Consider the following 57,671-nt stretch of genomic DNA (forward strand, 5'->3'; position numbering starts at 1 on the left):
ATGCGCACATGCGGGAAAAGTCGCCGCTGAAAGTAGGCGACAAGACGATCAAGAAGGGCGACGCGGTGGGGCTGGTGGGCAGCACCGGCGGCAGCACCGGCAACCATCTGCATTTCGAAGTGATCGTCAATGGCGTGCCGGTTTCTCCCGATTCCTTTGATTTCGGCGGCGACGGGCATGGTACGAGCGAGAAGGGGCCCTGGGCCTACCCCTTCGACGCGCAGGACAAGAAGCGTCCGATCAATCGCGGGCTGTACCTGGGTACCTCCGGTGGTGTCGCCGGCGCGATGTCGCGGGTGCACGACGGCTTCTATCCGATCGGCGTCAACGGCCTGTGGCACGGCGGCATCCACTTCGATGCCGGCAGCGGGACGGTGCTCGACCAATTCCATGGCGTGCGGTGCATCAACGACGGCGAAGTCGTCGCCTATCAGGTCAACAAGAAATATCCGGAGATCGAATTCAATCCCGGAAAGAAGCGCGCCGCGTACTCGACCGGTTTCGTTCTCGTCAGGCACCGCCTGGAGTTGCCGGAGGAAAAGCCGAAAGAAACCAAGGACGCGAAGCAGCCCGCCAAGCCGGCCGCGCAGACACCCGCCAAGCCGGGCGACAAGAAGCCGGTGCGGGCGGCGGCCGCCACCGCGAGCAAGCAGGAACCGGAAAAGAAGGAAAAGCCCAAGCCCAAGGTCCTGGTGTTCTACAGCCTGTATATGCATCTGTTGGATTGGCAGGGGTACCAGGAACTCGATCCGAAGCAGCGGCCGCGACCAACGTATTGGGGCGGCGAAGCCAAGCGCTTCCAGGTCGGCGATCGCGCCCGCGACGCGCAGGAGCTGCCGCCCGAGCCCGAGCTGCCCGCGGAGGCGGATCTGGAATTCGAAGGCATCGAGTTCCCTTATCAGAACCTCCGCCCGGGCGAGGCTTACGCCGACACCGACACCGACACCGATCGCCAGGGCGAGTGCGGCGACTGCGGAAACTGGCCGGAGCTGGACGAGGAACTGGTGAGCTGATCCTTCCCGGATCATGCGGATGCAGCCATTAACGGACTAAGGGCACAGGTCGACAGATGAGCGAAGAAGGCAAGGTCGTCGGAATCAATATCCGCCGAGAAGCGACCAGCAACAGCGACAAACTCGGCATCCTGCCCCGGGGCGCGCGTGTTGAAGTCGGCGAGCGTTCGCCGAATGGCAAATGGGCGAAGATCGCCAAGCTGCTGGAAGGTGAGATCGCGCCGGCCATCAAGGACGGCGCCGTCGATCCCGCCGCGAGCGCCGGCTGGATCTTCCTCGCCGAACTCGATCCCGAGCCCGGCGATCCCCTGGCATTCGATTCCATCGTGGTCCTGGAAAAACCCGCGCCGATCGCCGCGGGAACCCTGATCGGCTACATCGGCGAGTACCAGCAGTTCTACGATGCGCAGCCGGTGGCCAAACGCGGCTGGCGTCCTCTTCTGCATCTGGAGGTCTTCGGCGGCGACGACGTGCCGAAGTTCATCGAGGACAGCAGGCGGTACGCCGCGACGTTGCCGGCGGGCAGCGGCAGCCTGTTCGTCGTCGATGTCGGCGCGAAAATGGTCTACCCGAGCAAGCCGCAGCTGACCCTCGGCGCGGGCGAGCGCGTGGTCGAGGCCGCCGGCTCGGCCAAGGAGGGCCGCTGGGCCAAGGTCACCCGGGTCAAACTGGAATTGCGCGAACGCGAGGCGCTGGGCGCGTACAACGGCCAGACCAAGACCTACGCCAAGGGTGGCGCCTGGACCGGCTGGTTCGTAGGGGCCAAGGACGCCGACCGCACCCGTAACGAGGCGGAAGCGAAGAGCAAGAAATACACGCGTCGCGAGGTGCAGGTGCCGATGGGCGAACCGCTGTGGGTCGAACGTGCGAAATGGCGCGAGGGCACGCAGCAGGAGCACCTGGCCAAGCAACTGCCTGCCTGGAGCGCATTTCCGCTGGAGCTCAAGAACGCGCAGGCGCCTACGGTCGGCATCGCGCGCGTCCTGTCCAAGGAAGAGCTCGAATCGGTGCCGGGCGTGGACCAGGCCACCGGCCCGGACGGCACCCGCTGGTGGCGCCTTAACGCCCGCACTTCCAGCACCGAGGCCACCGGCAACATGATCGCAACCGGCTGGGTCTGCGAGAAGGGGTTGGACAAGGTGTCCTGGCAGTCGCCCTGGGCGTGGCCGGGATTCGAGGTGGTCGAGGAGGGCGGCATCGAGCCCATGGACATGCTGGCCAGCATGCTCCACCGGCTCGGCCAGGCCAAGCCGGGCGAGGGCGTGGACTTCAAGGCGCGCGCGGACAAGGTCGACAACAGCAAGCTGGTGCGCAAGCTCTATGAAATCATTGATCAGAACCGAAACGGGGTGTTCGACGCGACCGAGTTGCGCAAGGTCAACGAGCTGCCGTTGATGGCCGAATCGCTGTCGCGCCTGATCGCTGGTTACGAGACCGAATGGGGCGGCGACATGGCGAAATGGAACGCGCTCGACCCGATCATGCTCGACGGCAAGACCGAGTGGCAGGCGGAGAAGATCCGCATCGACAAGTTGCGGTGGTGGCCGCAGGTGGCCACGAAAGTGAAGGGGTTTCCCGCCAAGCCGCTTGCGTTCCACTTTCATCCCGTGGGTCTTATCGCCAACTTTCTCAACGTGGCGCGCGGCGGCGGCCTGGACGACCTGGTGCGCCGGATCGGCGACATCATCGCGCATGGCGAAGGCGACTATGAGTCCTACAACTCCGGTACCAAGGGAGTGAAAAAGGGCAAGGTCGGGCATTCATTCCCGCACCCACCCGCGGGCACCGTAACCAGCAAGACGATCAATCAGATTCTCGCCACCGATCCGTTGTCCGGCACCGACAAGGACCGGATGTTCGCGACCGGCAAGTACCAGACCACGCTCGACACCCTGCGGCTGGCCAAGACGGCGATGAAACTCAGCGGCAACGAGCGTTACGATGCGGCCATGCAGGAGCGCGTATTCCGCGAATACCTGATCTACAAGGCCGGCGGCGGCGCCCTGGCGCGATTCGTCTTCGACGGCAAGGGCACCTTCGAGGACGCGCAGTACGCGGCCGCGCAGGAGTGGGCTTCGATCGCGGCGCCGAACGGGCGGGCGATCACCAGTACGGTGAAGACCGATGAGAAGGGCAAGAAGACCATCGTCAAGCGCACCTCCGACGGAACCCTGTCCTACTACGAAAGTGCGGCAAATCACGCCAATCAGAAGTCGACGAGCAATTTGCGCGCGATACTGAAGGAAATCTCCCAGCTTCGATGATCGGGCCCGACATGAAAGCCAAGCTTGCCCTAGCCCTGCTGTTTTGCCTCGTCGCGCCCGGTTGCAGCGGGCAGGAGGGCGCCGCCGAGCGCTTGGCCGCCGAACGGCCCGTCGCGGAGCAGCCGGCCTCGGAGCCGTCGCCCATCCCGGCCAAGGTCAGGCTGGAAATGGGCTATCGCAGCGAAGGCTGTTCGTTCCAGTACAGCCCGGTGGATTTCTGCGACGAACGACACCTCGCGCTGATCGACGAAGCGATCACCAAGCGCAAGCCGGATTTCAACCGGCGCTACATTCTCTTGACCATTCCCGAATGGCCGCAGTACCACCAGAGCTCGATCGTAGCGATCGATCCGGCGACCCGTACGGCCTATCCGCTGCCGATCGATGCGTACTCCGGCCCCAAGGGTGAGTCGGGCGATCCGACGACCGTGGGCAAGCTGACCTATGGAGTGGACGGCGAGGAAGTCTGTATCGAGGGAGCTATCCTCGCCTACAAGACGATCAAGGACGGGAAGTTCTGCTTCACTTTGCAGGCAGAACGGTTCACCGGATACAAGACCGCCTACATGGAGTGATCGAAAGCCAGAAGTCGCCGCTCAGCCGTGGCCATCGCGACTTTGGCGATGGTCGAGCGGCGGGTGGCCGCAATAGGTTCGAACCGGTCAAAAAGGCGAGGCCCTACCGGTTTTCATGTGTTTATTGGTCAGCAGGTGCTACGGGGGCCTTGCGACGTTCGGTCGAAGAGGCCGGTAAGCGAACGAGGCGACCCGGAGGCGGCGCCATTCGCGACCGTCGTAGGTTTACTCCAGATGCGCGCGATGGCCGATCGGACGCCCGATGTCAGGATCTATGTCCTTCTGCGGTAGGAATTCGATCCGGATGTTTTTCCCTTGCTCCCAGTAGGCGGCGCCGCCGTCCTGCATCTGACTGCATACGCGTGCGTTCTTCTGGTCGAAGAACTTGAAGTAGAAGTTGTCCATGCCGCCGTCCCTGAACAGATCGCTGCTCGGAAGGACCTCGACCGTGTTCGAGTACTTGCCGTGGTAGAGCGGCGTCTCGCCGGATCGGGTGGAATAAACGGAAATCAGGACGTCCTGGGCGGACGCGCTGTCGATATTGAAACTGATCTTCTTCGCCTGGCCGCCTTCCGTCGCGCGCGCGACACCCTTGGAAGCCTCTTCCTTCAGCAGTTCGTCGAACTCGCCGCGGCCGAGCTGTTGGCAGCGAATGACCTGAAACTCATCCAGTTTCATCGATTTTTCCCTTGAGCATGAGATCGCCATTGTCGCCGCGAGGACGGCAATCGCAAGGCTGTGGATGGCTCGGGTCGCCGTCATTTTTTCTTGGCCTCGGCCTCTGCTTTGGCCCGTTTCGCGGATACGAATCTGCGCATGTCGGTCGGAAGTCCTTTTGGCGAATCGGCCGCGGTGGGAAAGACCCGGCCGCCCTGCTTGCGCCATAGCGCGTAGTTGTCGGTACCTTCGCCGATGGCGCCGCGTTCGAAGTAGCCGAAAATCCCGGTGGAACCATTGTCGGCCAGGCCCGGATGGGGCAACGCCTCGTGTTCCGGCGGAAGATCGACGATCAGCGTATCGTCCTTCCGCGTATCGCGCGTGGACTTCAACGTGGAGGCGATGCCGGCAGATTGCGCCTTGGCTCTGAGTACGTCGCCATAGAATGTCCGCCGCAGATAAGCATGGACTTCGATGTCGAAGTGATCGGCCAGTTTCTGCGCCAGGCTGTTTTGCGGCGCGGCCTCGCTTTCGTTGTTGAAGCCGCGTTTCCAGTCCTCGACGGATACGCCGGTGCGGCAGGCGTAGGAGAACAGCCGTCCGTCGCGGGTGAATGCGGTCGAGGATACGGATTTCATGAGTTTTTCGTCGAAATCGATAGCCGTGGCGCCGTCGTAGTTCAAGGATATCTTGCCGACGATACCGTGCGAGAAGAAGGCGACGTCCTGAAGCTTGTGATTTTCGCGGTCTTCGTTGAGCAGCGTGGCGATGTCGGCTTGCTTGGTGATCTTTTGTATCTTGCAGTTATGGTTTTGCGCCAGGTAGTCCAACGTCAGCTTTTCGAACCTGACATAGCCGTTGTCGACATAGGCCAGCGTGGTCTTGTCCGCGGTCCTGAAGAGCTGATTGTGCTTGGCGATGCGGTACGACGCGGCGATGAACATCATCTTCAGCCAGAAGCTGTCGTAGTTCATTTCGGAGCCGACGAAGATCACGTTCTCGCGAAGGGGCTTCTTGATCTCGACTTCTTTTCTTTGCTTGTTCTCGAGCGGGCTGGTTTGCGAGTCGCCCTCTTTCTTCCAGTTCGGAGTGTCCATTCTTCAGCGCTCGCTCACGAGTTCGATCTTGAGGCCTTCGACCTCGGGACTGGCGACGACATGGGTGTGCCCGCGCTCATCCGTGACGCCTTCCTCCACGGAACCGTCGGCGCGAATGATCCTGTAAGCCTCGTTGCGCAAAGGTTGCTTGGTGCGTTGATCGAGCAGGATGAATCCTTCGTCGAAACGCTTCGGCCGTGTGTCGGGCAGCTTTGCCAGCTCCGCCGCGTCGCTTTCGCCACCCTTGAATGGGTGCATCCCGGCCTTGACCGTGAAATTCCCCGGGCATTCGAAGGTGATGTTCCCGCCTTCGAGGGTGACCTGACTTTGCCCGGCCTGCAGCACGATCTTCTGCTTGGCCAGCACGTCGATGCGGTCGTCGGTGGCGGTGACGGTGACGGATTGATCGGCCAACAGCTCCAGCGTACCGACGTGGGCCTGCACGCTCAGCGGGCCCTGCGCGGCGATCGCGCGGACCGGGCCTTCCTGTGCGAACAAGGCGCTGTGCGCGCCGCTGACGGCGGCGAAGGTCTGGCCGGCGGCGAAGTGGGCGTCGTCGTGTGCGGTGATATGGCTGTGGCCGCTGGCGTAGGCTAGCGCGCTGGCCGGGGTGACGACACTGATGCTGTCGGGCGATTCGGCGACCAGCATCGCTCCGGCGAAGCGTTCGACCGGATCGCCACCGTGGCGGCCGCCGGCACCGGGTTTGCTGGCTGGTTGGCCGGCGACGTCGCCGTCGTACTTGCCGTTTTGGCCGGCGTCGACAGCGGTGACAAAAGCGGTCTGCTGTTCATTGCCTTTCAGCATTGGCACCTGGTTCTGGGTGGCGACGTCGTTGAGTATCTGCGCGGTTTTCTCCGCGCCCTTTAGCAAGGTTACCGCTTCGGCGATGTCGAACTGGGTCGAGCGCGCGTCGCGACGCGCGGTGGTGGACAACAACACGCCCTGGGCGGCGTGCAGGTTGCCCCAGCCGAGCGTGGCCAGGTCGAAGCCTTGTCCGCGCAACGCGCCGCGTTGGCCGTCGTTGTGCTGGATCAGATAGCCCAGCTCCAGCCGACTGTCGGCCAGGGTGGTGTGCAGGCGCTGGCGCAGTTGCCCGGGCGCGTCGTCGATCACCCATTGCTGGCGGCCGTTGCCGTCGAGCGATTGGGTGTGCAAGCCGCTGAGGGTGCCGATGTGGTTGGCCGCCGATTCCTGGCCGGCGGTGAACGGCGGGGCGACTTCGCCGTTGAACAACTGGCCGGTGATCAGCGGTTGGTCGATATCGGCGTGCAGGAACTCGACCAGCACCTCGGCGCCGATGCGCGGCAGCGCGTGGCTGCCCCAGTTCGGGCCGGCCAGCCATTCGGCGACCCGGACCCAGGTCCCGGAGGTCTCGTTGCCCGGCGCGTGGCCATCGGGATGAGCGCTGGAGCCGGCTTCGTTGGCGCCGCCGTAGGTCGGCGCCAAGCCGCGCTGCCAGGCGAACTGGATGCGCACCTGATGATCGCGGGTGACCGTATTGGCCGCGCTGGGCAGGCCGACCACGCGCGCGGTCTGCGCGCCCGGAGCGATCGGTTTGGGCCGCACCAGCGGCACGATGGCGGTGCCGAGCGGAACGGCCAGGAAGCGATTGCGATAACTGCCGCGTTCCAGCCCGGAGGCGTCGAGGATCGCGCTGGCGTTGGAGGTGAGGTTGTTCGCGGCCAGATGCTCGACCCGCAGCGGCACGAACGCCTGACCGGACAGGTCGGCGTGCTGGCTCAGGGTGAACGCGCGGCCCGCATCGAGGCCGCGGCCGCTGCCGGCGCCGGCGTGCAGGCGTTGCGGCAGGCGCAACGCATCCAGGCGCAGTTCGGCGGTTTTCTGTGCCTGATCGCGCTCGGCATAGCGACCGCTGCGCGGCACGCTGTAGACCTCGCGCTGCGGCAGGTTAGGCCCGGCCGCGTCGCCGATGGCGCTGGCCGAAATCGCTTCGACCTGTTCGGCCTGCCAGCTCGCGGTGCCGACCGCATCGGGCGTGGTCTGGCGCAGTTCGCTGAAGTGGCCGATCGCGTCCTCGCTTTCGGTGCTGGAGGTGCGATGGAAACGCAGCGTGTCGGGCGATGCGCTGGGTACTTCGGCCTGACGGTCGAAGATCACCAGGGTGTGGCTGGTGGCGCCGTCGCGTTGGCCCGGCTCCGAAGTTGCGTCGCCTTCGCTGTCGTCTTGCGCGTGGTCGAAACGCCAGGCCAGGCCGGCATCGGCGAGCAGGCGGGTGACGAAGTCGTAGTCGGTCTCGCGGTACTGGGTGGTGATCGCCGGCTTGGGCAGGGTCTGGGTGACGTCGAAGCGCCAGGCCGCCTGCGGATAATCGGCGAACACGCGTTCGAGCACCTGCAGCACGTCGCTGTCCTGGAAGATCAGCGCGTTGCGGCGCAACTTGAGCAGCACCAGCCAGGGTTCCAAGGTCAGCCGATAGCGCGAATAACCACCGTCGCTGCCGAGCGGCGCGGCCTGGCTGCACAGCCCGCGCCAGTGGCGATAGGAGCCGTCGGCGCGTTGCAGGCGCAGGTCGACCGGCTCGCCGATCAGCGCGGCGGTTTCCAGAAACGCCGAGGTCGAAATGCAGTCGATCTCGAAGCGGTAACTGTCGCAGACCGCTTCCTGGCCCTGGAAGCGCTCGACCAGGAACGCGCCGGGCAGGGCGGTGTCGATTTCGACCAGATACTGGCCGCCCTTGAACGCCGACGCGACGTTGCGCGCGAGCTGCTGCGGCATACGCGAGAACGCGTCCGCCTGGCGGGCGATCGGCGCGGGCATGGCGTCGTAGCGTTCGGCGTTCGCGGCGATTACCTCGTTCATCGGCGAATGCGCGCCGAACGAAGTGTCCTGCAACACCGGTGCCGCCGCGCCGGCGAGGGCGCTCTTGCCGGCGCCGATGCCCGGGTCGGCCATCTGCGCGAACGAGGTCGGCACTCCCATCGCTTTCAATGCTTCCGGCGCCAGTTGCCTGGCGACGTCCTGATGGCTGGCGCCGCGCTGCAGCGACTGCAGCACCATCGCCGCGACCGGCGCGGCGGCGGCGAGTTTGCCGAGCAGGCCTTCGGTCTGAATCGCCGAAGCGGCGACCTCGACGGTCGGCATGTCGCGGGTGATCTCCGGCAGCGCGGTGCGCGCCATCGCGATCAGCTCGTCCGACAGCGCGGTCGTGTCGCCGCCGGTGCGGGCCATCGTGATCAGTTCGTCGGCCAGGGCCGAGGTCTGCGCGAACTGCGCCAGTTCCGGCGCGGCCGACGAGGCGACGGCGCCGCCCAGGGCGAAAGGACTGTAGGGATCAGTCATGGCGCGCGACTCCCGGCGCGGCGTCGCCGCCGTCCATCAAGCGGTGTCGAGGGCGCGCGGCCAGGATCGAAGCGGCTGCGGCGGGGGCCGCGCGGAACATGCGGGCCCGGCGCGAAGGTCGACCCTGCGAGCGTGTGCGTTCGATTTTGGGGATATCCATATCCGTTTCACCAGGTTGTTCGTCAGGGCAAGGTGATCGTCAGCTGCGCTGTGTCGGCCGGCATCTGCACCACGTTGTTGTACTGCGCGAGTTGCTGATTGGTCTGGCGCGCGGCCAGCGTGCTGAAGGCCAGGAACGCCAGTACCGCGCCGACGCCGACGATCGCCACCGGCGCCCAGATCGGCGTGATCTTGCGCAAGGCGTGCTGGATGCGGTCGGGCGGCGCCCAGTGCGGCGCGAAGGGCGCGCGCTTGCCCTTGAGATAGGCGATTTCGTCGCCCAGGCGCGCGGTCAGGTAGCCGAGCTTCTCCGGCCCTTCCAGGCGGTATTTGCCCTCGAAGCCGAGCAGCAGGCAGTAGTAATAGACCTCAAGCGACGGCAGCCGCGGCGCGCCTTGCGAACGCAGCTGTTCGAGCCGATCGAAGAAGTGCTCGCCGGCGAGGTGTTCGCCGAACAGGCGCAACTGCAGCGGATTGCGTTCCCACTCTTCACGCAGTTCGGACGGCTGCGACAGCATCGCTTCGTCGAGCGCGGCGCAGAACGCGTACTTGGCCGCGTACACGTCTTCCGAGCCGATGCCGAGCTTGACCGCGCCGCGCTCGGTAGTGTCGAGAAAACGCCGGATCGATTCGACGAACGGGGTTTCCGAACTCGGCAACTGGCCGCGCTTGAGCAGCATCAGCAGGTAGAAGCCGTCGGACATCAGGTCGAGCAGGCTGCGCGCCGGCGCGCCGGCGGCCGGCGGCGCGGCCAGGTTCGGACCCAGCGACGGCATGCCTTGCGGGATCGGGGGTTGGGGATAGTTCATGGCACCAACGCAATGAGTTCGAGCTTGAGTTCACGCAGGCCGGACGGCACGTAGATCATCAGCGATTGCGATTTGATCATGCGTTCGTACAGCGGCCCGCGCGGTTCGATGGCGAAGTAGTAGCTGCCCGGGCGCACCGGAATCGCCGCCGGCACTTGCGCGGCGTGGGCGAGCTTGAGACCCGGCAGCGCCGACAGCACGCACTTCTCGACATCGTCCGGCGCGCCGACCTTGAAGCGCACCGGGATGGTCTGGATGAGTTCGGGACCGGGGATATCGGCGGCGACGCCCAGGTAGAACACCGATTTTTCGTCGATACGCTGCGAGTCCAATCGGCCCAGGTGGAACGACGGCTTGACCTCCGACAACGCGATCTGGAAGTAGCGCGCCGAGATCACCGTATCGAGCAGTTCGCGGATCATGTCGAACAACCGCTCGAACCCGGCCTCGGGTTGCGCGTGCGCGTAGTGGGGCAGGTCGCTGAGGCTGTAGATCTTGGAGAACGTCAGCAGCGAACCGGCCAGCCGCAGCAATTCCTGATGCAGGCGTTCGGGGTGCAGTCCGGGATGACGGAACAGGTGCGAGAGCGCGGCGAACGAGCTGTTGACCGTATGCAGCAGCCAGAACGAGGCGATGTCGCCGGAACGGAATTCGATGATGTGCTGCGACGGCTCGCGGTGCAGTCCGTACAGCGCGTCGGTCTTGGCCTGCAGCGAATCGAGCAGGCGCCGCAGCTGCGCATGCAGTTGCGTCGACGAGGCGATGCTCAGCGACGGCGCCAGGAACGCGTCGTCGAATTCGAAACCGCCGGTGGAGGTACGGCGCACGCGCGCGACCGGCACGGTCACGTAGGGATCGCGCGGTTCGTCATCGGTGAGCAGGCGCACGCTCTTGCGCAGGTAAGCCAGTTCGGCCTCGCTGGCATCGGTGTACAGGTCCAGGGTCGGCTGGTTGTGCTGGGTGAAGCGCGCCGATGCGCCGCTGCCGCCATCGGCGCAATTGCCGCCGTGTTCCTTGAGCAGGGGCAGGGCGAGGTGGATCGTGGTCGACTGCACGCCGGCCGGCAGATCGGTCAGGCTGACCGCCTCGGGCAGTTCGTCGTCGCCGGGCGCGGCGTAGCTTTCGCCGTCGGGGAAGATCGCCGACAACTGCAGCGCGCGCAGGGTGCCGCTGGCGAGGCTCTGGACATCGAAACGGGCCTGGCGCAGGCCCCAGGCATACGGATGCAGCGCCGTGGAGAGGTCCTGCAGACGCCCCTCGTGGTACGCATCCTGACGCTGAAAATGCTGGGGGCGCAGGAACAGGCCCTCACCCCAGAAAACCTTGGACATCCGACTCACGCGTGCCTCGCTGCAATCCATTGATGACGACCGTCGGGGGCGAACCAAGCCTCGGACCAGCCCTGACCGACGGGTGGTGGGACGGGCCGTCGCTCGGCAAAAACGCCGGAGCGAAGGGCATTGGTTCGTTTAACGCCTGCCGCCCCTATCCATTGGGTGACCCTGGGCGACAGGGCGAGGGTACTACAACTGGTACGAGCGTACTTCCGACCACCGGCCGCGATGCCGCGGCCGGGGCGCCCGGTTCAGCGACGCGGCTTGGTGCAGTTCACCGACGACAGCGAATTGGCCGCCGACGACAGGGTCGTGGTCAGGGCCGGGGTGTCGGTCGCGGTCATCGCGCAGGCGTGCAGGCCGATGGTGATGCCGTCCTTGATCGCCTTGCGGCTGTCGAAGGAAAACCGCCAGCGGCTCGCGGCCGGGCTCCTGAACAGCGCGACCACGCCCAGGTGGCTGGCCGAGCCGGGCAGCTTCTGCTGGACTTCGTGGCGCTGGCCCGGGGTCATCAGGATCTCGTTGACCTCGATCAGGTCGCTGCCGAGAGCCTCTTTCTCGCGGGCCTCGTCGAGGAAGGCCTCGAACGGCGCCTGCTCGAAGCGCTGGGTGTCCTTAAGCTGGTAGATCCGCACCACCAGGGCCAGGGCTTTCTTCTCGGTGCCGGCGTTGAGATTGTCGCCGGCATACAGGCGAAGTGGGACGGAGTACTCGGTATTGATGTCCGGAGCGGACGGCTTCTTGAGCCCGAACGCTTCCATGCTCTTGCCCATCGCCTCCTTGACGCCGCCCGGGGCGGAGCATCCGGCGCCGAGCAGGGCCGCCGCGGCGAGCAAGGCCGGGGCCAGCGTGCGAAAGCCGGCGGGGCGAACCCGAGTGGGGGAAACAGTGTCCATATCGCGTCTTGCTCCATGTCGTCTTGCACAGGGGCTCATGCGGTCACGCCGTCCCCTGCCACCGGCGTGAAGTGCTTCCAACAATCAAGATGCTAGTTCCCGGTCACCTTGACGACCGTGACAAAGGCTACTATACCGGCCGAAGGTGTAAACCAGACTCGCCAGCGACCGGAATCGGGCGACGTCCGCACCTTGCTACATGAGCGCCGACAAGGAGAGTACAGCCCCATGAAATACGTTTCCCCCACCGCAGCAAACCGTTGGCTCATCGCCATCTTCTTCGCCACCACCCTGGCTTCCTGCGCCAGCGGCGGCGGTTCCAAAAAAGCCGGCAACGACTACGCCACCTTGCTTCGCAACGCCGAGGCCCAGCTTTCCGCCGGCCACGTCGAGCAGGCGCTGGTCGGATTCAACGCCGCCTCGCAGGCCGACCCGACTCGCAAAGAACCCTGGCTGCGCAGCGCCCAGCTGCAGTTCGATGCCGGCAACTACGGCCGCGCCATCGTCGCCGCCGAAGAAGTCCTCAAGCGCGATCCCAGCGACAAGATCGCCGACAGCGTACTCACTGTGAGTGGATTGCGTGTGGCTTCCAAGTCGTTGGCCCGACTGCAGGGCAACGGCGCGTTGTCGTCGAGCAGCGCGCAGAAGGAAGCCAGGGATCTGGTCACGACCCTGCGCAACACCATGGGCAACGACTTCGTCGCCGGCGAAGAGGCCAAGCCGGCCCGCCCCGCGCCCAAGCCCGCCCCGCGCCCGAGCAAGAAGCCCGCCACGCCGGCCGCGCCGCCCAAGGACGACAACCCGTTCAATTAATGCAGTAACACGGTCAGGCGATAACGCCATGGAGAAGATGTGATGGCCAAGAAGGAAAGCATTCAAAAGCGGCTGCAGAAAGTCCGGCCGCCTCGGGTTCAGTTGACCTACGACGTCGAGAAGGGCGACGCGATCGAACAGAAGGAAATTCCGTTCGTGGTCGGCGTATTGGGCGATTTCAGCGGCAAGCAGGACGGCCCGCAGCCCAAGATCAAGGACCGCAAGTTCGTCAACGTCGACATGGACAACTTCGACGAAGTGCTCGAAGGCATGGCGCCGCGCGCGGTGTTTCGCGTGCCCAACAAGATCAGCGACGCCGGCGGCGAATTCGGCGTGGAGCTCAACTTCAAGTCGATCGAGGACTTCCGTCCCGAGGCGGTGGTGCAGCAGGTCGAACCGCTGCGCAAGTTGCTGGAGGCGCGCACCAAGCTCGCCGATCTGCGCAACAAGCTCGCCGGCAACGAGAAGCTCGAGGACCTGCTCAACGACGTGCTGAACAACACCGAGCAGCTCAAGAAACTCGGCGCTCAGCCGAGCGGTCAGGAGTAAGCATGAACGCAACGCAAGCCGCCGGCGCCAGCGCCGCTGCCGCCGGTACCGAGGAACTCGGCCTGCTCGACCAGATCGTCGAGAAGAGCAAGGTCGCCAAGTCCGCCGCCGAGCACGAACGCGCCAAGGACCTGATCTCCGAACTCGCCCGCGAAGTCCTGGAAGGCACGGTCGTCGTTTCCGACAACCTCAACCTGACCCTCGACGCGCGCGTGGCCGAACTGGACCGGCTGATCTCCGATCAGCTCAACGCGATCATGCACACGCCGCAGTTCCAGCAGCTGGAAAGCTCCTGGCGCGGTCTGCACTACCTGTGCTCGCAGACCTCCACCGGCACCCAGCTCAAGATCAAGGTGTTCAACGCGCCCAAGCGCGAACTGGTCAAGGACTTCAAGTCGGCGATCGATTTCGACCAGAGCTCGCTGTTCAAGAAGGTCTACGAGGAAGAGTTCGGCACCTTCGGCGGCTCGCCGTTCGGCGCCTTGCTCGGCGACTACTACATCGGCCGCCAGGCCGAGGACATGTACTTCGTCGAACAGATGGGCCACGTCGCCGCCGCCGCGCACGCGCCGTTCATCTCGGCCGCGTCGGAGGAAATGTTCGGTCTGGAGACCTTCACCGACCTGGGCAAGCCGCGCGACATGGCCAAGGTGTTCGACACCGTCGAATACGCCAAGTGGAAGTCGTTCCGCGAATCCGAGGACAGCCGCTACGTCGGCCTGACTCTGCCGCGCTTCCTGGGCCGCCTGCCGTACAACCCGAAGGACGGCACCACGGTCGAAGGTTTCAACTTCGTCGAGGAAGTCGACGGCCAGGACCACGGCAAGTACCTGTGGTGCAACACCGCCTATGCCTTCGGCGCGCGCCTGACCAAGGCGTTCGAGGACTACTCCTGGTGCGCGGCGATCCGCGGCGTGGAAGGCGGCGGCCTGGTCGAGGACCTGCCGACCCACACCTTCCGCACCGACGACGGCGAAGTCGCGCTCAAGTGCCCGACCGAGATCGCGATCACCGACCGTCGCGAGAAAGAGCTCAGCGACCTGGGCTTCATCCCGCTGGTGCATTGCAAGAACACCGACTACGCCGCGTTCTTCGGCGCGCAGTCGGCGCAGAAGGCCAAGAAGTACAACACCGACTCGGCGAACGCGAACTCGTCGCTGTCGGCGCAGTTGCAGTACATGTTTGCGGTGTCGCGCATCGCCCATTACCTCAAGGCGATGATGCGCGAGAAGATCGGCAGCTTCGCTTCGGCCGGCAACGTCGAGGACTTCCTGAACCGTTGGATCGCGCAGTACGTGCTGCTCGACGACAACGCGACCCAGGACGCCAAGGCCGAGCACCCGTTGCGCGAAGCGTCGATCCAGGTATCGGAGGTGCCGGGTCGTCCCGGCGTCTACCGCGCGGTGGCGTTCTTGCGGCCGCACTTCCAGCTCGATGAGCTGTCGGTGTCCTTGCGGTTGGTCGCGGAACTGCCGGCAGGGGCCAAGAAGGGTTAGAGCAGCGCCCCGGTCGAGTGGTAAAGGGCATGGAGCCCTGATGGCACTACTTTTTTCAACTGGCTTCACATCTGGCGGTTATTCCCAATCAACGCCGAATCTCTCGGCAAACTCAACGTCTCATGGAAGATAAGGAACCTATTTATGTCTATTGGCAACCAAGAACCGAAGCAGAAGCCCAGCGTTTTCCTCAAGATCGGTCCGTTCAAGGGCGAGTCCCGCGACAACGATCACAAGGACTGGATCGAGCTGCTCGATTTCAATTTCGAGGTGACCCAGCCGCGTTCGGCCACGGGCTCCTCGACCGGCGGTCACACCGCCGCGCGCTCGGAAATCTCGACCATCAACATCCTCAAGGAAGCCGATCTGTCCTCGACGGCGTTCCTGCAGGCTGCGTCCAACGGCACCACCCTGGACAAGATGACCGTGAACGTCCGCCGCGCGGACGGCAAGGATGGCAAGGCCATCAACTACCGCGTCTTCGAGGCGATGAACATCGTCGTCAGCAAGGTGCGCACCTTCATCGGCAATAACGGTCTGTTGATGGAGGAGATCCAGCTCTCCATCGCGACCATGAAGGACACCTACACCGCGCAGGGCATCGAAGGCGGTCCGAAGGGCAACAGCACCTTCCAGTACAGCTGGTCGAAGAACACCCCGCAGTACGCAGCAAGCTAAGTTCGAGGTTGCCGTGGCCGGTGCCCGCACGGGTGTCGCGCCCATGGACGATGCAAACCGGCCGGCGGCGGATTTTTCCGCCGCCGGTTCTACATCCCGGTCGCAAGCCGCACGATCGCAAGCCGCCCGGCCGCATATGAAAGCCGCGGCAACGGATGCTCGCTGCGGGCGATGCGAACGACGCAGCAGTTCCTGGCGCAGGCCGCCGAGCGATGTTTGCGCCGATCGGCCCGCGACAGGCGACGGCCCGCAGCGCGGACGACGCGGCGGCCGATCACAGGTTCCAGGGAATGGAAGCACGGCCGCAGGTTCCGCCAGGACAGGCGCCGACGAACGACAGGAAGCGCGAGATGAAAGGATTCGAACCCAGCCTGCTGGAAAAACTGTTCGACGACGAGCCCAAGTCGGCCAGCGCCGGACGCATCTTCAAGTCGATCTCGGTCGACCAGTACAAGGAATCGGTGGCCCGCGACCTGGAAGGTCTGCTCAACAGCCGCGCCGCCTTCACCGAGGACGAACTCAAGTCGTTTCCGAATTGCCAGCGCTCGCTGATGACCTTCGGCCTGCGCGACTTCTCCGCGCTGAGCCTGGCCAACGCCTTCGACCGCGCCGCCATCTGCCGCTCGCTGGAGCAGTCCATCGCCCGTCACGAACCGCGCCTGCACAACGTCCGCGTCGCGCTGGAGAACCACGCGCGCAGCGCCGGCGGCCTGCGCTTCGCCATTCACGGCTTGCTCGATCTGCACCCGGCGCGCGAGGCGATCAGCTTCGATGCGATGCTGCAGCCCAATACGCTGCAGTACTCGGTCGTGCGTCAGCGCCGGGTCGCGGCGGTTTGAACAGGACGGGCTGATGGAAGATTTGCTGCCTTTTTACGAGCGCGAACTGGCTTTCCTGCGTCGCTACGGACGCGATTTCGCCGAGCGTTACCCCAAGATCGCCAGCCGCCTGCTGCTGTCCGCCGACGGCAGCCAGGACCCGCATGTCGAACGCCTGATCGAATCGTTCGCGCTGCTCAGCGCGCGGGTGTCGAAGAAGATCGAGGACGACTACCCCGAGTTCACCGAAGCGCTGCTGGAAGTGCTGTACCCGCATTATCTGCGGCCGTTTCCCTCGTGCTCGATCGCGCGCTTCGACGCCGGCTCCGGCCTGGCCAAGCTCAGCGCGCCGGTCACGATCCCGCGCGGCACCTTGCTGCATTCGCGCCAGGTGCGCGGGGTGAGCTGCAAGTTCCGCACCGCCTACGACGTGGTGCTGGCGCCGATCCGGGTGGCCAAGGCGAGCTTTCGCACCATCGTCGAAGCGCCGATGACGGTGACCTTGCCGCAAGGCAGCGGCGGGCAGATTTCGCTGTCGTTCGAATTGCTGGGCGATCAACCTTCGCTGGCCAAGCTCGGGCTGGATTCGTTGCGCCTGTTCGCCGACGGCGAGCCCTCGTTCTGCGCCGCGCTGCGCGACACCTTGACCATGAACCTGCGTGCGGCCTACATCGAGCCGACCGGCAGCAACCGCTGGTACGCCTTGCCGAAGATTCCGCTCAGCGAGGTCGGTTTCGCCGAGAACGAATCGCTGATCGACTATCCCGAGCGCTCGCATCCGGCCTACCGCCTGTTGACCGAGCTGTTCGCATTTCCGGAAAAATTCGGCTTCTTCGATCTCGACCTGAAGGCGCTGCGCGCTCATGCCGGCACCGCTTTCACTTTGCATCTGATCGTCAAGAGCGCGCCGCTGGATTCGCCGGTGTCGCGGGTGCTCGAAGGCCTGAGCTCGGACAATATCGGCCTGGCCTGCGCGCCGGTGGTCAACCTGTTCGAACAGCATGGCGAGCCGATCCGCGCGACCCATCGCACCGCCTCGTATCCAGTGATCGCCGACGCACGTCGCGCGTTCGCGTTCGAAGTGCATTCGATCGACTCGGTCAAGCGCGTGCGGCAGACCCCGCAGGGCGAGAAGATCACCGAGTTCCGCCCGTTCTATTCGCTGCATCACGGCGAAACCCCGGACAAGACCGGGCAGTACTGGCTCGCGCACCGCGACGATCAGGTCGCGCGGGTCAGTCCCGGCTACGAGACCGAACTGTCCTTCGTCGATCTGGATTTCAATCCGGTATTGCCGCAGACCGACATCATCAGCCTGGAGCTGACCTGCAGCAATCGCGATCTGCCCACGCATCTGGCCTATAACGTGCAGGGCGGCGATCTGACCATGGAAGGCGGCGGCGCGGCGCGTTCGATCAGCCTGTTGCGCAAGCCCAGCCGGCCGCTGCGGTTCGAGCGCGGCCGCGGCGTGCAGTGGCGGCTGATCTCGCATCTGAGCCTCAACCACCTGTCCCTGACCCAGAGCGGCCTGCCCGCGCTGAAGGAGATGCTGCGCCTGTACGACACCGCGCGTTCGGCGGTCACCGCGCGCCAGATCGAGGGCATCCTCGGCCTGGAGCACAAGGCCACCACCGCGTGGATGCCCGGTCGGCATTTCACCAGCGTGGTGCGCGGGATCGAGATCCGCCTGACCATCGACGAGCAGTACTTCGTGGGCACCGGCGTGGCCGCGTTCGCGAAGGTGCTCGACCACTTTTTCGGCCTGTATGTGCATGCCAACAGCTTCACGCAGCTGGTGCTGCTGTCGAGCCACGGCGGCGAGGTGTTGATCCAATGTCAACCGCGAAGCGGCGAATCGATCCTGGTGTAGCCCAGCAGGTGCTCACCGAGCCGCATCGCTTCGAGTTCTTCCAGGCGATGCGGGTCCTCGAGCACATGTTCACGCGCCAGGGCATGGCCCAGCGCGATGTCGTGCCGACGCGGCTGCGCTTCGGCAACTCGCTGTCGCTCGGGTTTCCGGCCAGCGAGATCGAACAGGCGGTCGGCTACGACGAGCAGGGCATTGCGCTGGAAACCGCCGAGGCGATCGACGCGGCGGTCACCGCGATGGAGATCTCGGAAGTGCGGGTCACCCCGGCCTTCACCGGCCTGCTCGGCGTGGCCGGCGTGCTGCCGCTGCATTACACCGAGACCATCGCCCAGCGCGAGATCTACCAGCGCGACCGCACCGCGCGCGCGTTCCTGGACATGTTCACCAACCGCGCGGTGGCCCAGCACTATGCCGCGTGGAAGAAGTACCGCCTGCACGTGCAGTACGAGTTCGACCGGCGCGAACGTTTCCTGCCGCTGATCCTGTCGCTGGCCGGGGTCGGCCTGCACGCGTTGCGCGACCGCATGGTCGATGGCGAAAGCGACGTGTTCGACCAGGCGATCGCGCACTATGCCGGCGGCATTCGCCAGCATCCGGTGTCGGCGGTGTTCGTGCAGCGGATCCTGTCGGATTATTTCCAGGCGCCGTTGCGGGTCGAACAGTTCGTCGGTGCCTGGTACGTGGTGCCCGAGCAGCAGCGCACGCGACTGGGCCAGAGCAATGCGCAGCTGGGCGCCACCGCGCTCGCCGGCGAACGCGTGTGGCAGCGCGACCTGCGCCTGCGGCTGTGGATCGGGCCGCTGGACCGCGAGCGCTTCCAGCGCTTTCTGCCCGGCGGCAGCGCGGCGCGCGCGCTGGCGAAGTGGCTGACCCTGCTGACCGGTTCCACCCTGGAATACGAAGTGCGCCTGATCCTGCGTCAGGACGATGTTCAGGGCGTACGCATGGACGAACACAACGGCGCGCGCCTGGGCTGGGACAGTTACCTGTGCTCGCGCCCGGCCGACAGCGACCGCTCGGATACGCGCTATCACATCCACACCTTGCAATAACGCGATCACCGCCTTCAACGGAGCTCATACCGCATGGACCGCCCACCTTTTCCAACGCCCCGCCGCAGCGGCCGCGTAACCCGCGTCGCCCCCGTCCATCAGCCATCGCGGACCCTCGACGCATGAGCATCAATCTCAAGACCCTGATCAGCAAGCTCGACGACACCTGCCGTCGTTCCGCCGAGCGCGCCGCCAACCTGTGCATGGCGCGCGGCAATTACGAGGTCGATCTGGAGCATCTGTTCCTGGCCTTGCTCGAACATCCGCAGTGCGATGTCGCCTTGATCGCGCAGCGCAGCGGCATCTCGGTGGATTCGCTGCGCCGCGATCTGGAAACCGAGATCGGCCGGTTCAAGACCGGCAACACGCGCACGCCGGTGTTCTCGCCGCACCTGCCGACCTTGTTCGAACACGCCTGGCTGATCGCCTCGCTGGATTCGCAGACCAGCCGCATTCGCAGCGGCCATCTGCTGCTCGCGCTGTTGACCGAGCCGGGGCTGGCGCAGCTGGCGCTGCGCGGTTCTGCGCAGTTCGTGCGGATCAAGCGCGACGAACTCAAGCACGACTTCGCCAAGCTCACCGCCGGTTCGTCCGAGGCCGGCGACGGCGTGCGTTTCGCCGATGCCGAACATCCGCAAGGCGACCAGGCGCAGGGCGACGCCGCCACCGCCGCCGATGCGGCGCAACAGGGCGGGCTGTCGAAAACCCCGGCCCTGGATCAGTTCACCACCAACCTGACCCAGCGCGCTCGTGACGGTCATCTCGATCCGGTGGTCGGCCGCGAATCGGAGATCCGCCAGGTCGTCGACATCCTGCTGCGGCGCCGCCAGAACAACCCGATCCTCACCGGCGAAGCCGGCGTCGGCAAGACCGCGGTGGTCGAAGGCCTGGCGCTGCGCATCGCCGAAAAGGACGTGCCGCAGGTGCTGCAGGGCGTGGAGCTGCACACCCTCGACATGGGCCTGTTGCAGGCCGGCGCCAGCGTCAAGGGCGAATTCGAGAATCGTTTGAAGAACGTGATCGACGAGGTCAAGAAGAGCACGCATCCGATCATCCTGTTCATCGACGAGGCGCACACCATGATCGGCGCCGGTGGACAGGCCGGGCAGAGCGATGCGGCCAACCTGCTCAAGCCGGCGTTGGCGCGCGGCGAACTGCGCACGATCGCGGCGACCACCTGGGGCGAGTACAAGAAATACTTCGAGAAGGACGCCGCGCTGGCGCGGCGCTTCCAGGTGGTCAAGGTCGAGGAACCCAGCGAGCCGATCGCCGCGGCGATGCTGCGCGGGCTGGTGCCGTTGATGGAGAAACACTTCAACATCCGCGTGCTCGACGAAGCGATCACCGAAGCCGTGCGCCTGTCGCATCGCTACATCAGCGGACGGCAGTTGCCGGACAAGGCGGTCAGCGTGCTCGACACCGCCTGCGCCAAGGTCGCGCTCGGGCAGAGCGCGACGCCGGCGATCATCGAGGACACGCGCAAGCACATCGATCGCCTGAGCGCCGAGCTGGGCGCGCTGCATCGCGAAGCCGCGTCGGGCGCCATGCACGACGAACGCGTGGTCGAGCTCGAGTCGCAGCTGGAACAGTCGCGCAAGGTGCTGGCCGACAACGAGGCGCGGTTGTTGCAGGAAACCGAGCTGGCGCAGCGCATTCAGGCCCTGCGCGGCGAACTCGAAGTCGCAGCCACGGCCGCAGCCGCGGATGGCGCTGCCGCCACGGCCGTGCCGGCGGCAGACGATGCCAAGCCCGCCGCCAAGGCCGCCAAGGGCAAGGGCAAAGCAGCCGCGAAATCCGTCGACCCCAAGCACCAGGAAGTCAACGACCTGGTCGCGCAATTGCGAGCATTGCAAGGCGAAACCCCGATGGTGCCGTTGCAGGTCGACGGCACCGTGGTCGCCGAGATCGTCTCGGCCTGGACCGGCGTGCCGCTGGGCCGGATGATCAAGGACGAGATCCGCACCGTGCGCAACCTCGCGCCGATGCTGGCCGAGCGGGTGATGGGCCAGGACCACGCGCTCGAAGCGGTGGCCCAGCGCGTGCGCACCGCCAGCGCCAAGCTCGAAGACCCCAACAAGCCGCGCGGTGTGTTCATGTTCGTCGGCCCGTCCGGCGTGGGCAAGACCGAGACCGCGCTCGCGCTGGCCGACATCCTCTACGGCGGCGAGCGCAAGCTGGTCACCATCAACATGAGCGAGTACCAGGAAGCGCACAGCGTGTCCGGGTTGAAAGGCTCGCCGCCGGGTTATGTCGGTTACGGCGAGGGCGGCGTGCTGACCGAGGCGGTGCGGCGCCAGCCCTACAGCGTGGTGCTGCTCGATGAGGTCGAGAAGGCGCATCCGGACGTGCTGGAGATGTTCTTCCAGGTGTTCGACAAGGGCATGATGGACGACGCCGAAGGCCGCGAAATCGACTTCCGCAACACGCTGATCATCCTGACCTCGAACGTGGGTTCCTCGCAGATCATGCAGGCCGCGCTCAACAAGCCGGCCGAGGAGATTCCCAAGGCCGACGAACTCGCCGACGCCTTGCGTCCGGTACTGATGAAGTCGTTCAAGCCGGCGTTCCTGGGGCGCCTGAAAGTGGTGCCGTACTACCCGATTTCCGACGACGTGCTGGCGCAGATCATCGCGCTCAAGCTGCGCCGCATCCGCGACCGGGTCGCGGCCAACCACAAGGCAGTGTTCGAGTGGGACGACAGCCTGGTCGAGGCGATGCTGCAGCGCTGCACCGAAGTCGATTCGGGCGCGCGCAACGTCGATCACATCCTCAACGGCACTTTGCTGCCGGAGATCGCCGAGTCGGTGCTGGCGCGGATGGCCGAGGGCAGCAAGATCGAGAAAATCAAGGTCAGCGCGGCCAAGAACGGCGAGTTCAAGTACAAGATCGCCTGATCGCGGCAGGTCGCCGCGCCGGGCCGCCTGTGCGGTCCGGCGCAGGGGGCAGGGAAGGGCGGGACGACGGCAACGGAGGCGGCCTCGCCTGGACCCGCATCCGCGTGCCGCCGGACGGCCAAACCTGTCCCGCCGCGACAGCTGAGACCGGACAGGGCTATGATCGGCCGGTAAAGGAATCGCCGGCCCCGTTCGCGGGGTCGGAGCCAACGTAGGGGATGCTTCCCGAAGGCCACGCCGCCGTTCACGGCCGCGGGCAGAAGCGTCGCCCAGGAGACTGCAGGAGGCAGAGCCATGGACGTCCTCGCCACACTACTCAGCGCGCTCAGCGCGCCCCGTCAGCACGAACGCTTGTTGCGGCTGCATACGTCGCTGGGCCCGGACGTGCTGATCGCCGAATCGCTGGACGGCCGCGAATCGCTGGACGAAGGCGGCTTCCGTTTCGAACTGACCGCGTTGTCGGTCGATGCGCACCTGGACCTGAGCGAGCTGCTCGGCCAGCCGGTGCGGCTGGAACTGATGACCGCCGATGCGGTCGGCGATCTGCGCTGCTTCCATGGCCACCTGAGCGCGTTCGAGCGCATCGGTAGCAACGGCGGCCTGGCGCGTTACCGGCTGATCGTCGAGCCGTGGCTGGCGTTCCTGCGCCAGCGCGTGGATGCGTTCGTGTTCCAGGACATGACCGTGGTCGAGATCGTCGAGTCGCTGTTCGCCGACTATGTCGGCCAGGGCCGTCTGGCGCCGGCCTGGCGCTGGGATCTGGCCGACCCGTCGGTCTACAGGAAGCGCAGCCTGACCTGCCAGTACGAAGAGTCCGACTACGACTTCCTGCATCGCCTGCTGGCCGAGGAAGGCATCCACTACCACGTCGAACACAGCGATCAGGCGCTGGCCGAGGACGGCGCGGACGCCGACGGATCCAGCCTGGGCATGCACACCCTGGTGCTGGCCGATCACAACGAGGCCTTCGCCGACCTGGGTTCGATCCGTTTCCATCGCAAGGACATCACCGAACCGGGCGACAGCGTCGAGCACTGGTCGACCGCGCGCCGCTGGCAGACCGCGCGGCTGCAGCGCAGCAGCTGGGACTACCGCAGCCTGGGCCTGCGTCCGGCCGAGGCCTTGGGCAGCCACTACGGCGAAGTCGCGCCGGAGGACCAGGACATCGGCGGTCCCTACGCCTATCCTGATCGCGCCACCGGCGAGCGTTACGCGCGTCAGCATCTGGAAGCCTTGCAGGTCTCGGCCGACACCGTGCAAGGCGCCGGCAGCTGGCGCCGGCTGCGTCCGGGCGGCCGTTTCGTGCTGACCCAGCATCATGCCTACCGCGACGCCGACAGCGGCCGCTTCACCTGCCTGAGCGTGCGCCATCGCGCCCGCAACAACCTCGGCGCGGAGGTGTTGGACCTGGCCGAAAAGCAGCTCGGCCCGGTCACCTTGGCGGTGCCGGTATTGCCCGATGCGCTCAGCGGCCTGGCCACGCCCTCGCACGAAGGCTTCGCGCCCGATCTGGGCGAGGCCGGCCCGGCCGTCGGCAACGACGCGGCCGGTGGCGAAGGTTTCTACCTCAACAGCTTCGACGCCTTGCCCGCCGCGGTGCCGTATCGCAGCCGCACCACCGACGGCCATGGCCTGCGCCTGCATCCCAAGCCGACCGTGCACGGCAGCCAGACCGCGATCGTGGTCAGCGACGGCGCGCCGCTGCAGACCGATCGCGATCACCGGATCAAGGTGCAGTTCCCGTGGCAGCGCGGCGGCGACGCCAGCAACCGCCTGGCGCATCCGTCCGGCGACGACAACGCGCCCGGCCTGGGCCAGGCCTGGACCTGGGTACGCGTGGCCGGTCCGTGGGCCGGCGACAACTGGGGCGGGGTGATGCTGCCGCGCAAGGGCCAGGAGGTCGTGGTCGCGTTCCTGGAAGGCGATATCGACCGGCCGGTGGTGATCGGCACGGTCTACAACGGCCGCGGCCAGCTCGACGCCGCCCACAACGATGTCAGCGGCGGCGCCGGCGGCGCCACCGGCAATGCCGCCGCCTGGTTCGAAGGCAACGAACACCCGTCGGTGTTCACCGGCTTCAAGACCCAGGCCCTGGCCGAAAGCCAGGGCGGCAGCGGCGGCTACCAGCAATTGAAACTGGACGACACGCCCGGCCAGGGCCGGGTGCAGGCCAACACCACCCAGCACCTGAGCACCCTGGCGCTGGGCCATCTGAAAGGCGGGGTCGACAACATCCGTGGCCAGGAGCGCGGCTTCGGCGCCGAGCTGAGCACCCAGGCCGGCGGCGCGCTGCGCGGCGGCGCGGGCCTGCTGCTGACCACCGAGCCGGGCACTCACCACCTGACCGCGACCTTGGCGCAAGCGCAACTGAGCCTGAGCGAACAGCTGATCCAGACCCTGAGCGAGGCCGCCCAGACCCAACAGGCGATCCTGCCCGACGACCCGAAGGAACTCACCGCCCAGACCGCGCTGAAGGCGACCCAGGACACCATGGCCGCGACCCAGACCGGCAGCGCGCCGGGCGAAGGCATCGGCGGCGGCGACGGCAGCGCTCCGGGCTGGAGCAACCCGTTGCTGCTGGCGAGCAGCCCGAAAGGCATCGTCAGCGTGACCGCGCAGAACCAGGTGTGGGTGTCCGGCACCCAGACCGTACTGAGCGCCAACCAAGACCTGCAGTGGCTGAGCCAGACCGAAAGCGTACTGGCCGTCGCCGGCGGCATCGCCTTGTTCACCCACGGCGGCGAAGCGCCGAGCGGCAAACCGAACCAGGAGCGCGGCATCGCCCTGCATGCGGCCAAGGGCGCGGTGAGCCTGCGCGCGCACAAGGAGCTGGCGCGCGCCGCGGCCAAGACCAGCGTCAAGGTCGCCAGTACCCAGGCCGATGTGCAGATCGCCGCGCCGAGCAAACGCCTGCTGGCAACCGCGGCGGGAGCCTATCTCAAGCTCGAAGGCGGCGATATCGAACTGGGCGCGCCGGGGACGATCGAGTTCAAGGGGACGCAGCGGGAGTTGACAGGGCCGAAGAGCGCTCACAACCCAGTGGTCGAGTTGCCCAGTGCCGATATGAAACCTTTGACCAAAGCTAAGATGTTCTGGTTCTCAGGCTGAGTCGGTAATCAACTACAAGGACGTTGAATCATGGAATTAATTCTGTTCCCGGTGCGGAATCTTGCGGTCGGCGCCGCACCGACGACGCTGGCGGATATGATCAACTACGCTGCCGCCGCTGGCTCCGGGACGTTTCCGGTCGCGCAGAACCACTATTGGCACGGCGGACTGCACTTCAAGACGCCGCCCGCGACGGCGACGGGCGGCTTCGCGGTGCAGGCCGTAACGCGCGGCAGAATCGTTGCATACCGACTCAACGACGACTGGCAATCCTATGAGCCGGTTCCAGGGACGACACACAAATTTTCATCGAGCTTCGTGTTGATCAAACATGACCTTGAGCATAACTATCGCCCCGATCCTTCTCCCACCGGGGTGAACGAAAAGCTTTTCAGCAAGTATCGTTTCTATTCGTTGTACATGAACCTGTTGCCAAAAGCCCAGTTGGAAACGAAGTCGCGGCTACCCTGGTTCTTGTGTTCCGACAGGCTCGATCCCGCGGTCCCCGTCGGCAAGCGGGGCATGGAGGGAGTCTATCAAGACACCAAGAACGGAATGATTCGCTTGCAGATCGGCGCGCACTCTCATTGGGTGCCACGTAATCTCGTCGCGACACGAACGGTCGCGGGCGCGTTGAAGTATTACCTGACCGATCCGCTGGGCTTTAGTTACAACCGCGACCCATCGACATTGAAGCCCGGGATCCGCACCAATACCGTGGTTCCCTGCAATATAAGGGTCGAGGCTGGCGACATTATCGGCTATCCGGGCGGCGTGACCGTCGCAGGAGCCTTCATCGACGAACTTCTGCATTTCGAAACGTTCGTTCGTGACGCCGATATCGGCTTTGCCGACAACAGTCCGACCTATATCTATGCAGGCAACAAGACCCGGTCGGGCAAGATCGCATGCGGAGAGTTCTCGAGGGACTCCAGCACGCCTGCCACACCGCCGGCCGCCGCCACGCCGCCGGTTTGGAGCACGCATTACAACATCAACACCGAGGTGGGCAGCACATCGTCCACGCACTATTTGTTCACTCCACCTACGACGACGCTTCCGGGCACCACCACGCTGAAGGTATACAGCGACATGGACTGGAAGCAGGGCCCGAAGCCCTGGCTGTTCTGGCGCGGGTCGCAATTCCTGAAACCCAATGGCCATGTCGATCACGCGAAGACTCTGCCGACGGCCTCGCAAGCGGAGCGATTGGCGGTAAAACAGCGAACCGAGTGGAGCTCAGGTGACTTGCCGGGCCGGTTCGCCGAGCTGCAAACCGGCGAGAGCGGATTGCCGGCCCTCGCCGCAGCAGAGTTCACGAAATTCATCGCTCATGTGCGATCGCAGTGCTTCTGGGAGCAAGTTCCTGGCTTGCCCGCTCCCAACACCGTGTGGCATCCCAACCCGTTGTATTTCCTCGCCCAGTTGCGACGATGCCTGCTGCCTTTCCATCACGTCGAGCCGGCTGCGTTCAATCGATTGGCGCAACGCACTTTTACCGAGTCGCTGCATTTGCTGGATGAGCGAGATCAGGAAATCGTCGCCATGGGTCCGGCCATGCAGGCCAGATTCCTGAGATGGTTCGGTTATTCCTCGTCGTCTCCGCCGCTGGTGGCCAGCACGCTGGTGGCAATGAGCCATAACGCGCCCACTCCGATTCCACACGTGGCGAATCTGGCCGGGGCGGTCGCGCATGTGCGCGCGGTGATCAGGAAAAGCAAAGCCGCATTCCAAAGCAGCCTGCGCAACAAGAATTTGATGCGCGGTTTCTCGGTCGCCGATTACGAGAGGACCTATGCTTACGTATATGGAACGGATATCGCTTCAAAGCATATTCACCTTTGCCACGCGTTCCTTGGCACCATGGCGCCGATCAACAATTCCGTGCCCCTGAACTGGAACAATGTGGTGAACACGCTGCTGCATGAATGCTCGCATTTCACGGATATGGGGGGGTTGAAAGACCTCTCCTATACGGATTCGACCGGTGCTAACGTTGGTCCGTACGGCGTTGGCGATTGTGTAAAAATGGCTCAACAATTCCCCAGCGCCGCATTGCTGAATGCTGATAATTTCTCGTTTTTCATGACGGATGGTATGAATGGAACGGCAGATCGCTTCACCTATTTGGATTAGCCGCGGACTCGTTCTTTTTCTGCTTCTTTCGTTCGCCGAGGGTTCTATGGCTGCCACTGAATACGCTGACCGGGTTCCCGCTTTGACGGAGTTGGCAACGCCGAAAAGCGGTGGTGCATACACTGAGCGCAGCTATAAAAGCCCACTCGTCGCCGAGCTGGTCTTGGGCGAGGAAAAGGAAGTGTTGACCTTTTGTGCTCGGATCCGCAATGAGACGTCGTTCGCGTGGTTCGTTCCGCGCCACGACTATTTCACGCGAGGCAGCTTCCACATCTACGACACGAAGGGCATTCGGCTCGCCACGTATCCCGACTATCAGGGAATCGGCCGATTGAAGCTGAGTGACGATATGTTCGGCGAGATCAAGCCGGGTGGAGCGACCGATATCGTTGCCCGCCTGCCGCTGCAAGAGGTGCTGGCGCAGGTCCATGGCGAAGAATTTATGGTGCAATTCATCAATGGCGCCGTCCCACCCGGGCTGGTAGAGCAGTTCATGAATCAACGTCAGGAGTTGGTGTCGATCGCGCTCTCTTCGAAGCGGGTACGCGCGCGTTGTACCAAGCAGGGTGACGAATATCGATGTACATTCTCCCCCGAGGGCTGACGAGAACCGAAAGAAGCTCCGGCATCAGGGACGTTCGTCTCGTCTAAAATTAACGTGCAAAAATGCATGGCGCAGATAAAAAACCAAGAAGGCGCTGATGCTGCTCGCAGAGCAGTTCACATGCGTCGGCGGAGCCGTTGCGGCTCCGGCGTTGATCACCGATCCGCAAGCTTCGGCGTATGCGGCCCTAAAAAAAGCACTATCAAGACCCGCTGATACAGTCCGATATAAATCCGGATTATGTGCTGAGCGCCATGGCGCATATGCCCGTGTCGAAGACCGATCGGATAGGGTATCACCCGCGGCGGAGACCTACCCGACAAGATGTGCGTCCCAATCGGTTTGCGCGGGATGCCGGCTGAGTCTGATCGTCGTGACGACCGCGCTCGATCCAGATCTCCTGGCCGCCGGGTGAGGCAGCTTCAGCACGCGGTTCCCGCATCGGGCACGGCTTGCGCTGTACGTGTGATCGCGCCGATCAATAACCGGAATCGGCGCGGCCGTTAGCGCTTATCGCACCCGCAGGACCAACGCGCCCGGTCCGCGCATCGAGCGAGGGCGGGCAGTCGTCGGCGATCCCGATCGAATCGGGTTCACAGTGCCTGCAGCTCCGCATTCTCCTTGGCCTTGGTTTGCGGCGATGGCTGTTGCGGTTGGCTTGCCGGCGGCTGCGTTCCGACCGCCACCGGCACCTCCAAATACGGCAAACGCAAGGTCTGACTGGTCATCGCCCGAATCTCATTAGTCAGCTGCGCGCTGTCGTTGAGATGCCGGCCATACGACGGAATGATCTTGAGCAACTGCGTTTTCCAACCGGCCGCCATTTGCGCCGGGAAGGCCTTGGCCAGCAGGTCGAGCATGATCGGCGGCGAGGTCGAGGCGCCGGGTGAGGCGCCGAGCAGGGCGGCGAGGGTGTGGTCCTTGTCGGCGACGATCTCGGTGCCGAACTGCAGCACCGGGCCCTTGACCGGGTCGCGCTTGATGATCTGCACGCGCTGGCCGGCGGTGACCAGTTTCCAGTCCTCGCGTTTGGCGCTGGGGTAGTACTTGCGCAGTTCCGCGTGGCGGTCGTCGTCGTTGAGTTGCGCCTGACTCAGCAGGTATTTGACCAGGTCGAGGTTTTCGCCGCCGACGCTGACCATTTCGCCCAGGTTGTCGTGGGTGACCGAGGAGTACAGGTCGAACCACGAGCCGTACTTGAGGAACTTGGTGCTGAACAAGGCGAACGGCCCGAACAGCACCACCGGCTTGCCGTCGAGCTTGCGCGCGTCCAGATGCGGCACCGACATCGGCGGCGATCCGGTTTCGGCCTGGCCGTAGGCCTTGACCCCGTGGCGGCTCGCGATCGCCGGTGCCTGGAACGCCAGGAACTGGCCGCCGACCGGGAAGCCGGCGTAGTCGCGCGCTTCAGGAATGCCCGACAGCTGCAGCAGCTTCAGTGCCGCGCCGCCGGCGCCGATGAAGACGAAGCGCGACTTGACCGTCGACTCGGTCTCCGACTTGAGATTCTTGACCGTGACGTTCCAGGTTTTGTCGCTGTTCTGGCGCAGCGCGGTGACCTCGTTGCCCAGGTGCAACTGGAAGTTCGCGCTGCGCTGCAGGCTCTGGGTCAATTGGCGGGTGATGACGCCGAAATTGACGTCGGTGCCGATCGGCATGTAGGTCGCGGCGACTTTCTGCTTGGGATCGCGGCCTTCCATCAACAACGGCGCCCACTTGCCGATCTGCACCGGGTCCTCGGAATACTCCATGCCGTAGAACAGCGGGTTCTTGACCAGCGCATCGCGGCGCTTGCGCAGGTAGGCGATGTTGTCGTCGCCCCAGACGAAGCTCATGTGCGGCGTGGGATTGATGAAGTCCGAAGGCTGCTGCAGGCGGCCTTCGCGGACCTGATGCGACCAGAACTGGCGCGAGATCTCGAACTGTTCGGCGATATCGACCGCGCGCTTGGTTTCGATGCTGCCGTCGGGCAGTTGCGGGGTGTAGTTGAGCTCGGCGAAACCGGAGTGGCCGGTGCCGGCGTTGTTCCAGCCGTCGGAGCTTTCCTCGGCCACGCCGTCGCGGCGTTCGTACAGCTGGATGTTCCAGCTCGGCTCGAGCTCCTGCAGATAGGTCGCCAAGGTGACGCTCATGATGCCGCCGCCGATCAGGACCACGTCGACCGGCTTGTCGTTGCCGGCCGCGGGCACCGAACGCTGGTACACCGGCCAATACAGGAACAGCACCGATCCCAGCAGCCCGAGCACGATCAGGGTGAGGAGAATCTTGCGAAATTTCTTCATGATCGGATGAACTCCGAAGGGGATGCCGAGGGTGGGGGAGGCGCATGAACAGGCATGTCCAGGCACTACATACACCTTTGGCCGTCACGGCGGAATAAGCCTGGTGCAAGTCGCTGAATCGGAACAGGGCCGCCGGGCTCGAGGCGACATGCCGTCGCGATTGCCCGCGGACGTCCGCGCACGCAGGTTTCCCGCTGCGCACGGCGATGCCGCGGCGTTCACGGCCATGGAGGATGTCGGGGTTTGACGGCCTCGGCGTTTTCGCCGTGGGCGATCGCACGCGATGGCGCGGATCGGACAACCGATGCCGATCGTCGGCGTTAGGTAGCCGGCAGGGCCGCGATCGGACCGACCAGTGCGCTCAGCGCGGGAAGCCGACCCCAAGGCCCGCTAACGCAATCCGCCGGACCGCGGCATCGCATTGAGTTCGTCGATCACTTTCCTCGGCGCGCGCAGGCGGATCTGCACCGGGAAAGACTCCTGCACCACCACGTCCTTCACCACGCCGCTTTTTTCCAGCGCCATGACCTTGGCCAACACCGGGTCCGGAGACTCGGCGCTGCCGACGATCAGCGCGCTTTCCAGCGGCTCATGGTTCATGGTCGGCTGTTTGTTGTCCAGGCCGCAGCCCGCCAGCAGCAATACCGCGATAAACACCGGTTTCATCGTCGTCGCCTTGCGCGTTGGATGCTTCGATCACTGCCGTGTCGATCAGGACGTGGTGCATCGTCGACCGATGCACCACGCAGCCATTACTGCAGATCAACGCTCGTCGATCAAGGGTAAGTGGCGATCCAGTTCTGAAGCGTGTTGTAGACGGTGCTGGTCAAGCGGGTGCCGCAGTTCTGACTGGACGAACCGGTGGTATGAATACCGCGCACGTTGACCCCGCCGTCGCTGGCGATACCGCTGCCGCTGTTGCCGCCGGCGGTGTCGATGGTGTAGCACAGCCGGTAGGAGCCGCTGGTGTTGACCGATCCCGAATGCGTCCACATCGTGCCGAGCGGCTTGTCGCCGGGATAGCCGGTGATGGTGTGGGTGCCGCCCGAATAGACGCCCCAGCCGGAGTTGCCGCCGTGCGGCGCCGAGCTGAGCACGATCAGCGCATAGTCGTAATTGCTGTCGGCGCCGTTATGCCACGCCGTCGTGGTGACCGCGCGCGCCCACGGGGTCGTGCCCCAGGGCTGGTAGCTGCCGTTTTGCGCGGTGGTGAAGTCCAGGCTGGAATAGAACGTGCCGGCGCCGTTGGAGACGCAATGGCCCGCGGTGAGCACGTGCTTGGCCGTGATCAAGGTGCCGGTGCAGCCGATGCCGATACGGCCGATATGCCAGAACGGAGAGGCCACGGTGTTCGAAATCTGCACTCGGTCGTCCGCGCCGATCACGACCTTGGGCGTGACGCGGCCGTCCGCATACAGCGTCGGCAATGTCGGCGGCGTGTTGAAGCTGGTGGCGGTGCGGCCGACCGACTCCAGATCTTTGATTGCCTTTTCGAAGATGGCGACGTCTTCCGGATTCATCCTGGATTCGTACAGATCGCCATTGCGCGTGACCATCACCGCGCTCAACCCGGCCGCCTTCTGCCGCGGCGTCTGCAGACGGGCATCGGTGGCGGCGCCCGTTTCCGGCAACAAGCCCGTCACCAGGTTGTCGCCGTGGATGAACTTGGCTTTTACGTTCAGTTTTTGAAAGGACGGTTCCTTGGCTACCGCGGTATCGACGGCCGGCAGCGAAACCAGCAACACCAGACTCAACGCGACCAGATGGTTCATGACCCACTCCTTGTTGGTTGGATAGTCCTTCTTGCAAGCGGTCGGGACGGTGCATCGCGCACTCCCGGCCTGGCCCGTCCGGATCGAATCCGAACCGGTTCGCGAGGCGGAGCACTGTGCGATCGTTCCGCCGATGCGGTCGTCTCTGACCGCGCAAGGCGGAGCGTTTCCCGGCGCTGCGCCGTTGCTTTCAATTCGTCTTGTTTCGTCGGTCGTGCGTACTTCGCGGCATCGCGATGCCGTCGTCGCGAGCGCGCGATCGCTCGTATGCGCGCTCAGGTCGTTGCCTGCGGCGATCTTTCTGATCGCATAAGTGGTTTTAATCGAAACTATTTGTCGCGCCGAATAAGTCGGGCGAAAAATTTCTACCGCGAATCGTATTACGCCACGAAATACGCCTTCGTCGTGATCCATCTCTCAAATGCCCGATCGCGCGATGACGCGCATCTCAAAGCATCGTCTCGATCGCATTCAGGATTTATCGAGGTTGTCGCGTGAGCGAGATCGCGCGTGATCTTTGGTGAAGCGATTCGGAAACTCACATACGTCGAAGCGAGTCGGACGGTCGCCTGCGTGAAAATGTCGGCATTGCGTCATCGAGCGAAAGCGCGCTGTTCCTTCGTTTCATCGCATAGCGCGACTTCACGCTAGCGCTCACAGTTCATTTGCGTCGCAATTGGCGCAATCGAAACTTCGCCCCGTTCTCGGTCGCCGGGCACGCAGGGCGTTGTATCTTCCTTGCGCGGCGACCTGCCGCAAGCAAGCCAAGGGAGGAGTGCGATGCATCGCTTCAAGCTGATCGTATTGGGAACCCTGTTGGCCATGTCCGCCAGTACCGGCGCGGCGACCAATTCCGCGGGTTGTTTCTGTTCCGTCGTGTACTACAACGATGCCGGCACCGTCGTCGGCATCCGCCAGCCCGCCGCTTGCGGCGATACTGGCTGGGGCGAGACGACCAACAAGTCCAAGGTCTATGCGGGCTGCGTGATGTAAGCGGCCACGCTCGCGCGAGCCGGAGTCGCCCAGTCATCTGGGCGACTCCGTCGGTCGCGACGGCTCGGTAACGGCCGACCATTGCGTTCGCGAACAAGCGCGCCGACAACGATATTGTCGCCGCTTGCGCTGACTACGGCTCGGAACGGCCCGTGCCTTCGCGATCGCGTTGGTAATGCTTCGCCAGCGCAAACGACGGTAGCCACGACTCGCGTCGGACGATCCAGGTTTCGTAACTCGGCGCCAGTTGGTCCGGTGCGTCCAAGGCTCCCAGACTCACTTCGATTTCGTCGGCGCTGCGCGCGAATACCGACGAGCCGCAGCGTGGGCAGAAATGTCGACCGAGATAATCGCGCGTCTCGCCTTCGATCGTCACCGCATCCTGCGGAAATATGGCGAAGGCGTGAAAGACGCTGCCGCCGTGCCTGCGGCAGTCGAGACAATGGCAAAGGCCTGTGCGGTACGGTCGCCCCGAGGCCTCGATGCGGACGTCGCCGCACAGGCAACCGCCAGTGAATCGCTGCATGCTGCATCTCCGCTGAAACGCAGTCGGAATGGTTACAACGAAGACGCCGCCATTGCAATCGCCAACGCGTTCCATGCGCGGCGCGGTTCATCGCTGGCCTGACGTTCGCTCCTTCCGCATTGACCGCGGAAGGAGCGGGACGACCAGGGCATCCGTTATCAGCTCGACGCCGGGTGTTGCACCGGATGCGAGGAACGATGACGGAACCGCCGCGTCAACCATTCGCCCAGATCGTCGACCACCGTGAACGCGGCCGGGATCACGATCAGGCTCAGCAGGGTCGAGGTGATCAGGCCGCCGATTACCGCGATCGCCATCGGTGCGCGGAAGCTGGAATCGCCGGAGAACCCCAACGCGATCGGCATCATGCCCGCGCCCATCGCCAAGGTGGTCATGATGATCGGCTGGGCGCGCTTGCGGCAGGCGTCGATCAGCGCGTCGTGCTGGCTCATGCCGTGTTCGTCTTCGGCCATCACTGCGTAGTCGACCAGCAGGATCGAGTTCTTGGTGGCGATGCCGATCAACATCAACAGACCGATCAAGGCCGGCAGCGACAGCATGTTCTGGGTCAGCAGCAAGGCGCCGAATGCGCCGCCCGCGCACAGCGGCACCGCGGTCAGGATGGTCAGCGGCATCAGCGCATGGTTGAACAGCAACAGCAGCACCATGTAGATGCAGATCAGTCCGGCCGCCATCGCCAGCATGAAGCCGATGAACAGTTCGACGAAGACTTCGGCATCGCCGGTGTTGAGGAAACTCACGCCGGGCGGCAGATGCTGCACGCTCGGCAGTTTCTGCACGGTCTCCATGACCTCGCCGAGCGGACGGCCGTTGAGTTCGGCGGTCAGGGTGACGTTGCGCTGACGCTGATAGCGCGAGATCTGCGACGGCCCGCTGCCCATCTGGATATCCGCGACCGCGGCCAGCGGCACCGGGCCGTAACGGCCGTGTACGCGCAACTGGCCGATCAAGGCCGGATTCGACAGGGTCGCTTCGGCGAAGCCGACCCGGATCGGAATCTGCCGGTCGGGCAGGTTGAGCTTGGCCAGGCGCTGTTCGTAATCGCCCGAGGTCGCGATGCGTGCGGCTTCGGCGATGTCGGCGGTCGCCACGCCCAGGTCCGCGGCCCGCGCCGAGTTCGGCACGATCTGGATTTCCGGACGCAGCAACGACGCCGACGAACTGACGCTGCCGAGGCCGGAAATGCCGCGCAGATCGCGTTCGAGCGCGATCGACGCCTCCTGCAGATGCTGCGGATCGTCGCCGGACAGCACCAGTTGCAACTGATTGCCGGGTTCGGAGCTGACATAGCTCACCCGCACGCCGGCCAGATTGGCCAGGCGGGCGCGCGCGTCGCGTTCGAGCGCGCGCTGATCGCGCTGGCGATCGTCGGCCACGCCCCAGTCGAGCACCAAGGTCGCCTTGCGCGCTTCGCCGATGCCGGTGGCGCCTGGGTCGCCCAGATCGAGCACGCTGCCGACCGCGGTGTACACCTGCTTGAGTTCCGGAATGTCCTTGACCAATGCGCGCGCGCGTTCGGCGACGGCCGCGGTTTCCTGCAGGCGCGTGCCCGGCGGCAGCTCGAGGCTGAGATTGCTGCGGCCCAGATCGGATTGCGGAATGAAGGTCGCCGGGATGAACGGCACCAGCGCCAGCGAAGCGAAGAACAGGCCGGTGGCGATCCACAAGGTGCGCGCGCGATGCCGCAGCGCGGCGTCGACCCAGCCCAGGTACCAGCGCATCAGTCGCGACTCGGCCGGCTCTTCGCCGTGCGGTTTGAGCAGGTAGGCGGCCATCATCGGCGTCAGCAGACGCGCGACCAGCAGCGAGAACAGCACCGCGGTCGCCGCGGTCCAGCCGAACTCGCGGAAGAACTTGCCGGCGATGCCGGGCATGAAGGCGACCGGCACGAACACCGCGGCCAAAGTCAGCGAGGTCGCGATGACCGCGTTGCCGATTTCGCCGGCGGCGTCGCGCGCGGCTTCCAGCGGCGGCTTGCCCATGCGCAGATGGCGCACGATGTTCTCGATCTCGACGATGGCGTCGTCGACCAGGATGCCGACCACCACCGACAGCGCGAGCAGGGTGATCAGGTTCAAGGTGAAGCCGAACCAGTACATCACCGCGAAGGTGGGGATGATCGACAGCGGCAGCGCCAGCGCCGAGACCCAGGTCGCGCGCCAGTCGCGCAGGAACGCCCATACCACCAGCAGCGCCAGCAACGCGCCTTCCCACAGCATCGTCATCGACGAATCGTAGGAGCGGTGGGTCTCGTCGATGGCGGTGGTGACCAGGCGGAAGTCGATGCCTGGGTGTTCGGCCTTGAGCTGGTCCAGCGCCGCATGCACGCCGGCTTCGACCTTGACCTCGCTGGAGCCGCGCGTGCGCGACATCGAGAACGCGACCACGTCGCGGCCGTCGAGCAAGGCGACCTGGGCCGGATCGGCGGCGGCGTCGCTGACCTTGGCCAAGGTCGACAGGCGCACCGAACGCCCGTCGGGCAGGCTGATCGAGTAATCGCGCAAGGACTGCGCGTTGCCGACCGTGCCGAGCGTGCGGATGGTCTGCTGGGTGCGGTCGAGTTCGGCCTTGCCGCCGGCGCGTTCGACTTGGATCTGCGCCAACTGCCGCGACACGTCGCCGGCGGTGACGCCGAAGGCGAGCAGGGCGTTGGGATCCAGATCGACCCGCACCTGACGCTCGACGCCGCCGACGCGGGTAACGCGCGCCACGCCCGCTACGCCGTACATGGCGCGCGAAACTTGCCGGTCGACGAACCAGCTGGCTTCGTCGGCGGTCATCTGCGGCGCGACCAGCGCATAGGTCATCAACGAGCCGCCGATATCGACCTTCGATATCACCGGTTCCTGGATGTCCTGCGGCAGATCGGTGCGGATGCGCGTCACCGCGTCGCGGGTGTCGTCCAGCGCGGTGGCCAGATCGGCTTCCAGATTGAACTCGATCGTGGTGGTGCTGACGCCTTCGCTGACCGTGGAGATCACGCGCTTGACGTTGGTGACGGTCGCGACCGAGTCCTCGACCTTGCGCGTGACCTCGGCTTCGAGCTGGCTCGGCGACGCGCCCGGCTGGGTCACCGTGACCGTGGTCATGGGGAAGGCGATATCGGGGAAACGCGCCACCGGCAGCTTGAAGAAACCCCACAGCCCGGCCACGCACAGCACGAAGAACAGCATGATCGCCGGCAGCGGGCGGCGGATCGCCCAGGCGGAAAAATTCATGGCTGCTTCGTCCCTTGGCCGGTCGCCTTGCCGGCCTGCTGCGCCGCCTGCACCACGCGCACGCGGTCGCCGTCGCCGAGGAAGCCCGCGCCTTCGGCGACGACTTGCTGGCCTTCCTTCAGACCTTCGATGATTTCGATCCGGCCCTGCGCGGTCTGACCGGTGCGCACGCGCAGGCGCTGCACGGTCTGCTTGTCCTTCATCGTGAACACGTAGCTGTGGCCGTCGCGCTGCACGATCGCGGCGCTGGGCACCATCAGGGCGCGACCGGCGCCGGTGACGATGCGGCCTTCGACATACACGCCGGGCTTGAGCGCGCCGGGTTCGGGCAGATCGGCATAGATCGTGCCGGTGCGGGTCTGCGCATCGACGCCGGGGCTGACCGCGCGAATGCGGCCGGCGACGGTGCCGCCGGCATACGGCAGTTCGACGCTGTCGCCGACGGTCACGGCGGACAATTGCTCTTCGGGCAATTCGGCGCGCCATTCCAGGCGTCCGTCGCGGATCAGGCGCAGCAGTTCGCTGCCGGCGGCGACCACTTGCCCGGGTTGCACCAGACGCTTGGAGATGATGCCGTCGGCGGGCGCGCGCAGTTCGGCGAAATCGCGACGCAGTTGCGCCGCGTCGCGGGCGGCGCGGGCGGTGGCGACCTGGGCTTCGGCTTGCACGCGGGTCGCGCGCAATTCATCCAGGCTGCTCGCGCTGACCAACTGGGTGGCGGCCAGTTTCGCGCCGCGCTCGTAGTTGACCTGCGCCAGCGTCAACGACGCCTGCGCCTGCTTCAACGAGGCATCGGCCTGGGCCAGCTCGCTGTCGAGGGTGCGATGGTCCAGTTCCAGCAACACCTGGCCGCGGCTGACCGCCTGGCCGACGTCGACCCGCAGCGCGGTCACGCGCTGGCCGCTGAGTTCCACGCCCAACTGCATCTCCTCGAACGCCGACACCGGCCCGGACACCAGCACGTTGCGCGCCAACGGCTGCGACTGCGCCGGTGCCAGCGACACCGCCAGCCCCGACGCGCCGCCCGCCGCGGCGGGTTCGTCCTTGGCCCCACCGCACGCCGCCAGCCAGGAACAGACAACGATCACCGCTAACCAACGCGGAACAACTGCGCGCATGGAAGATTCCATAAAAGAGATAAAGAGATTGATGCAACCGCCGCACGAATCGGCGGCCGCGGGACGCGCCATTGTCGCCTGTCCTGGTCAGGCGGATTGGTCGCAGCCTAGGAGGGCGACTTTAAGAGTTGATTAAAGGGCGTGGCGTGACGGGGGAGCGTGTGCGGGACATCGGCTCGGCTTCGATTGGCGCACCGTTCGGGGACGGATGTGCGGGCGGCGCGGCCACGCACCCCGCCGGGAGCATGGACTCGCTAGGTCGGCAAGTCCAAGGGTCGGCGATCACCCGCGATGGAGCAGGGGCCATCCGCGGGACCGCGAGCGCGCGAGCCGGATCGTGACGGCGCATGCCGGGAACATGCCGGGAAATCGGTGGTGACTTTGCATGGATGCCGCTAGATTAGGCGCTCTCGATCAAACGGATGTTGATGCGATGCTTCTCGACGACGAACACGCGCTGGCCACGCAGATCGCGAATGCGTGGGGCGGGCCGCCGCGCTTGTTCAAGAATGCGCTGTCGGCGCCCCTGTTCACTCCGGCCGAATTCATCCAGGCCTTGTCGACCACCGCTCAGGCCATGGCCTCGGGCCGCAAGGAGCCGTTCGGCCGCGCCAATCTGGCGGGCCGTTCGCCGGCCATCCACGAACTGCTCGCGTTCTTCCCGGGGCCGGATATCCGCAGCTTCGAGCAGTACGAGGCGCAGGTCGGACAGGCCTTTCCCGGGTCGGAGTTCTCGGTGATCCTGGACAAGGTCGACATCGCCCTGCCTTCGATCCGCCGCAAGCTCACCCCGACCCTGCACGGCTTGTTCGGGCGCGTGGGCTATCCGGCCCGTGGCATCCACTCGTGCATCTACGCGGGCACGTACAGCAGCACGCCGTTCGGCATCCACATGGACGATTGCCATGTCCTGATGGCCACGGGCATCGGGACCAAGAAGATGGCGTTCTGGCCGCGCGCATATTTCGAGCATCGCGCCGAGCTGGTCCAGGCGGGCTCGCCGGCGCACGCGGGCGAGGCGCTGGCGGCGCTGTTGGCCGATGCGACGATCCTGGAGGTCGGGCCGGAGGACTTGCTGTACTGGCCCGCCGGCGAATGGCATGTGGCGGTCAACGACAGTGGACGCTTCTGCGCTTCGCTCAGCATCGGCATCTACCATAAAGGCGATACGAGCGAGATCCTCAAGAAGGCGGTCGTGTTGCCATCGGGGCCGGCGGCCAATTCGGATCACAAGGCTCTGGATGCCCTCGATCTCGACGGCTTGTCCGCCGCGTCCGCCGCGGGCGGCGGCATGTCATCGCCCGAACGCCTGCGCCGCATGTGGGATGCGCTGAGCGCGGACATCAATGCGCCGCACGCGGCCGAGCTTGCGTTCGCCGCGCATACGCTCGGCATTCGAACCTCGGCCGGCTTCGGTCCGTTGCCGCAGCACGGCGTCGGCGATCAGGCCGGCGAGCACGACTGCGATGCGCAGGCCGTGGTCGACGAGGATCGGCACGGCCTGGATTGGACCACCGTCGGCGACAAGTTGCTGGCCTGCGCCCATGGGCAGGTGCTGGTGTTCGATCGACACACGCAGGAAGTCGCGGCCTTGTTGGCGGGCGTGAAGCAGGGGACGCCGACGCGCGTGGCCGATTTCGCCGCGCTGGTGCCGACGGATGCCCACTCGCCGTTGCGGGCCTTTCTCGCCAACCTGAGGCCCGGCGCCGCCATCGTGGAATGACGCGCCCGCGCTCGTGCCGTTGCCGGCCGAGCATGAGTCGAAGCCAAGCGTTTAGCCAGAGGAGAGGGAATGCTCAACAGAATGCTGTATGCCTTGTTGCCGGGACGGCGGATGGACACCGCGGCCTACGTCGAGCGTCGACGGATAGAACTGGCGCGGCAGCTCGACCTCGCGCTCGCCTCGACCGTCCGCTACGGGCCGTTCCGCGGCATGCGGCTCGGGCCGGACACGGCCTGGAGCGTCGCCGACCGCGCGCCGATCCTGCTCGGTCTGTACGAGCAGGAAGTGCTGGAGTCGCTGGCCGAAACCGGCGGAAGAAAAGCCTTCGTCAATCTCGGCGCGGGCGACGGCTACTACGGCGTCGGCGCGCTGGTGTCGGGCCTGTGCCAGCGCTCGTATTGCTATGAGATGGGCGAGAAGGGCCGGCGGATCATCGGCGATACCGCGCGTTTGAACGGCTTGGAGGACCGGGTCGAGATCCGCGGCAAGGCCGACCCCGGTTTCTACCGCGACCTGCCCGCCGAAGTCGTCGACGACTGCGTGCTGTTCGTCGACATCGAGGGCGCGGAATTCGAACTGCTCGATGAGGCCGCGTTCGGCGCGTTCGGCAACGCGGTGATCTTCCTGGAACTGCACGACTGGTTCTTCCAGGACGGCGCGCAGCGCATGCAAACGCTCAGGCGCAATGCCGCCGCGACCCACGCGATCACCGAAATGACAATGGCCGCGCGCGATCTGTCGCCGTTTCCGGAATTGCGCGAATACAGCGACAGCGACCGCTGGCTGCTGTGTTCCGAGGGCCGTGGACGTCAGATGGGCTGGATGCGGTTCGACCCGAAGCGCGCCGGGGCCCCGGCCTAGTGCGCGAGCCCGCTTGCGAGTCCGCCGACGCGGCGCCGGGCGATCTGCGTTCGTGCATCGCCGCGTTGATCGCGGCCGGCGATTGCGGGTTCGCGGACGTGCTGAGCGCGTTGCGGCAACTCATCGACGCGCCGGCCGCGCCGGCCGAGCGCCGGTTGCGCCTGTTCCTGCGTCATCTGCTGTTTCTGCTGGAAAGCGGGGACGAGTTGTACGCCGACTGCGTGCTGCGTTCGGACGATCGCTCTCGACCGGTGCTGATCGCGCATCGGATCGCGCGCGAAGCGGGCGAGGGCGTGATGAAGACGCAGGTGCGCCTGGCGCTCTGGCCGCTGGCGCAGGAATCGCCGGCGCTGGCGGAGGGTGCGTTCGCCGTGCATTCGCAGGACGCGGACATCGTCGTTCACCGCGGCCCGGTGAGGATCGAACACGCGCTGCAGGACATGGGCGTGCCGGTCGACGCGCACGCGCTGCGCGACGACGAGATCGACGCGTTCTATGCCTACCGCAAAGCGCTGCAGCGCGCCGTGCGGCCATCGGGTCGCGGTGCCGGCGCGTCGTGGCATGCCGATGCGCGCGACGACGAAGACCGCGTCGCGCAGGCCTGCGCGCAGGCCTTCGAATTCGACGCGGGCGACGGCGAACGGATCCATCGCGGCCGACCGCTGCCGGGAATCGGCCGAGCCAGCCATCCGCTGCTGGGCGCGTCCCTGCATGTGCTGCCGCGCCTGCTCAGTCCCGCCGGCCCCGAGTCGGTGCTGAAAGCGTTGGCGATGGACCTGCCGGAGGTCGCGGCCGCAGGCTTCGATGCGGTGCTGCTCGGCGTGGTCGATCGCCAGAGCACCGATCTGTACTACGTCGAAGGCGACGACGGCGCGCTGCATCCGTATCTCAACAATCACGGCTACTGGAGCAGCGGCGAGCGCGGCGTGGACCCGGTCCTGGGCGATGCCGGCGACTACATCGCGCTGCGTCATGCCGCCGCCGCTTGCGGCCTCAGCCTGATCCAGGATTCGGTGCTCGGCACGATGGGTTATCCGCCGCAGTTGCCGCGTCTTGCGCCGCCGACATCGCGATGCACCCCGTTGGCGCTGGCTCTGGCCGATCAGGTGTCGCCGCTGGACGAACCAGGCGACTTCCTGAGCGGGCTGGAAAGCTGCGATGCGATCCCGTCGCCCGACGGTCTGCCGTTGGGCGACTACATCAAGGTGGTGACGCGCACGCATCTGGGCGAGTACTACCAGTTGCCCCGGCCCAATCTGTTCGATCCGCAAGTACGCGAACGGGTTCTGGCGCGCGCGCAATGGCAGATCGGCGAGGCGCGGGTGTCCGCGTTCCGGGTCGACATGGCCAAGCACCTCGGCCTGGCGCCGCTGCGCGCCGCGTTGGACGCGCTGCGCGAGGCGGTACACGATGCCGGCGCGGCGCCGTTCTTCGCGGTCCTGGAATACTGGAGCCTGCATTACCGGGATCTGCGTTTCGCGCTGTCCGCCGTCGGGCCGTCGGTCGAAGGACTTTATCTCTACGATTTTCCGCTGGCGCACGCGCTTCAGCAGGCGCTGCTCGCGAGCGGCGATTGGTCGCGCCTGCTGCCGGCGATCGCCGAACAGCGGCGGCACTGGCAGGTGCCGCCGTGCTGCCTGGTTCCCATCGTCATCGATCACGATCCGAGTTTTAGGCCGATCTTCAACGGTACGGCGCATACGCGCGACCTCGTGGTGACGGGGCTGGCGCTGGCCCTGGCGATGAGTGCCAATGGCCCCAGCGTGTATTGCGGTTACGACGATCGACGGGCGGCGCCGGCCGAGCTGGACCGTTATTTCGATTACTCCGAACAACATGCACGCAAGGCGATGCCCGCGCCGCTGACGCGCGATCCCGACGGGCCCGGCGCGGTCTTCGCGCGATTGCTGGAGGCGGTGAAGCGCCATCGGGTGTTGGCCGACTGGGACGGTGGCGCGTTGACGTTCGAAGGCGACGCGCAGCGTCTGCGCATCGTGCGCACGCTGGTTCACGGATCGCAGCGGCGCGTGGCCTGTTTCTGCGTGGCCCGCGACGGCGGTGCGGCGACAGCGGGCGCGGATGGCGAACAACTGGTGTTCGCCTCGGGCGACGGCCCTTCGGTGGCGTTGTTCGTCAGCTAGCCACGCGCAGCGGTTTCAGCAGGTCGCTAGCGGAATCCGCTGCGGCATCGCCGTATCCAGCGCGACGTCATAAACCTGCTTGAGCGCGGCGGCCGATCGCGTCCAGTCCAGGTCCGCGGCCTCCCGCGCGGCGGCCAGCGCGCGTGCCCGCGCGTACGCCGGATCGGTCAGCAGGCCGATGGCCGCATCGGCGATCGCATCGATGTCGTCCGGATCGACGCAGATCGCGCTCGGCACCCGCTCGGCCAGGCCGCAGTTGCGCGACAGCACGACCGGCACGCCGGCCTCGATCGCTTCCAGCGCGACCAGCCCGAACGGCTCCGACAGCGAAGGCATCACCAGCACGCGACTGCGCGCAAGCAGGCGGGTCACTTCCTCGCGGTCGATGAAGCCCGGAAACGAGAACGCTTCGGACAGACCGAGCGCGCGCACCAGCGAGCGCATCAGCGGCAGCAGATTGCCGTCGCCGGCCATTTCGAAGCACGCATCCGGCACGCGTTCGCGGATCCGCAAGGCGGCCTCGACGAAGGCTTCCGGGCCCTTTTGTTCGGTGATGCGGCCGATGAAGCACACGCATCCGTCCGCGGGCGGCGCGGCGGGCGACGGGTCGGCCCGGCGGGATCGACCGGCGTTGTAGACCACGTCGATCCTGTCGGCGCTCTGGCCGTAATTGCGGACCAGACCATGCCCGGTATAGCGGCTGACCGCCACGATGCGATCGGCCGCCTGCATGCCGAGGCGTTCGAGTTCGGCGATCACCGGGTTGGTGCGGTGCTCGCCGGCGCGATCGTGCTCGGTCGAGTGGACATGCACGACCAGCGGCCTGCCGGTGGCGCGCTTGATCGCCAGCGCCGCTTCGAAGGTAAGCCAATCGTGGGCATGGATGAGGTCGAAATCGCCGAGGCCCGGCAAGGCGCGCAAGGTCGCGGCGGCGTACCGGGCCGCCTTTTCGCGGTATGCGATGTAAGCGCCTTGAGCGCGAGCGCCGGCGCGTGGATCGTCGCATCCGTCCAGTTCGACGATCCGCACCGCGGCGGGATAATCGCCGCGGATCCCCGGCGATGCGGGCAGCAGGAAATCGACGCCGATTCCGCCGAGCGCGCCGATACCGCGCAGCAAGCCCTCGCAGGCGACGCCCAGTCCGCCGGTGATGGCGGGCGGCAATTCCCAGCCCAGCATCAGCACTTTCAGCGGTCGTCGATCCGCATGCGCCAAGGCATCCATCGCGGTCATGCGTCGACCGGGCTGAGTGGCGACGGCTCGACCCGCCGCGCGGGTGTCGGCGGCGCGGGCGGAAACCTCAGCGCGATATCGGCCACGCGTGGACTGCCGCTCTCGGCGAAGGCGCGCAGCACGTCGACGAATCCGCCCACGACCGTGTGCTCGATCGTGCGCGGCGCGAACCGCGCCTTGCGGTACTCGCAATCGATGTAGAGGCCATCGTGGTACTGGACCACGGTCAGGTTGAACTCCATCGAAGCGAAGCCGCCGTCCTGATGGCGCGACGCGAACGGCGCCAGCGGCTTGTCGCTCTCGGCGCTTATGTAGTTCAGGCACAAGGTGCCGATGGCTTCCAGCGAAACGTCGGCGGCGCTGAGCACCGCCGGCAGCAGGCAGACCTTGTGCTCGCTGACCGCGGGCGTCTGCGCGGCGATCTGCGCGATGGCCTCGTCGACGCCGGTGTCGCCGGCGTATTCGACCGCATACAACGCATCGTTGACGAAGCTGCCGCCCGAATCCTGCCAGGCGCCGAACGGCCGGGTTTCGGTGAGCACCGAGATCAAAGTCGCATCCAACCCGGTCAGGCGCTGGATCAGCACGTTGGCGGCGGCGATGGCGAGCGCGCTGAGCGGAAGTTTCGCGCGCATCGCCCTGGCCGCCAGGGCGTGGAAGATCTCGGGTCCGACATAGGTGCTGAAGCGGGCCATCGGCACCGGTTCGTGGAACAGGTTGCCGACGTAGCGATGCGCGTGCGCGGCCAGATGCGGATCCATGCCCGTCGGCAGTTTCGACAGCGCGTTGGCGATGTACTGGCGATGCGACGCGAACCAGGGCGTCGGGTAGTCGGCGAAGCGGTCGGTGTAGCGCTGGACGCCGACGCGGCCGATCAGGTCGGTCCAGTAATCGATATGACGGCGGCCGCTCTCGCCGGACATCTCGGTGCGTTCCCACTGCGCGTACTGCCGATACGTTCCGCCCGGCATATCGATGGGGTTGGCGCGGCCTTGCGAACGGGCGGCGTAGTCCTCGGCGACCTCGGCGACAAAACGGCCGAGAAAGGCCTGGTCCATGCAGACATGGTCGAAGGTGAAGATCACCGTGTCGTGGGTGGGCAGCCGCGCCAGATCGACGGTGAACAGCGGCAGTCGCGCGAAATCGAAGGTGCGCGCGCGGACGCGGTCGGCCAGGGCGTCGAGCGCCGCGTCCGGGTCGGTCTCGGCGCGCAGGTCCACCGGTTCGATCGGAGCCAGCGCATGACTGCCGTGGGTGCGCTGGATCAGCCGGTCGTCGGTCACGTGCAGGGTAGTGCGCAAGGCTTCATGACGCGCAACGGCGGCATCGAACACCTGGCGCAGCAGTTCCGGATCGGCCTGCGCGACGTTCACCCGCTGCTGCACGCACAGCGACGGGCGTCCCTGGGCGAGCGTGACCTGATTGAAGGCCCAGTCGCAGCATTGTTTCTGCGAGGCCGGCGAGTCGATCCAGCCGGGGCTGGACGCGTCGGCCTCGCTGCGCGCAGGTTGCGCGCGCGCCGACCAGCGCGCGGTCGCGGCGAAGCCGGCCAGGGTCGATTGCACGAACAAGCCATGCATGTCCGCTTCCAGGCCGATGCGGTGCATGCGCTCGATCAGCTGCATCGCGTGCAGGGAATGACCGCCGAGTTCGAAAAAATTGTCGTCGCGGCCGACCCGGTCCACGCGCAGCAGTTGCGTCCATAGCTGCGCGATCGCCGTTTCGATCTCGCCCCGCGGCGGCAGGAACGGCCGGCCGGCGATATCGGCCGAGGCCGGCGGGCGCAGCGCGCCACGGTCGATCTTGCCGTTGGCGCCGGTCGGGAACGCCGGCACGCAGACGTAGGCGTAAGGCAGCATGTACTCCGGCAGCCGTTGCGCGAGGAAGGCGCGCAGGTCGGTCGGCGTCGGCGCGGCCTGGGCCGGTATGACATAGGCCGCGAGCCGGACGTCGCCGTCCTCCGAACGCAACGGCACGACGGTTGCGTCGCGCACGTCCGCATGCTCGCAAAGCGCGGCGGCAATCTCGCCGAGCTCGATGCGATAGCCGCGGATCTTGACCTGATCGTCGTTGCGGCCGAGGTAATCGAGCCGGCCGTCGGCGCGACGCCGTACCAGATCGCCGCTGCGATACAACCGACCCTCGCCGAACGGGTTGTCGATGAAGCGTTCAGCGGTCAGCTCGGGGCGATGCAGATAACCGCGCGCCACGCCGTTGCCGCCGAGCCACAGCTCGCCGACCACACCCGGCGCGGCCAGGGTTCCATCGGCTTCCACCACATAAGCCTGCACGCCCGGCAGCGGTTCGCCCAGATGCGGACCGTGTTCGGCGCTGACCCGCGCCAGCGTGCTGTTGACCGTGCATTCGGTCGGACCGTAGGCGTTGTAACAAGCCACCGGAGCGGCGGCCGCGCGCTTCCACGCCGTGGCCGGAAACGCTTCGCCGCCGACCAGGATCGCGCGCAATCGCGGCAGCGCCCGTTCGAACAGGCCGCCGTGGATCAACAGGTCCAGTTGCGATGGCGTGCAGTCGAATACCGACACCGCTTCGGTGTCGAGGAAGTCCAGCATGCGCCCGGCATCGGCGCGCACGTTCGCAGGCACGATGCAGAGCGTGTGGCCCGAGCCCAGCTGCACCAGCGCCTGCAGCGAGGCATCGAAGGACACGCTGGCATTGAGCGCCACGCACAGCGCCGGCGGCAATTCGTCGAATACGCGTTCGCGCATTCCTTGCCACAGGTGCAGCAATTGGCGGTGCTCGACCATCACGCCCTTCGGGCGACCGGTGGAACCTGAGGTGTAGATCACATAAGCCAGATGGTCGGGGCGCAACGCCACTTGCGGCGCGTGCGACTGCGCGCTGTCGGCGGTGGCTTCCACGTCCAGCACCGCGACGCCGTCCAGGCCCAGTCGCGCGGCGGCGCCATCGGCGCTTACCATCGCGACCGGCGACGAATCTTCCAGCATCTGCAGCACGCGGTCGCGCGGATAGCCCGGGTCCAGCGGCACGTAGGCGCCGCCGGCCTTGAGGATGCCCAGCAGGCCGACCACCAGTTCGATCCCGCGTTCGGCGCACAGGCCCACGCGGGTGTCGGGCACTACGCCCAGATCGATCAACGCATGCGCCACGCGATTGGACGCGGCGTCCAACTGCGCATAGCTCAACCGCGCCGCGCCGCTGCGCAGCGCCTCCGCATCCGGCGTGCTCGCCGCCTGCGCCTGGAACGCATCGACGAACGATGCCGGCGACGACAGCGGCCGTGGGCCGAGAGAGGAAGCGGAAGAAAGAAGGGTCATGCCACGAATCCTTGCAGCGACGGGGACGTGCTGCATTGCAAAAAACATCGGCGTGCAATGCGGCGCATAACCTTACGATGAGTGCGTGTGTTGTTGCTATTCTGTGGAATCATCATCAAGCATATGGAGTCGTCATGCGACATGTTGTGTGCGATGAAGGCTTCAATATACTGCGGCGGCCACTGGAAAGAGCAGGCCTCGCCCGATCGTCCGACGGATGAATGGGCGGTCGGCCGGGTCGCTCGCGTGCATTGAAGTGCTTTGGGGCGTTGGGGACGTCCCGGGGATCGTCTTTCTGAAAAAAATGGAGTTGGCAAGATGTCAGAAATGACAGTGCGGCAATGGATTGCAGCGGGCGTCGAACTGTCGATACTGCGGCTTGCGAGCATCCTGCCGCTGCGTATGCTGGCCCCGATTTCCAAGGTCGTGGGCGCGGTCTACTGGTCTGTTTCAGCCGAGTCGCGTCAAATCATCCTCGACAATCTCTCCCTGTGTTTTCCCGAGCTGAGCGAACGCGCCCGCATCGACATGGGTCGCGCCAGCCTTGCCCAGGCGGTGCTGGGCTATCTGGAAAAGGGCCGCTGGTGGTTCGGCGATGCGTCCACCCAGCCTTGCGTCGTCGACGGGCTCGAGCACCTTCAGGAACTGGCGTCGAAAGGACGCGGCGTATTGCTGCTGGGCTTTCATTTCAGCGACATGGAAACCGCGGTGCAGCTGTTAAACGAGCGCGTCCCCCTGTGCGCGATGTACATGCGCCGACCGAATCCGATCGTCGACGCGGCGTCGCGCAGATCGCGGGGCCGGCGCCAGCTCACGATGATAGAACGCAGCGACGTGCGCGGCGTGTTGTCCGCGCTGCGCGACGGCGCGGTGCTGTGGTTCGCGCCGGATCAGGAATACCGCGATCGCAATCAGGTGCCGGCGCCGTTCTTCGGCATGGTGCTCAGTACCTTGTCGTCGGCGACGCGGCTGGTGAAGCTCAGCGGCGCGGCCGTGGTCGCGTTCACCCACCACCGCGAACGCGACGGCTGTCGCATCTCGCTTTCGCCGCCGCTGGAGGGATTCGGCGAGGATCCGGCCGCGGACGCGACACGGGTCAATCGCATCCTGGAGGAGGCGATCAGGCGCAACCCGTCGGCCTACTTCTGGATCAACAGACGCCTTCGCAGCCACAGCGTCGCAGCGCAAGCCTAGTACGGGACGCCGCCGCCGCGGACGCGGCGGTGCGTGGAATTACCGATTTCTTTTTGCTCGTGGTCGAGAATGGAGTCAGCCGTGGTCATGCCTTCGACGTGTTCTTCACTGGCGCAGCTGCTGCGCCGTCACGCGGAGGATGCGCAACACAGCGGACGCATCGCGTTCCGATTCCTGGCCGACGGCGAGGGCGCCGGCACCGCGCTGGACTACGCCGGCCTGGATCGCGAAGTCGCACGGGTGGCGGCGGGATTACAGCGCGTGACAGCGTGCGGCGACCGCGTGCTGTTGCTGGTGCCGCCGTCGCTGGATTACATCGTCGCTTTCCTGGCCTGCCTGCACGCGGGCCTGGTCGCGGTGCCGGCGTATCCGCCGGGCAATCGCCGCACCTTGCCGCGCTTGCGCGCGATCTTCGACGATTGCCGGCCCGCGGCCTGCGTCGTCCTGGACGATGAGGTCCGCGAACGGTGCGTGCGCGAATTCGGAACCGCCGCCGCGTCCGTCGCCTGGATCGATCCGCATACGCTGCCTGCGCCCGCGGACGATGCCGGATGCGAGCCTTACCCGGCCGTGGAATCGACGCCCGCGGTGCTGCAATACACCTCGGGTTCGACCTCCGCGCCGAAGGGGGTGATCGTCACCCACGGCAATCTGATGGCCAATTGCGCGGCCGCGGTGGCGCGCTACGGCATGACCCGCGACGACGTCGTGGTGTCGTGGTTGCCGCCGTTCCACGACATGGGCCTGGTCGGCGCCATCGCTTACCCATTGTTCGCTGGTGCCGGCTGCGTGCAGTTCCCGCCCGCGGCGTTCATGCGCCGGCCGCATCGTTGGTTGCGCGCGCTGTCGGACCATCGCGCCACCTTGACCGTGGCGCCGAATTTCGCTTACGCGTTGATGGCCGAGCGCGCGGACGATCCGTTGTTGCGCGCGATCCGCCTGGACAGCGTGCGCGTGGCCGTCAACGGCGCCGAGCGCATCCGTCCCGATACCTTGCGCCGGTTCGCCGACGCCTACGTCGATCGTGGGTTCGCGCCGAACGCGTTGACCCCCGCGTACGGACTGGCCGAAGCCACCTTGCTGGTCGCCGCGCGATTGCGCGCGCCCGGTGAGCCGCTGCGCACGATCGTCCTGGATCGCCGCGAACTGGCGCGCGGACGCGCGATCGTCGCCGCCGGCGATGACGGCATCGAACTGGCCAGCGTCGGCACGCCGGCGGGCGTGCATGTGCTGATCGCCGATCCGATCAGCGGCCTGGCCTCGCAGGACGCGTGCATCGGCGAGATCCTGGTCCGCGGTCCTTCCGTCGCGGCCGGTTATTGGGACCAGTCGGCGGGCACGCGCGAGAGTTTCGCCGAACGCGACGGCGAAACATGGCTGCGTACCGGCGACCTGGGCTTCGTGCACGAAGGCGAGCTCTACGTCGCCGGTCGCTCGAAGGAACTGCTGATCTTGGGCGGACGCAACCTTTATCCGCAGGACATCGAGCAAACGGTGGCCACGGTGGAACCGGCCTTCAGCGCGGATGGCTGCGCCGTGTTCGCGCTCGAGGACGAAGACTCCGGTGCGTTGGCCATCGTCCAGGAGATCTCCGGCGCGAGCGCGGTGGACAGCGTCGATCTGGCGGCACGCATCCGCGCCGCGCTGGCCGAGGCGCACGACCTCTACGATCTCGCCCGCGTCGTCCTGGTACGCGCGGGCCATTTGCCGCGTACCTCCAGCGGCAAAGTCCAGCGCGGCCGGTGCCGCGATCTGCTACGCGAAGGTGCGTTCTCGGCGGTGTGGGAATGGCGGGTAGAGCAAGCGTCCGACGCGCCCGCCGATCCGGATTCGCTGGCCGAAGACGCCGTGACGGAGCGGGTCGCCGGGATTGTTGCCGACGTCCTCGGCGCCGTGCCGGAGGATAGGCACCAGGACCTGTTCGCATTCGGCCTGGATTCGATCCAGGCCAGTATGTTGATCGCGCGCTTGCGCGAAGCGTTCGGGGTGGACTGCACGCCGGCGGACCTGTTCGCATCGCCGACGCTGGCCGGGCTTGCGCGCATCGTGCAGCTGGCGCAGCGAAGCAATGGCGACGCGTTGCCGTTGGCGGACCGCAGCTTGCCGCTGCCGTTGTCGTGGTCGCAGCAGCGGCTGTGGTTTCTGGACCGGCTGGATGCGGCAGCCGGCGCGGCGTATCACATCGCGGCGGGCGTGCGTCTGCGCGGCGCGCTGGATGAGGCGGCGTTGACGCGGGCGCTGGATCGGATCGCCGAGCGGCACGAATCGCTGCGCACGGTGTTCGAACACGGCGTGGACGGCCCGGTGCAGGTGGTGCGGGCGGCGACCGGGCTGGCATTGGAGCGGCAGGATCTGCAAGCGATTTCAGCGCCGCAGCGCGAGGCGGCGCTGGCGCAGGCCTGTAGGGAGTATGCGTCGGCGCCGTTCGACTTGTCGATGCACCCGCCGGTGCGTGCGCTGCTGCTGCGTTTGCAGACTGACGAACATGTGCTGGTGTTGGTGCAGCATCACATCGTGTCCGACGGTTGGTCGCAGGGCGTGCTGGTGCGCGAACTGGGCGCGCTGTATGCCGCGTATGCACAGGGCCGGCCTGATCCGTTGCCGGCATTGCCGCTGCAGTACGCCGACTATGCGGCCTGGCAACGAGCACGGCTGTCGCAGGCCGACAGCGCCGATCAGGTCCAGGCGTGGTGCGAGCAACTGCGAGGCGCGCCGGAATTGCTAGCGTTGCCGACCGATCAACCGCGACCGTCGTTGCAGAGTTATCGCGGCGGCCTTCTGTCGGTGCGTCTGGATGCGGGCCTGACGCGGCGCCTGCATGGGCTGGCTCGGGCGCACGGAACGACGCTGTACACGGTGCTGCTGGCGGGCTGGAGCGCTCTGCTGTCGCGACTGAGCGGGCAGGACGAGGTGGTGGTGGGTTCGCCGGTAGCCAATCGGCCGCGGGTGCAACTGGAAGGGCTTATCGGATTTTTCGTCAACACCCTGGCGCTGCGCACGCGAGTGGAAGGCGCGACCACGGTGGCGGAATTGCTGGCACAGGTTCGTGCGGCGAGCATGGCCGCTTACGAACATCAGGAGGTGCCGTTCGAACGCGTGGTCGAGGCGCTGCATCCGCAGCGCAGCCTGAGCCACAGCCCGGTGTTCCAGACGCTGCTGAGCCTGGACAACACACCGGAGCGGACGCTGGCGTTGCCTGGGTTGGAAGTCGAGGCTTATGCGGTGTCGCATGGCGCGACCCAGTTCGACCTGAGCCTGACGTTGCGGGAAGAAGGGCAGGAACTGAGTGGTTTGATCGAGTATTCCAGCGATCTGTTCGACGCGGACACCATCGCGCGCTGGTCGCGATGGCTGGAGCGTTTGCTGGACGGCATGGCGCAATCGCCGGATGCGACGGTGTCGTCGCTGGCGCTGCTGGACGAGGACGAGCGCTCGCAACTGCTGCAAGCAAGCGCCGGTCCCTCGACCGAGCAGTCGCCGCAGACGCTGGTAGATCTGTTCGAGTCGCAAGTCGCGCGCACGCCCGACGCGGTGGCGCTGCGCAGCGGCGAAGCACAGTTTAGCTATGCGCAACTGGAAGCCGCATCCAACCGAGTCGCGCATGCCTTGATCGAGTTGGGCGTGGTGCCCGATACCTGCGTGGGTCTGTGCGCCGAACGCGGGATCGAACTGGTGGTCGGCCTGCTGGGCATCCTGAAGGCCGGTGGCGCCTATGTGCCGCTGGATCCGGGCTATCCACGCGAACGCGTGCTGCAGATGCTGGAAGACGCCGCACCGATCGCGGTGGTGAGCGCCGGCGGCGCAGCCGCGCGGCTGGGCGTGGACGCGGTTGCGGTACTGGAAGTGCAAGACACCGCCGGCAGCGCGCAGTCGCATGCGCCGAACGTGACATTGCGCCCCGACCACCTAGCCTACGTGATCTACACCTCCGGCTCCACCGGCCGACCCAAGGGCGTGGCGATCGAACACCGCAATACCGTCAATCTGCTGGCCTGGGCGCATAGCGCGTTCGCGCCAGAGGAGCTGGCCCGCACGGTCTGCTCGACCTCGGTCAATTTCGACCTGGCCGTATTCGAACTGCTGGTGCCGCTGACCCAGGGCGGCAGCGTGGTGCTGGTGGAGGATTTGCTGCGCGCTGGCGCGCAACTGGAAAGCGCGACCTTGGTCAACACGGTGCCGTCGGTGTTGAAGGCGGTGCTGGACGCGGGTGGCCTGCCGGCCAGCGTGCGCGCGGTGAACCTGGCCGGCGAACCGCTCAAGCGCGAACTGGTCGAGCAGGTGTTCGCGCAGACCCAGGCGGCGCGGGTGGCGAACCTGTACGGCCCGACCGAGACGACGACGTATTCGACCTGGGTCGCGATGCCGCGCTCGGCAGGCTTCGTGCCGGGGATCGGCGCGCCAATCGCGAATACGCGGGCCTACGTGGTGGACGAACACGGCGAACTGGTCGCGCCGGGCGTGGTCGGCGAGTTGTGGCTCGGCGGCGCGGGCGTGGCGCGTGGTTATCTGCATCGTCCTGAATTGACCGCCGAGCGCTTTATCGACGATCCATTCGTGCTTGGCGGCCGGGTTTATCGCACCGGCGATCTGGTCCGGCGACGCAGCGATGGCGGGCTGGATTACCTGGGCCGCAACGATTTCCAGGTGAAGCTGCGCGGCTACCGGATCGAGTTGGGCGAGATCGAGGCTGCGTTGCAGGCCTGTCCGGGCGTGCGCGACGCGGTGGTGGTGGCGCGCGGCGACGCGGGCTCGGAGCGGACGCTGGTGGCGTACTTGCAAGGCGACGCGATCGAAGCATCGGCATTGCGTGGCCAACTGCAGTCGCGTCTACCTGAGTACATGCTGCCGTCGGCGTTTGTACACGTAGACCAGTGGCCGCTGACCCCGAACGGCAAGCTGGACCGCGCGGCGCTGCCGGCGCCGGAAGGCGATGCGCATGCGCGGCAGGTGTACGAAGCGCCCGAAGGCGACGTGGAGCAGGCGCTGTCGCAGCTATGGACGGAGTTGCTGGGCGTCGAACGGGTCGGCCGCCACGATCACTTCTTCGCCTTGGGCGGACATTCGTTGCTGGCCGTGCGGTTGCAGGCGCGGGTGCACGAACGCCTCGGCGTTGAGTTGCCGCTGCGCGAAGTATTCGCCGAACCGACCTTGGCCGGTCAGGCGCGGCGGGTGCAGGCTGGCGCCGGCAGCGGATTGCCGGCGATCGCGCCGGCCTCGCGCGAGGATCGGTTGCCGTTGTCGTGGTCGCAGCAACGATTGTGGTTCCTGGACCGGCTGGATGCGGCGGCCGGCGCGGCCTACCACGTGGCCGCGGGCCTGCGCCTGCACGGCGCGTTGGACGAGTCGGCGCTGGAACGTGCGCTGGCGCGGATCGTCGAGCGTCACGAGGCCTTGCGCACGCGTTTCGAAGACGTGGAAGGCGAGCCGGAGCAGCGGATCGAGCCGGCCGCGGGTTTCGCGCTGCGACGCGTGGATCTGTCGGCGCTGCCGATGCAGTCGCGCGCGGCCGCGCTGGACGCGCAGATGCGCGAGGAGGCGCAATCGCGTTTCGATCTGTCGCGCGGACCGTTGATCCGCGGGCGTCTGCTGCGATTGGAGGCCAACGAGCATGTGCTGCTGGTGACCCAGCACCACATCGTGTCCGACGGCTGGTCGCTCGGCGTGCTGGTAGAGGAACTGCGAGCGCTGTACGCGGCATTCGCACAGGGCCTGGACGATCCGCTGCCGCCGTTGCCGGTGCAGTACGCCGACTATGCGCTGTGGCAACGCGGCTGGCTCAGCGGCGCGCGCTGGGAAGCGCAATCGCGCTACTGGCGCGAGCAGTTGCGCGGCGCGCCGGAGTTGCTGGCGCTGCCGACCGATCGGCCCCGCCCCCCGGTGCAGAGCTATGCCGGACGGATGCATGCGGTACGGTTGGATGCGGCACTGACGAAGCGCCTGCGCGCATTAGCGCAAACCCATGGTGCGACCTTGTACATGGTGCTGCTGGCGGGCTGGAGCGCCTTGCTGTCGCGATTGAGCGGGCAGGGCGAGGTGGTGGTGGGCACCGCGGTGGCCAACCGTCGCGACAGCCGTCTGGACGGTCTGATCGGATTTTTCGTCAACACCCTCGCGCTGCGGCTGGAATTGCAGCGCGACAGCACCACGGCGCAGTGGCTGGACAGCGTGAAGCAGGTGGCCCTGGATGGGTTCGTGCATCAGGACGTGCCGTTCGCGCAGGTGGTCGAATCGATGGCGCCGGAGCGCAGCCTGGGCCACAACCCGCTGGTGCAGGCGATGTTCGTGCTGCAGAACGCGCCGCGCGGCGGCGATCCGTCGCTGCATGGCTTGCGGGTGGAGCGGATCGCGATTCCGCACACGACCACGCAATTCGATATCTCGTTGTCGCTGAGCGAAACGCAGGACGGGTTGAGCGGGGCGATCGAGTACGCCAGCGATCTGTTCGATGCGGACACCGTGGCGCGCTGGTCGCGGTGGCTGGAACGTTTGCTGGACGGCATGGCCCGATCGCCGAATGCGGCGGTGGCGTCGCTGGCATTGCTGGACGAGGACGAGCATGCGCAACTGCTGCAAGGCAGCGCCGGTCCGTCGGCGGAACAAACGCAGCAGACGCTGGTGGAATTGTTTCAAGCGCAGGTTGCGCGCACGCCCGACGCGGAGGCGCTGCGCAGCGGCGCGGCGCGGTTGAGTTATGCGCAGCTGGACGCCGCATCCAACCGCGTGGCGCATGCGTTGATCGATCTGGGCGTAGTGCCCGACACCCGCGTGGGCCTGTGCGCCGAACGCGGGATCGAACTGGTGGTCGGCCTGCTGGGCATCCTCAAGGCCGGCGGCGCCTACGTGCCGCTGGACCCGGGCTATCCGCGCGAACGCGTGCTGCAGATGCTGGAAGATGCCGCGCCGGTCGCGGTAGTAAGCGCTGGCGGCGCCGCCGCGCGACTGGGCCTGGACGGCGTCGCGGTGCTGGACGTGGAAGCCACCGCCGACAGCGCGCAGTCGCACGCGCCGCAAGTGGCGTTGCGCCCCGACCACCTGGCTTATGTGATCTACACCTCAGGTTCCACCGGCCGCCCGAAGGGCGTGATGGTCGAGCACCGCCAATTGCTGCACCTGTGGCAAGGAATGCGCGAACGCGTATTCGACGAATTGCCGCCGGCGCTGTGTGTGGCGCTCAATGCCAGCGTGTCCTTCGATGCCTCGCTGCAGGCGCTGGTGCAACTGGGGTCGGGCCACACCGTTTGCATCGTGCCCGCGAACGTGCGCGCCGATGCCGGGCGCATGCTGGACTTCCTCGATACCGAAGCAGTGTCGGTATTCGACTGCACGCCATCGCAACTGGACCTGTTGATCCACGGCGGCCTGTTCGAACGGGCGCTGCCGCGATTGCGCGCGATCCTGGTCGGCGGCGAAGCGTTTCCGGCCACGGCGTGGAAGCGCGCGGCCGCCGCTCCGGTGGCTTGTTACAACGCCTACGGTCCGACCGAATGCACGGTCAACAGCACGCTGGCGCGGGTCAGCGCCGAACACGGTCCGCATCTGGGCGAACCGCTGCCGGGCGTGCAGGCCTATGTGGTGGAAGCCGATGGAACCCTGGCCGCGCCGGGTGTGGTCGGCGAGCTGTGGCTCGGCGGCAACGGCGTGGCGCGCGGTTATCTGCATCGCCCCGAGTTGACCGCTGAACGCTTCATCGACAACCCGTTCGGCGAGGGTCGGTTGTATCGCAGCGGCGATCTGGTGCGGCGTCGCGCCGACGGCCGGCTCGATTACCTCGGCCGCAACGACGATCAGGTCAAGCTCCGCGGCCACCGCATCGAACTCGGCGAAATCCAGGCCTGCCTGCGCGAGGTCGAGGGCGTTCGCGACGCGCTGGTGACCGTGGTGCGCGATCGTGACGGCGAGCCGCGCATCGCCGCCTACGTCGTTCCCGATCCCGCGGCCGCGGACGCCCGCGCGGCGGATGCGCAGGTCGAGCAATGGTCCGGCATCTTCGACGAGCAGGCCGACGAGGACGGCGGCGACGGTTCGGACAGCTTCGATACGGTCGGCTGGAACAGCAGCTACACCCGCGACGCGATCGCGGACGAGGCCATGCGCGAGTGGCTCGACACCACGCTCGCGCGGATCCGCGAACTGCGCCCGCGGCGCGTGCTGGAAGTCGGCTGCGGCACCGGCCTGCTGCTGCAGAACCTGGCCGCGGACTGCAGCCGTTACGTCGGCACCGACCTGTCGGCGCGGACCGTGGGCAAGCTCGCCCGCCGCATCGCCCGCGATCCGGCCATCGCCGCGGTCGCGCGGGTAGGCGCGGCGCCGGCGCACGACTTGTCGGCGGTGGAAGAACGTTTCGATACCGCCATCCTGAATTCGGTCGCGCAGTACTTTCCCGATGCGGACTATCTGCAATGCACGCTCGAGGCGATGCTGTCGCGGCTTGAGCCGGGCGGCCGCCTGTTCGTCGGCGACATCCGCCATTGGGGCCTGGGCGAAGCTTTCCATCTGTCGGTCGCATTGCATCAGGCCGCCGCTGGCGCCCGCGATGCGCAGATGCTCGAGCAGGCGCGGCGGCGAGCGATCGCCGATCGCGAACTGCTGGTCGATCCGGCCTGGTTCCTGTCCTTGCGCAGTCGCTATCCGCAGATTCGCGACATCGAGATCCTGCCCAAACTGGGCGAGCGGCATACCGAAATGGCGGCGTTCCGCTACGACGTCGTCATCCACACCCATGCATCGAGCAGTCACGACGATGCATCCGCCGACGCCACGCCGCCGCTCGACTGGCGCGATTGGCGCAGCACCGCCGCGTTGACCGAGATGCTCGACGCGGCCGCCGCCGATCCTTCGTCGATCGTCGCCGTACGCGGGATCGCGCACCCGTGGGTCGCGCCGTTCGCGCGCATGCTCGAACAGCGACGGGTCATGCCCGGCTTCCTGCCGTACCGGCCGCAGGCCGAGAGCGACGACGACAGCCTCGGCATGCTGCCCGCGCGGCTGGCGGCGATGTGCGCGCAGCGCGGACTGGCGTTGCGATTGAGTTGGGCCGACAGCGGCCGCGACGGTCGCTACGATGCCGCGATCGGCGCGCAGGCGAAGCTGCAAGCGCTTACGGGCGCCGCGTTTGCGTCCTCGCCGCTGCCGTCGTCGGGCCTGCACAGCTGGCCTTTGCTCGCGGCC

34 protein-coding genes (2 of these 34 running past the window's edge) are annotated in these 57,671 nt (G+C 66.2%); 20 read left to right on the top strand and 14 right to left on the bottom strand.

The window, feature by feature from the left end:
• The 3 genes in view from IEQ11_RS12235 to IEQ11_RS12245 are tightly spaced (at most 56 nt apart) and all read left to right on the top strand, a layout consistent with a single transcriptional unit that may run on beyond the window.
• On the top strand, positions 1–1,013 hold the 3' portion of the coding sequence (locus IEQ11_RS12235) for a M23 family metallopeptidase (protein ID WP_191820596.1). 256 nt of this gene lie to the left of the window's left edge; the window shows 1,013 of its 1,269 coding nt (coding positions 257–1,269); the start codon falls outside the window, past its left edge; the stop codon is at positions 1,011–1,013.
• Between the two features lie 56 nt (positions 1,014–1,069).
• On the top strand, positions 1,070–3,277 hold the full coding sequence (locus IEQ11_RS12240; RefSeq protein WP_191820597.1) for an SH3 domain-containing protein: 2,208 nt from the start codon (positions 1,070–1,072) through the stop codon (positions 3,275–3,277).
• 11 nt (positions 3,278–3,288) lie between these two features.
• The gene (locus tag IEQ11_RS12245) at positions 3,289–3,852 is read left to right on the top strand and encodes a hypothetical protein (RefSeq protein WP_191820598.1); all 564 of its coding nucleotides are present in this window, start codon (positions 3,289–3,291) and stop codon (positions 3,850–3,852) included.
• 225 nt (positions 3,853–4,077) lie between these two features.
• On the opposite strand, the gene IEQ11_RS12250 is transcribed toward IEQ11_RS12245, so the two are convergent.
• The 6 genes from IEQ11_RS12250 to tssJ all read right to left on the bottom strand — a co-directional run bounded on the left by IEQ11_RS12250 (position 4,078) and on the right by tssJ (position 12,107).
• Entirely contained in the window at positions 4,078–4,530 is a 453-nt protein-coding gene (locus tag IEQ11_RS12250) for a hypothetical protein (protein ID WP_191820599.1), read from the bottom strand.
• 80 nt (positions 4,531–4,610) lie between these two features.
• Positions 4,611–5,606, bottom strand: a complete 996-nt coding sequence (locus tag IEQ11_RS12255) for a hypothetical protein (protein ID WP_191820600.1) — start codon at positions 5,604–5,606, stop codon at positions 4,611–4,613.
• Between the two features lie 3 nt (positions 5,607–5,609).
• Positions 5,610–8,909, bottom strand: coding sequence for a type VI secretion system Vgr family protein (locus IEQ11_RS12260; RefSeq protein WP_228464379.1), 3,300 nt, complete (start codon positions 8,907–8,909; stop codon positions 5,610–5,612).
• 182 nt (positions 8,910–9,091) lie between these two features.
• Entirely contained in the window at positions 9,092–9,877 is a 786-nt protein-coding gene (gene icmH, locus IEQ11_RS12265) for a type IVB secretion system protein IcmH/DotU (RefSeq protein ID WP_096414543.1), read from the bottom strand.
• Positions 9,874–11,208: a type VI secretion system baseplate subunit TssK gene (gene tssK, locus IEQ11_RS12270; protein WP_191820601.1), complete on the bottom strand. Its 1,335-nt coding sequence runs from the start codon at positions 11,206–11,208 to the stop codon at positions 9,874–9,876. The genes icmH and tssK overlap by 4 nt, the downstream gene beginning before the upstream one ends.
• Positions 11,209–11,462: 254 nt before the next feature.
• On the bottom strand, positions 11,463–12,107 hold the full coding sequence (gene tssJ, locus IEQ11_RS12275; RefSeq protein WP_191820602.1) for a type VI secretion system lipoprotein TssJ: 645 nt from the start codon (positions 12,105–12,107) through the stop codon (positions 11,463–11,465).
• 228 nt (positions 12,108–12,335) lie between these two features.
• Here tssJ and IEQ11_RS12280 point away from each other — a divergent pair, with 228 nt between their 5' ends.
• The 11 genes from IEQ11_RS12280 (at position 12,336) to IEQ11_RS12330 (ending at position 28,125) form a co-directional block, all read left to right on the top strand.
• Positions 12,336–12,920, top strand: a complete 585-nt coding sequence (locus IEQ11_RS12280; RefSeq protein WP_096414546.1) for a tetratricopeptide repeat protein — start codon at positions 12,336–12,338, stop codon at positions 12,918–12,920.
• Positions 12,921–12,962: 42 nt separating this feature from the next.
• Positions 12,963–13,469, top strand: coding sequence for a type VI secretion system contractile sheath small subunit (gene tssB, locus IEQ11_RS12285; protein ID WP_096414547.1), 507 nt, complete (start codon positions 12,963–12,965; stop codon positions 13,467–13,469).
• Positions 13,470–13,471: 2 nt separating this feature from the next.
• Positions 13,472–14,965 carry a type VI secretion system contractile sheath large subunit gene (gene tssC / locus IEQ11_RS12290; RefSeq protein WP_056114312.1) on the top strand — a complete coding sequence of 498 codons (1,494 nt, stop codon included), beginning with the start codon at positions 13,472–13,474 and terminating at the stop codon, positions 14,963–14,965.
• A 144-nt stretch (positions 14,966–15,109) separates the two neighbouring features.
• Positions 15,110–15,643, top strand: a complete 534-nt coding sequence (locus IEQ11_RS12295; RefSeq protein ID WP_096414549.1) for an Hcp family type VI secretion system effector — start codon at positions 15,110–15,112, stop codon at positions 15,641–15,643.
• Positions 15,644–15,993: 350 nt separating this feature from the next.
• The gene (tssE, locus tag IEQ11_RS12300; protein WP_056115180.1) at positions 15,994–16,482 is read left to right on the top strand and encodes a type VI secretion system baseplate subunit TssE; all 489 of its coding nucleotides are present in this window, start codon (positions 15,994–15,996) and stop codon (positions 16,480–16,482) included.
• A gap of 13 nt (positions 16,483–16,495) precedes the next feature.
• On the top strand, positions 16,496–18,331 hold the full coding sequence (gene tssF / locus IEQ11_RS12305; protein ID WP_191820603.1) for a type VI secretion system baseplate subunit TssF: 1,836 nt from the start codon (positions 16,496–16,498) through the stop codon (positions 18,329–18,331).
• Entirely contained in the window at positions 18,295–19,383 is a 1,089-nt protein-coding gene (gene tssG / locus IEQ11_RS12310) for a type VI secretion system baseplate subunit TssG (RefSeq protein WP_096414551.1), read from the top strand. The genes tssF and tssG overlap by 37 nt, the downstream gene beginning before the upstream one ends.
• Positions 19,384–19,505: 122 nt before the next feature.
• Positions 19,506–22,277, top strand: coding sequence for a type VI secretion system ATPase TssH (gene tssH / locus IEQ11_RS12315; RefSeq protein WP_191820604.1), 2,772 nt, complete (start codon positions 19,506–19,508; stop codon positions 22,275–22,277).
• Positions 22,278–22,571: 294 nt separating this feature from the next.
• A complete protein-coding gene (locus IEQ11_RS12320) occupies positions 22,572–25,385 on the top strand; it encodes a type VI secretion system Vgr family protein (RefSeq protein ID WP_191820605.1) in 2,814 nt (937 codons plus the stop codon).
• A gap of 30 nt (positions 25,386–25,415) precedes the next feature.
• Complete coding sequence (locus IEQ11_RS12325) at positions 25,416–27,521, top strand: M35 family metallo-endopeptidase (RefSeq protein ID WP_191820606.1); 2,106 nt, start codon at positions 25,416–25,418, stop codon at positions 27,519–27,521.
• Complete coding sequence (locus IEQ11_RS12330) at positions 27,487–28,125, top strand: hypothetical protein (protein ID WP_191820607.1); 639 nt, start codon at positions 27,487–27,489, stop codon at positions 28,123–28,125. The genes IEQ11_RS12325 and IEQ11_RS12330 overlap by 35 nt, the downstream gene beginning before the upstream one ends.
• Before the next feature lie 593 nt (positions 28,126–28,718).
• Here the strand turns inward: IEQ11_RS12330 and mqo are convergent.
• From mqo to IEQ11_RS12345, 3 genes are all read right to left on the bottom strand, one after another.
• On the bottom strand, positions 28,719–30,407 hold the full coding sequence (gene mqo, locus IEQ11_RS12335) for a malate dehydrogenase (quinone) (RefSeq protein WP_191820608.1): 1,689 nt from the start codon (positions 30,405–30,407) through the stop codon (positions 28,719–28,721).
• 390 nt (positions 30,408–30,797) lie between these two features.
• Positions 30,798–31,073 (bottom strand): hypothetical protein, encoded by a 276-nt coding sequence (locus tag IEQ11_RS12340; protein WP_096414558.1) that lies wholly within the window; start codon positions 31,071–31,073, stop codon positions 30,798–30,800.
• A gap of 110 nt (positions 31,074–31,183) precedes the next feature.
• Positions 31,184–32,593 carry a trypsin-like serine peptidase gene (locus tag IEQ11_RS12345; protein WP_228464380.1) on the bottom strand — a complete coding sequence of 470 codons (1,410 nt, stop codon included), beginning with the start codon at positions 32,591–32,593 and terminating at the stop codon, positions 31,184–31,186.
• A 366-nt stretch (positions 32,594–32,959) separates the two neighbouring features.
• Here IEQ11_RS12345 and IEQ11_RS12350 point away from each other — a divergent pair, with 366 nt between their 5' ends.
• Entirely contained in the window at positions 32,960–33,172 is a 213-nt protein-coding gene (locus IEQ11_RS12350) for a DUF6289 family protein (protein WP_036107244.1), read from the top strand.
• A 133-nt stretch (positions 33,173–33,305) separates the two neighbouring features.
• On the opposite strand, the gene IEQ11_RS12355 is transcribed toward IEQ11_RS12350, so the two are convergent.
• From IEQ11_RS12355 to IEQ11_RS12365, 3 genes are all read right to left on the bottom strand, one after another.
• Positions 33,306–33,698 (bottom strand): GFA family protein, encoded by a 393-nt coding sequence (locus IEQ11_RS12355; protein ID WP_191820609.1) that lies wholly within the window; start codon positions 33,696–33,698, stop codon positions 33,306–33,308.
• A gap of 158 nt (positions 33,699–33,856) precedes the next feature.
• Positions 33,857–36,937, bottom strand: a complete 3,081-nt coding sequence (locus IEQ11_RS12360) for an efflux RND transporter permease subunit (protein ID WP_191820610.1) — start codon at positions 36,935–36,937, stop codon at positions 33,857–33,859.
• Complete coding sequence (locus IEQ11_RS12365) at positions 36,934–38,055, bottom strand: efflux RND transporter periplasmic adaptor subunit (protein ID WP_191820611.1); 1,122 nt, start codon at positions 38,053–38,055, stop codon at positions 36,934–36,936. The genes IEQ11_RS12360 and IEQ11_RS12365 overlap by 4 nt, the downstream gene beginning before the upstream one ends.
• Before the next feature lie 433 nt (positions 38,056–38,488).
• Between IEQ11_RS12365 and IEQ11_RS12370 the strand changes: the two genes are divergently transcribed.
• The 3 genes from IEQ11_RS12370 to IEQ11_RS12380 all read left to right on the top strand — a co-directional run bounded on the left by IEQ11_RS12370 (position 38,489) and on the right by IEQ11_RS12380 (position 42,780).
• A complete protein-coding gene (locus IEQ11_RS12370) occupies positions 38,489–39,778 on the top strand; it encodes a JmjC domain-containing protein (protein WP_191820612.1) in 1,290 nt (429 codons plus the stop codon).
• 69 nt (positions 39,779–39,847) lie between these two features.
• Complete coding sequence (locus IEQ11_RS12375) at positions 39,848–40,639, top strand: hypothetical protein (RefSeq protein ID WP_191820613.1); 792 nt, start codon at positions 39,848–39,850, stop codon at positions 40,637–40,639.
• On the top strand, positions 40,639–42,780 hold the full coding sequence (locus IEQ11_RS12380; protein WP_191820614.1) for an alpha-amylase family protein: 2,142 nt from the start codon (positions 40,639–40,641) through the stop codon (positions 42,778–42,780). The genes IEQ11_RS12375 and IEQ11_RS12380 overlap by 1 nt, the downstream gene beginning before the upstream one ends.
• Positions 42,781–42,795: 15 nt before the next feature.
• Here the strand turns inward: IEQ11_RS12380 and IEQ11_RS12385 are convergent, their stop codons facing one another.
• Both IEQ11_RS12385 and IEQ11_RS12390 read right to left on the bottom strand, forming a co-directional pair.
• A complete protein-coding gene (locus IEQ11_RS12385) occupies positions 42,796–44,013 on the bottom strand; it encodes a glycosyltransferase family 4 protein (RefSeq protein ID WP_191820615.1) in 1,218 nt (405 codons plus the stop codon).
• Positions 44,010–47,309 carry a non-ribosomal peptide synthetase gene (locus IEQ11_RS12390; protein WP_191820616.1) on the bottom strand — a complete coding sequence of 1,100 codons (3,300 nt, stop codon included), beginning with the start codon at positions 47,307–47,309 and terminating at the stop codon, positions 44,010–44,012. Before IEQ11_RS12390 ends, IEQ11_RS12385 begins: the two co-directional genes overlap by 4 nt.
• 333 nt (positions 47,310–47,642) lie before the next feature.
• Between IEQ11_RS12390 and IEQ11_RS12395 the strand changes: the two genes are divergently transcribed.
• A complete protein-coding gene (locus IEQ11_RS12395; RefSeq protein ID WP_191820617.1) occupies positions 47,643–48,503 on the top strand; it encodes a lysophospholipid acyltransferase family protein in 861 nt (286 codons plus the stop codon).
• An 87-nt stretch (positions 48,504–48,590) separates the two neighbouring features.
• Positions 48,591–57,671: the 5' portion of a non-ribosomal peptide synthase/polyketide synthase gene (locus IEQ11_RS12400; RefSeq protein ID WP_228464405.1), read on the top strand. 11,388 nt of this gene lie beyond the right edge of the window; only the first 9,081 of its 20,469 coding nucleotides appear in the window; it begins with the start codon at positions 48,591–48,593; its stop codon lies off the right edge, out of view.

Source organism: Lysobacter capsici (assembly GCF_014779555.2).
Classification (GTDB): Bacteria; Pseudomonadota; Gammaproteobacteria; order Xanthomonadales; family Xanthomonadaceae; genus Lysobacter; species Lysobacter capsici.

Excerpts from the sequence above, each read along its gene's own strand:
- IEQ11_RS12360 (WP_191820610.1), bottom strand. The coding sequence starts at position 36,937 with ATGAATTTTTCCGCCTGGGCGATCCGCCGCCCGCTGCCGGCGATCATG.
- IEQ11_RS12255 (WP_191820600.1), bottom strand. The coding sequence starts at position 5,606 with ATGGACACTCCGAACTGGAAGAAAGAGGGCGACTCGCAAACCAGCCCG.
- IEQ11_RS12365 (WP_191820611.1), bottom strand. The coding sequence starts at position 38,055 with ATGCGCGCAGTTGTTCCGCGTTGGTTAGCGGTGATCGTTGTCTGTTCC.
- IEQ11_RS12345 (WP_228464380.1), bottom strand. The coding sequence starts at position 32,593 with ATGGATCACGACGAAGGCGTATTTCGTGGCGTAATACGATTCGCGGTA.
- tssE (WP_056115180.1), top strand. The coding sequence starts at position 15,994 with ATGAAAGGATTCGAACCCAGCCTGCTGGAAAAACTGTTCGACGACGAG.
- IEQ11_RS12250 (WP_191820599.1), bottom strand. The coding sequence starts at position 4,530 with ATGAAACTGGATGAGTTTCAGGTCATTCGCTGCCAACAGCTCGGCCGC.
- IEQ11_RS12260 (WP_228464379.1), bottom strand. The coding sequence starts at position 8,909 with ATGACTGATCCCTACAGTCCTTTCGCCCTGGGCGGCGCCGTCGCCTCG.
- IEQ11_RS12330 (WP_191820607.1), top strand. The coding sequence starts at position 27,487 with ATGGAACGGCAGATCGCTTCACCTATTTGGATTAGCCGCGGACTCGTT.
- tssF (WP_191820603.1), top strand. The coding sequence starts at position 16,496 with ATGGAAGATTTGCTGCCTTTTTACGAGCGCGAACTGGCTTTCCTGCGT.
- IEQ11_RS12320 (WP_191820605.1), top strand. The coding sequence starts at position 22,572 with ATGGACGTCCTCGCCACACTACTCAGCGCGCTCAGCGCGCCCCGTCAG.
- IEQ11_RS12340 (WP_096414558.1), bottom strand. The coding sequence starts at position 31,073 with ATGAAACCGGTGTTTATCGCGGTATTGCTGCTGGCGGGCTGCGGCCTG.
- IEQ11_RS12240 (WP_191820597.1), top strand. The coding sequence starts at position 1,070 with ATGAGCGAAGAAGGCAAGGTCGTCGGAATCAATATCCGCCGAGAAGCG.
- tssG (WP_096414551.1), top strand. The coding sequence starts at position 18,295 with ATGTCAACCGCGAAGCGGCGAATCGATCCTGGTGTAGCCCAGCAGGTG.
- mqo (WP_191820608.1), bottom strand. The coding sequence starts at position 30,407 with ATGAAGAAATTTCGCAAGATTCTCCTCACCCTGATCGTGCTCGGGCTG.
- tssK (WP_191820601.1), bottom strand. The coding sequence starts at position 11,208 with ATGTCCAAGGTTTTCTGGGGTGAGGGCCTGTTCCTGCGCCCCCAGCAT.
- IEQ11_RS12390 (WP_191820616.1), bottom strand. The coding sequence starts at position 47,309 with ATGACCCTTCTTTCTTCCGCTTCCTCTCTCGGCCCACGGCCGCTGTCG.
- tssJ (WP_191820602.1), bottom strand. The coding sequence starts at position 12,107 with ATGGACACTGTTTCCCCCACTCGGGTTCGCCCCGCCGGCTTTCGCACG.
- IEQ11_RS12350 (WP_036107244.1), top strand. The coding sequence starts at position 32,960 with ATGCATCGCTTCAAGCTGATCGTATTGGGAACCCTGTTGGCCATGTCC.
- IEQ11_RS12280 (WP_096414546.1), top strand. The coding sequence starts at position 12,336 with ATGAAATACGTTTCCCCCACCGCAGCAAACCGTTGGCTCATCGCCATC.
- tssC (WP_056114312.1), top strand. The coding sequence starts at position 13,472 with ATGAACGCAACGCAAGCCGCCGGCGCCAGCGCCGCTGCCGCCGGTACC.
- tssB (WP_096414547.1), top strand. The coding sequence starts at position 12,963 with ATGGCCAAGAAGGAAAGCATTCAAAAGCGGCTGCAGAAAGTCCGGCCG.
- IEQ11_RS12325 (WP_191820606.1), top strand. The coding sequence starts at position 25,416 with ATGGAATTAATTCTGTTCCCGGTGCGGAATCTTGCGGTCGGCGCCGCA.
- IEQ11_RS12370 (WP_191820612.1), top strand. The coding sequence starts at position 38,489 with ATGCTTCTCGACGACGAACACGCGCTGGCCACGCAGATCGCGAATGCG.
- IEQ11_RS12385 (WP_191820615.1), bottom strand. The coding sequence starts at position 44,013 with ATGACCGCGATGGATGCCTTGGCGCATGCGGATCGACGACCGCTGAAA.
- IEQ11_RS12355 (WP_191820609.1), bottom strand. The coding sequence starts at position 33,698 with ATGCAGCGATTCACTGGCGGTTGCCTGTGCGGCGACGTCCGCATCGAG.
- tssH (WP_191820604.1), top strand. The coding sequence starts at position 19,506 with ATGAGCATCAATCTCAAGACCCTGATCAGCAAGCTCGACGACACCTGC.
- icmH (WP_096414543.1), bottom strand. The coding sequence starts at position 9,877 with ATGAACTATCCCCAACCCCCGATCCCGCAAGGCATGCCGTCGCTGGGT.
- IEQ11_RS12375 (WP_191820613.1), top strand. The coding sequence starts at position 39,848 with ATGCTCAACAGAATGCTGTATGCCTTGTTGCCGGGACGGCGGATGGAC.
- IEQ11_RS12295 (WP_096414549.1), top strand. The coding sequence starts at position 15,110 with ATGTCTATTGGCAACCAAGAACCGAAGCAGAAGCCCAGCGTTTTCCTC.
- IEQ11_RS12245 (WP_191820598.1), top strand. The coding sequence starts at position 3,289 with ATGAAAGCCAAGCTTGCCCTAGCCCTGCTGTTTTGCCTCGTCGCGCCC.